The sequence below is a fragment of the Shewanella salipaludis genome (genome assembly GCF_012911865.1).
In the GTDB taxonomy this organism is placed as follows: Bacteria; Pseudomonadota; Gammaproteobacteria; order Enterobacterales; family Shewanellaceae; genus Shewanella; species Shewanella salipaludis.
Map to the genome: position 1 here is coordinate 1 of NZ_JAAXYH010000020.1, position 54,054 is coordinate 54,054.

Genomic DNA, 54,054 nt, shown 5'->3' on the forward strand with positions numbered 1-54,054 from the left:
AAACAACCAAGATCAGCGTGCCGATGAAGCAGAAACGCTGCATGATGAAAACCGACTTTCTGGAACGCGTGTTATTAGCCGGTTTTGCCTCTATGGCCAATTAATGCACACTCATGCGGATGCCCTGAGGTACAGTGACAACAAAGAGCAGCATTCTTATCTGGTATTAGTCAGAGCATGATTAATATACTCGCTAATCCTAAAAAATTAACGACACGCTATAACTGCTAAGCTCTGTTGAATGCTGCGAGCGATAGTTTAAGTATTACGAAACTAAAAAATTATAATGGGTATCAATGAGGAGTCGAGAATCGATGTCAGATAATTTTTTTGAGAAACATGAATTTTCTATGGGCATGTTTGCCGCCGGCATTGCGGGCATCATGTTCATCATGTTTGGTGGCGGCATGGCATCTTTTCTGGTTGTTTTGTCGATGCAGAAGTTACTCGGCGAGTTTACATCGACGGAGTTAGTGTCATATGTAGGCATTCTCGAATTAATAATGAATTTTTGCATTGTTGTGCCAAACATATTGATTCTTCGAGGTAAACCCCGAGCCGCCAAGGTGAACCAGGTAAACATCTATTTCCAACTTGTCTGTTACTCGCTAGCCGCATTGACATTGGAACACCAAAATAAGTGGTTTTGTCTAAGTTTTGTTATTTTCCCGCTGTTGGCAAACTGGTTGATGGCATCGGCTAAATACCAAGCGTGCCTCGCTTATCATGAGGCCCTGCGCAAAGACCCAATAGGCTTTCGCCGCAGCCTAGCAAAGAAAATGTTTGAGTAGCGCTCAGAGCCCAAGAATAACCGACACATTGGCTCGAGACATTGGCTATAGAAAAACCAAAGACAGGCCAATCAAAACTTTTTCTCGGCGGCAAAGCAGTTCGCTTTTCTTGGCGCTCGCTCGCAGCTACCGCCATGCGATACGCGCCCATGCCACCAAAGGTCTCTGGCGCAACAGTGCCTCTGCTGGTGTCCCCCTCAGGCTTTCTCGTTCCCGAGCTGTAATGACTTCATTCGTAATAGGTCAGCGTATCCAACAAAGCTTCGCTGTGGTTAAAAATGTCGTCAACTCTATCAATGGGATGACGGGTTTCATTCTTATCTTGATCCATCAGACCCAGGTACTTTTGTTTTCCATTGAAATGTAGTCGGCACAAAGGTTTACGATTGTTATCATCAAGCAGCACACCGAAATAACTCTGTGTGTCTCTGGCGACCACCCGACTGACTTCAACTTTTTGCCTGAGAATGGCTTTTACTACGTTGTACCCCTCTATTTCATCCTCGGTGGTAAAAACCTTAATCTTGTCTTCAGCGCCACTGTCGGGCTCATTATCCACGACTGACGCTATTGGTTCGTCAGTGGATTTGTCTCCTATCGCTGATTTAAGACGTTGGTTAATGCTGTCACTCAAGAATTGCCGCAATGCCTTAGAGGTAATGTCAGCAAACTGTAACTTTACTTTCGCTGTCAGCGTGCCGTCGTAAACCCGTGAAGCGAAGAATTTAATGAACTCTTCCTCCGGAGCCTTGAATTGCTCACCCAGCAACTTTTTAATGTCGCTTAAATATTTTAACTCACCCGCAGCACTCACTATCGACTCAACATCGAATGAGGTCTTAGTGAGTTTTTTTACTTCAGGGATAATATGTTCATCGATGTTTTCAAGATCCAGAACCAGAAATGGTTTTTCATCCATTTTGTTGGGGGCATCCAGATCTGTGAAGAATAAATATTGCGCCCCATTGGTGAGAATGGCCAACCTGGCATTAGACACAGAAAAATACCTGAACAACTGGCCTGCGTGACTTATTGTCAGCTTTTCATTGTATTTCTTACACTCGATCAATATTTGAACGACACCATCTTTAATCAGCGCATAATCAACCTTTTCACCTTTCTTCGTCGGTGTATCCGCCGTGTACTCGGGCACGACCTCATCAGGATTGAAAACATCGTATCCAAGTACCGAATGGAGAAATGGCATTATGAGTGCGTTTTTAGTGGCTTCTTCGGTCTGCAAGCTATGTGAAATTTGTGGGATACGCTTGGCCAGTGCCTGTATTCTTTCAATAAAATCCATTTTTCTTCCTTGCTGTTATTGGTGCAACTTATTTATAACAGCATGAAATACTGAATAATGCGAACAAATTTCAATCAATAGTATTCATTGCATGGAAAGGCGTCAGCTTCTGTCGCTCAGAGCCAGCTTGATGCCGAAAGACACGAACACCACGCCAACGCTGCGATTCAGCCAGTGACCCATGGCGGTGCTGGCCTTGATCTTACGGCTGGCGAAGGATGCCGAGATCGCCAGGAAGTGGCACCAGAGCATGCCATTGAAATTGAAGATGGCGCCGAGGAGGATGAAGGCCAACGCCTTGTCCGGCGCCTCGGGGGCGATGAACTGGGGCACGAATGCCAGGAAGAACAAGGCCACCTTAGGATTCAACACATTGGTGAAGAAGCCCTGCACAAAGATGCGCCGATAGGAGAGCGCCAACAGATGAACGGGCGCTTCGGCGGCACCGGCACTGCCTGGCTTGCGCTTGCTGAGCAGCAAGGTAACTCCGACATAGAGCAGATAGGCGGCGCCTATGAATTTGACCAGAGTGAAGGCCCAGGTAGAAGTCGCGAGAATGGCAGACAGACCCAGGGCCGCCGCCAAAATATGAATGCAGGTGCCGGCACCTATGCCGAGTGCGGCGGCCGAACCCGCCCGCCAGCCCTGGCTGGCGCTGCGCGCCATGATGAGCAAGGAATCCGGGCCGGGTGTCATGTTGAGCAACAGGCCTGAGACGATAAACAGCAGCAGATCTTGGGTTCCGAACATGATGTATTCCTTGGGCAGTTAATCCGGTTATGGAAAGACCAAGAACGATAATTTACGCTTAAAATCGTCCCGAGACACGCAAAATTTGCTCATCTATTGCCGCAGGGCAGATGCGCGATCGAACTGTTGCTCTGGCATGGCGGCATGGCCGCCCAGTCACGGCGACCCCGCACGCCAGTGCACTTACTCTATAGCCCTGGCTCTACAGCCCTGACTCAACAGCCCTGACTCAACTGGAGTTTCCGGGGAAAGCCTCGGCCGGACGACGGAGCCGCCGTCCGGCCGAGGCCTGAAGCTTGGAGCTTGAAGCCTGGAGCTTGGAGCTTGGAGCCTGAAGTGACGGGTTAGAGGCTAACCTCGTGATAGCCGAGGTTATTCTCGGGCTTTAACTCCCGCACAGGGCGCACTTCAACACAACCGTAGCGCGCCGGGGGGATCTTGGCCGCCAGGGCGACGGCTTCGTTCAAGTCCCTGGCTTCCAACAGGTAATAGCCCGCCAGTTGCTCCTTGGTCTCGGCGAAGGGACCGTCGGTTGTCAGTAACTTGCCGTCACGCACTCGCACGCTGGTCGCCGTTTCCACCGACATCAATGGATTACCACCAAGAAAATGCCCGGATGCCTGCATGCCTTCGCCGCAGGCGATGCATTCACGATTGAGCGCATCCCACTGCTGTTGCGACATCTGGTTCATGGCGGCTTCCTGGTAATATACCAGTGCCAGATATTTCATTTTGCCTCCTGCATTGAGTTAAAAAGTGTATTTTAAGCCATTCAAGGGACCTTCCCTGAGTGAACTTGCTACAGCTTGTAGTTGCTGTTGACCATCCAGGGGATCCCATAGGCGTCGACCAGCATGCCGAAGCCTTCGGCCCAAAAGGTCTCGGCGAAAGGCATCTGCACCTGTCCGCCTTCCGCCAACGCGTCGAAGATGGCTTGTGCCTGTGGCAAGCCATCGATTTGCAACTGCACGAAGAAGCCCTGCGGCGCCAGATAGCGGCCCGTTGGCACGTCCGACCCCATCAGCATGCCGCCGCCGAAGGAGAGACAGGCGTGCATTATCTTGTCCTTGTCGCCGGCCTGAGCGCCGGCTGCGTCACAACCGGCGTTGGTCTCCGGCATTGCAGGCATGTCGGCGAAACTCGCCATCATCTGGATCTTACCGCCGAGCAGCCGCTCATAAAAGCCAAAGGCCTCACGGCAGTTACCGTTAAAGTTGAGGTAAGTGCAGGAACCGGTGGCTTGGTTATGCAGTTGGCCGAACACTTCCTCCGTGTGCTTTATCCCTTCACCCGGTTCGAAGTCTTCCAGTTCGAACATGCGCCTCAGCTCCAAACGGGCATTGCCGTTGGCATCAAGACTCGGCCACTGCCGCATCCACGCCAACGCTTCTTCCCTGTCCTTGACCTGGATGATGGTGTAACCCGCGACCAAGGCTTCAGACTCTGCGAAGGGACCATAGACAACGCTGGGATCCCCGTCGGTAAAGCTGATGCGGGCTCCCTGGGCGCTGGGATGCAATCCCTGGCCGTCCACCAGCACCCCGGCGTGCAGCAGTTTCTCGTTGAATTTTGCCATGTCAGAAATCAGTTGATCGCTTGGCATGATCCCTTGCTCTGTGTCTTTATCGGCTTTTCTGATCACCATAAATCTCATTGTCTTGCTCCTCTTGGGTTAGTTCTGCCCAATAGTCGAACCGGCGCAGACGATTTCGACACAGATAAGAAAAATAATAAGAAAAATTGAGCTATTTTTTCTATCCGACTGCTGCATCCCCGGATTTCCCGCGTCCGGCACACTCACACTCGCGCAGACGAGCATAGAGAAAGCGCTGCTCACTCGCCTGCCGGCATAGCGCCAAGGCGGCCCGGTAGTCGATGGCGGCCTCGCCGAAACGTTGCAGCCGGCGCAGCAGATCGGCCCTGGCGGCATACATAAGGTGATAGTCGGCCAATTCCCCCTGGGCTATGAGGTTGTCTATGAGGGCAATGCCGGCCAAAGGCCCGTCGGCCATGGCCACCGCCACGGCGTGGTTGAGAGCGATCACCTGGCTCGGGTAGCGCTCGAGCAACAGCTCATACAAGCCGAGGATCTGGCGCCAATCGGTTTGCCGGTAGCTGACGGCCTCTGCATGGACGGCGGCGATCGCCGCCTGCAGGCTGTAATAACCGGCGCCGCCCGTCCGCAGCGCCTTGGTGGTCCAGTCTATGCCTTCGGCGATCTGCGCCTTATCCCACAGGGATCTCTGCTGCTGTTCGAGCAGCACCAAGTCACCGTCCGCATCGACCCTGGCCAGGCGACGCGAGTCCTGCAGCAACATCAAACCCAGCAGGCCCATGGCTTGGCTGCAACCTCCCGGCAAGAGCGCACACAGCCAGCGTCCCAGGCGGATGGCTTCGGCGCTCAACTGAGCGCAGAGCAAGGTATCACCCGAGCTGGCGCTGTAGCCTTCATTGAACACCAGGTAGACCACCTGCAACACGGCATCGAGGCGGGTCTCGAGCTGCGCCAGTGGCGGGACTTCATAGGGGATGTTGGCGTCGCGGATCTTGTTCTTGGCCCTGACGATACGCTGGGCTATGGTCGGCGCCTTGACGATGAAGGCCTTGGCAATTTGCTCAGTGGTGAGGCCGCACACTTCCCTCAGGGTCAATGCCAACTGCGCCTCCCTGGACAGGGCAGGATGGCAGCAGACGAAGATCAACCTCAGCCTGTCGTCCTCTATCTCGGGGTCGTCCCAGGGATCCAAGCTGGCCGATTGCGACTCCAGCTCGGTCAGCTGCGGCAGGAGTTGCTGTTCGAAATGGCTGCGACGCCTGAGCTGATCTATCGCCTTGAAGCGGCCGCTGGACACCAGCCAGGCCATGGGATTATCCGGTATTCCCTGCCTGGGCCACTGCTGCAACGCCGCCAGGCTCGCCTCCTGCAGCGCCTCTTCGGCCAGGTCGAAATCCTTGAGCAGCCGCAGCAGGGTGGCAAATACAGCCCTGGCATGTTCCTTCAGTATTCCTTGGATGGGGTCGTTCATTATGCCTTTTGCACTCGGAGGCAGACATGGGATACCTGAGACTAGCATAAAAATATGCTTGAAAATAAACCAAAAATATCGACTGACCCGGCGGTTGTCAGAGTGGGAGTGAACCCGCCGGCACCGGGTTCACTCCCATTCCCACTCTTAAGCAGGGGGTCAGTCGAGGCGCTTGGAGAAACGCAGGCTGGCGACCGTGAGTCCCAGGCAGGTGAAACCCAGCAGCCAGAGGGCATCGAAGCCGAGATCGCTCACTCGGGCCTCCCGCAGCACTATGGCGCGGGACATGCGCATGAAATGGGTCGCAGGCAACGCCTCGGCGATCCACTGGGCGGCGACCGGCATGGCCTCATAGGGAAACATGAAACCCGACAGCAAGATCGACGGCAGCAAGATGAAAACCGTCATCTGCATCGACTGCAGCTGGGTCTTGGCTAGGGTGGAAATCACCAGCCCCAGGCTCAGGCTGGCGCAGATGAACAGCATGGCGGCCAGCGCCATGGAATCCAGGCCGCCGCGGATAGGCACGGCGAACAGCAGGTGCCCGGCACTCAGTATGATGCTCACCTGGATGAAGCCCACCAGCACATAGGGCATGATCTTGCCCAGCATCAGCTCCATGGGCCTGACCGGGGTGGTGATGAGAAATTCCATGTTGCCCTGCTCGCGCTCGCGCACTATCGCCGCCGAAGTAAACATCACCATGGTCATGGTCAGTATCACCCCCAGGAGGCCGGGCACTATGTTGACCACCGAGCGCTGCTCGGGGTTGAAATACTGCACCACCTCGAAACTGGGCACCTGGGTTTTCAGCTCCAAGTCCAGGACTTCGTCCAGTGGCATTTGTCGCAATGAGCGGATAGCCGCGGCCACCACAGTATCCGAGCCATCCACCAGCCATTGGCCGACGGGCTCGGCCAGATAATGGCCGCCAGCCACCGCCGGATGGCGGAGTAAGCGCTCACCCATATCCGGGGGCAGGTATAACACCGCCTTGACCTCACCCCGGGTAATGGCGGCTTCCGCCTCCTGCAGACTCGGGTATCTGGCATGAAAGTCCACCACCTGGGTGGCTGCCACCGCCTGGACCAGGGGGCGGCTATAGCCGCTGTCACTCAGGTCCACCAGCCCGGCCGGCAGGTGACGGGCATCCGTGTTGATGGCATAGCCGAACAACATCAGCTGCACCAGGGGGATCATCACTATCATGCCGAAGGTCATGCGATCCCGCGACAGCTGCCTCAGCTCCTTGATCATGATAGCCAGTATTCTCGCCAGCATCTTAGCCAACATGGCGGCCTCCGGTGCAAGTGACGAACACATCTTCCAGGCTGGGCCTGACTTCCGCAAGGCTCCTGCCAGCCACTCGCGAGCCCAGCCAGGCGGCGGGTTCGGCCACATCGCTGCGCACCAGTACCCGCAGCCGGCTGCCGATCTGTGCCGCCGACAGCACTGCCTCCTCGGCGATCAGTTGTTGCTTGAGGGCGCGCAACCCTTCACCCGCCACTTCCAGCACCCTGGCTCCCATGGTCGCCATCAATGCCTGTGGCGAGCCGTCGGCACGTTTGATGCCGCGTTCCAGAATCGCCAGACCATGACAACGCTCGGCCTCATCCATATAGTGGGTCGACACCAGAATGGTGGTGCCCTGGGAGCAGAGGTCGAACAACCGCTCCCAGAACTCGCGGCGATTCTCGGGATCGACCGCCGAGGTGGGTTCATCGAGAAACAAGAGCTCGGGTTTATGCAGGGTCGCCGCCGCCAGTGCCAGTCTCTGTCTCTGACCACCGCTCATGGAACCAGCCATCTGCCTCTCCTGCCCTTCCAGGGTGTAGAGTGCCAACAGCTCCGCCAGCCGCGCCTTGGCTTCGCGGCGACTGAGGCCGTAAATCTGAGCCACGAATTCCAGATTTTCCCGCACCGACAGATTCTCATACAGGGAAAACTTCTGGGTCATGTAGCCGATGCGGCGCCTCAGCTTCTCTTCCGCCCCCGGCAGTGTCTCCCCCAGCACCCGGATCTGGCCGGAAGTTGGCCGCAGCAAGCCGGTCAGCATGCGGATCGAGGTCGACTTGCCGCAGCCATTGGGTCCGAGAAACCCATAGATGCTGCCCTTGGGGATCGCCAGATCCACCCCATCCACTGCGGTCAAATCGGCAAACATCCGGGTCATTCCCCGGGTCTCTATGGCGAGTTCATGGCTCATCATGGCAACTCCACTTCCAACGCCATGCCTGTCGGCAGGTCCTGCCCCTGGGCAGAAATATCAATATCCGTCAGATACATGAGCCGGGCGCGGTCGCGCTCATTCAGGGCATAGAAGGGGGTATAGGCTGGTTGGCTGCGAATGTTGCGCACCACGCCATCGACCCGGGTATCGCGGCCATCGACATGGATAATGACCCTGCTGCCTGGCTTGACCCGCTCGAGCCAGGTGGCGGGCAAATACACCCGCACATAGGGTCTGTCGGTGGCGAGCAAACTGACCAGTTGGGTGCCGGCCGCTATCCTGTCCCCCACCTGCCAGGGCAAGATGTCGACCACGGCATCGCTGGCGGCCACCAAGGTCAAGTCCGCCAGCGCCTTGCGCTCCAGAGCCAGTCTGGCCTCTGCGGCGGCGACCGCGGCGCTGGCCTGCTCCAGCTGCTCGCTGCGGGTGCCATTTTCGAGCTCATTCAGGCTCTGTTGCGCCTCTGCCTGCCTGGCAATTGCCGTATCCCGCGCCGCCCTGGCCGCATCCAGGTCCGCCTCTGTCAGCACCTTGGTATTGAACAAGCGCTCAGTGCGTTCGAAGCCCTGCTTGGCCTCTGTCACGCTGGCCCTGGCACCGGCCAACGCCGCCTTGGCGCGCGCTATGGCTTCGATGCGGGCACCGGTCGCCAACTCCGCCAGTCTGGCCTTGGCCTCGGCGAGTTCGGCAACCCGCTGCGCCACCCTGGCATTGGCCGCCGTCGCATCGAGGGAGAGCAATGTCTCTCCCGCGCTGACTCTCTGCCCCTCGACCACATTGACCGAGGCGAGCAGCTCACCCACGGGGGCCGTCAGCGTCAAACGATCCCGCTCCACGGTACCGAATACCCTGGGCGCCTCCTGACTGCAGCCCGCCAGCAGAGCCAACATACAGATCACCACAGGTCTCATACCCGACTCCTTGGGTCTGTGTTGAATATGCCCTGGGTGAGCACCTCAACATTGTGTTCTACCAATAGTTCCAGGCTTTGAGGGTCCAGCTGCAAGCCAAACTGGCGCATCAGCGCCGGGGGGGCGATCAGCGGGAAGACCATCAGACTCACCAGGCTTAACCTGGCCAAATCCGGATTGACTCCCTCCCGCAGGCTGTCCCTGGTCATCAGTGCCCGGCCGAACCACTGGCGCGACAAGTCGATCACTTCAGTGAATACCGACAGCAAGATACGATAGGGTTCGCTGCCTTCACCTTCCTGCAGCACACGTATGATTAACCTGGGCAAGCCCGGGTTGGGGGCCATGGCGCGGTAATAGCTCAGCATCAGGCCGGTGAGATCTTCCGGCGTCTGCTCTGCGGATAATGCCCGAAAGCGGGCCAGGACAGGCGCGAGAGTCTCACGCACCATGTGCTCAAACAACCCGGCCTTGGAGCCGAAGTAATAGCGGATCAGCGCCGCATCCACCCCGGCCTCGCGGGCAACTTCCCGGGTAGATACTGTCTGAAAACTGCGACGGGTAAACAGGCTCAGGGCCGCGGTAACCAATCTGGCGCGGGCATCCGAGTCCCCCTTGGGACGACCTGGAATGACTGACATGACAGACTCCAATAAAAATTCATCTACTGATGAATCATACTAGAGAACATAGACCACAAATGGCAGAAGTTAAATTCCTCATTTAACGGGAAATCGGGGAATTGTTAGGGAGAAACCGCGTCTGTGATTCTGGTCCATGACGGTTAGCCAGGTGCGATAAGCCAGGACCCTTAACAACAGGCTATCGGCAATGCATGATAGTGGCGTCACAGCGCCAGATCCAACTGCGCCTGCCGGGTTTGTTCCTCTGTGGCGGTTGCCTGGCTCGCCAGGCCGACCGAGACCCCCAGCAGGCGTATGCCACGTCCTTCCTGGCGGGACATGGCCTGCGCCAGCAGATCGTAGAAGAGCTTCACCGACAACTCGGTGCACCTGTGCTCTATGGTGGTCTGTTTGAAGTCACTGAACTTGAGCTTGACCACCTGCTTCTCGATTTGGCGCCCCTTGGCACTGCGACCGACACGCTCACCGAGTTCCTGCACCAGGGCCGGCATGACGCCATGACATTGTTCCAGGGTGTGTATGTCCTGCGCCAGGGTCGTTTCGACACCGACAGACTTACGCTCCCTATGGGGCGAGATGCCGCGTTCGTCTATGCCCCTGGCGCGCTCAATCAGCAAGGCACCGAACTTGCCGAATCTCTGCAACAAGAGCGCCTTGGGAAAGGCCTGTACCTCGCCGCAGGTATGCAGCCCCATGGCCGCCAACTTCTCGCTCGTGACCTTGCCTACACCCGGGATCTTCCCCAGGGGCAGGGTCTCGATGAACCCGGCCATGGCATCCGGGGTGATCACATACTGGCCATTGGGTTTATTGAGATCCGAGGCGACCTTGGCGAGAAACTTCACCGGTGCTATCCCGGCGGATGCGGTCAGACCCGTTTCATTGAAGATATCGGCACGAATGGCCTCGGCTATCCGGGTCGCCGAACCCTGGCAATGCGCGCTGTCGCTGACGTCCAGGTAGGCCTCATCCAACGACAGGGGCTCTATCTGATCCGTATAGCGCAACATGATGGCACGGATCTGCGCCGATACGGCTTTGTAGACAGACATGCGCCCGGGCACCAACACCAGCTCAGGGCATAGCTTGAAGGCGTAGGCGGACGCCATGGCGGAACGCACCCCAAACTTGCGCGCCTCATAGTTGCAGGTGCTGATCACCCCGCGGCGATCGCTGCTGCCGCCCACCGCCAGAGGCTTGCCCCTCAGCTCGGGAAAGTCACGCATCTCCACGGCGGCAAAATAGCAGTCCATATCTATGTGAATAATTTTACGCACGGCCCAAGCCCAGTCTGTCGTCGCCCTCCCTTAAAGATACTGTATATAAAAACAGTGTTCAACAATTGGTGCGAGAAACCCATAAAAAAGGAGCCAAAAGGCTCCTTTCCATCCATGAGGCTCACGACAGACTTAGATCTTGAACTGAGCTATGTTGTCCGACAGCGCCTTGGACATGGTCTCAAACTGACGCAGGTTCTGTGACAGGTCTTCGCTGGCGCTGAGAGACTCGTCGGATAGACCGCGGACATTCTCGACGTTGCAGGCGACTTCTTCGGCCACCACGGCCTGCTGCCCTATGGCGACGGTGATTTCCATGGTCTGCTGCTGAATCGCGCCTATGGCATCCTTGATACCGCTCAGCGCCGTCTCCACCTGGGTGGTGAGTTCCTTGCCCAGCTGCGCCTGCTCGACACCCGACTCCATCACCTGCTCCGCCTGGATGGCATTCTGTTGCAGGGTCTGAATGATGACCTGAATGTTGGCGGTGGAATCCTGGGTGCGGGACGCCAGGGTCCTGACCTCGTCGGCGACCACGGCGAAACCCCGACCCTGTTCGCCGGCCCTGGCGGCTTCGATGGCGGCATTGAGCGCCAGCAGGTTAGTCTGCTCGGCGATGCCACGGATCACGCTCAAGACTTCACCTATCTGCTCCGAGCTGGTCCTCAGATGCTTGATCACCTGGGCCGCTTCTATCACTTGCTCCGACAGGGACTCCATGCCTTGGGTGGCACGGGTCACTATGTTGGAGCCATCGAACGACTGTTGCTGCGCCTGCTCGGCGTACTCGCTGGCTCTGGTGGCACTGTGGGCCATCTCCTGACTGGTCTGGGCCATTTCCGTGGCGGCGGTCGCCACCGAGGCGATTTCCGCCTTCTGCCTGGATACCGAGTCAAGTGCCTGATCGCACACCCGCATGGCACCCGCCACCCCATTGCTCACATCCTGGGTCAGGCTGCGGGTCTCGAGCAACATGGTCTGCACCTTCTGGGCGAAACGGTTGAAGGCATCTCCCAATTGACCCAGCTCATCTTCCCTGTCCATGTTGATCCTCTGTGACAGATCGCTGTCACCTTCGGCTATGTCTTCCATCGCCGTGAGCAACTTATTCAATTGACGTCGGAACGGCAGCAACATGAGCCACACGGTCGCGCTCACCAACAAGATGATCACCAGCGCCAGCAGGGACGCATCCCACAGGGCCGAAGTCACGGGCGCTTCTATCACCTCACGAGGCAACATGAAGGCCAGGTGCCATTTCTGTTTGGGGTAATCGCCACCGACGGCAACGAAACTCACCCGCTGCGGCACGCCGCGATAGGTGACGTCACCGAAACCCGTGGCCTTGGCTTGCATGGTGCGGCTCAGCTGGGCGAAACCCTGAGTGTCCTCAAACTGACTGTCCACTTTCTGTGCCGGCGATCCCGGCGGGAAGGCATCGGAAAAGCCGGGGAAATAAACCAGCTTGCCTTCATCCGTCATCAGGAAGGCCTGGCCCTGTCCCCTGTATTTGATCGGCGCCAACAGGTTCTTGCCTATGGTGTCGATCAGTATGTCCATGCCGCCTATGCCGATGAACTTTCCCTGGGCATCCATGACGACCGTCTTGACCGTGGCAGAGATGGAGCCGTCGTTGGCATCCACGGCAGGGTCGCCGACAAACAGCCCATCCCTGTCTATCGCCTCCTGCCACCAGGGACGCTTGTTGGTGTAATAATTGGGGTCGCCATCGTAACGGCCATTGAGATCGAAATATTCGAAGGTGTTGGCCGAACCGAAGAACACAGACTTGATATCCGCGTCCTTGGCCGAGAAATAGTTGAAGTGCGCGATGATGTCTTTATAGCCAGCGTCCGCCGCCAAATCGCTGCGTCTGGCCTTGTAGTCGCTGAACCAACTCAGCGTGCTGGGTGCGGAAAATACCGAGTGGATTATCTGTCCCTTGGCCACGAAATAGCTGCCGATCTCGTTAGCCTTGAGTTGGACCAAGGTAGAAATATCCGTGTCGACCTGTGCCCGGGTGCGATCGCTTTCCTTGGAAACCAAGAGTACAGACACCAGGGTCAGCAGCACCGCCAGTGCCCCAACCAGGGTCACCACTAATTGTAAACTCAGAGAACGTTTAATATATCCCATCGGCCATCCCATACTGGATTCGGTAAAAAACATTATGTGCAAACCCGCGTGCAAACCTGCGCGCAGCCAGAGCGGTAAACCACCCGCAATAACTTAACAATATTTATACATTATGAACAGGGAAGGACGACAAAAAATTGACCCGGATGCCGAACGGTTAAGGCCGGCTTGAGCGCGAAAGCCAGAGTGAGTAAGGGGCGTGAAGGCTTGAGGAACTTACCTGCTAGCCTTTGATTCTTGATGAGTTTTTTGACTCTACAGCAATATCAGCGCCAAACATGGGAAGCAGGTACCCGACCACAACCAGGCGGTTGTGATCGGTTGACTGTGCTCGGGACTCAGGCTAGCACTGGCTCTGGAGGTAATTCTGTAACCCCAGCTTGTCGATGAGGCCGAGCTGCCTCTCGAGCCAGTACATATGATCCGACTCGGTATCTTCCAGCAGCACCTTGAGGATATTGCGTGTCTGATAGTCCCTCTTGGATTCGCATAGGGCTATGACCTCCCTGAGGTTATTGGCGACCTTATACTCATAGGCGAGATCGTTGTGCAACATCTGCTGTACATCCTCCCCTATGTTCAAAGGTTCTCGGCTGGCCACATCGGGTTTGCCCTCGAGAAATAGAATGCGTTGGACCAACTTGGCCGCGTGTTCCCTCTCATCGTCCGACTCATGGGAGATACGTTCGAATAATTCGTTCAGGCCCCAGTCCTGATACATGCGGGCATGCAGGAAGTATTGATCCATGGCCGAGAGTTCACCCGTCAGCAGTCTGTTCAGTGCAGCTATGATTTCATTGTCGCCTTTCATGCCCGGCTCCTATTCGTCTTCCATCTGGGATTGCAGGTAATTCTGGATCCCTGTGATGCGGATCAATTCGAATTGTGACTCGATCCAGTCCAGATGCTCTTCTTCATCCTCGAGTATTGACTCGAGCAGATCGCGGCTGACATAGTCACGCTCCGTCTCACACAGGTCGATCGCCAGGCGCAGCAAAGGCAGCTGCTCTTCCTGCATCTCCCTGTCGCAAGCCAGCATTTCTTCGCTATGTTCGCCGATACGCAGCTTATCCAGCTGTTGCAGGTTAGGCAGCCCCTCGAGAAACAGCACTCTCTCGACTAGCTTGTCGGCATGCTTCATGTCCTGGATAGATTTCTTGTATGCTTTCTCGTTGAGGCCTTCCAGCCCCCAGTTCTTAAACATGCGCGCATGGAGGAAGTATTGATTGATGGCGGTGAGCTCATAGGTGAGCATCCTATTGAGCTGACTGACCACTTTGGGTTGACCTTTCATCTGTGCTGTCCTTATCTCTGAGGCTAGAAAATGTCCAAGTCTACGATTAAAGCCTAGTTCAAATTAACAGCACACTCAAATTATCTTTATATTTCAACTATGTGGTTAATGAAAACCATTATCATTGCTACTTAACTTCCTATCCGGAGCCGTTAGCCAATGGCGAATACCGGCATAAAAAAACGGCCTCCAATGGAGACCGTCAGTGAGCTGCAAAGCGGAATCAGATAATTCTATCCTTTGCCAGCTTCTCGCGCCGTTCTTCTTCGGCGGCCATGCGGCGCTTGCGCTTATCGCAGGGATCGTCGCAATCGCAGGCCTTCTCTATCCCCAAGGCCCCCAGACCACCACAGCTGCCTTCGACGGCCTTGTGTTTGATGAAATAACCGATAGACATCAACACAAAGAAGAGTAACAACACCACAAAGGCGGCAATAAAAGTGCTCATCATCAAACTCCAACTAAGGGTTCAGGAAAGGTGTAAACGCATCACTGTAATAGACCTTGAAGCCATCATCCTGCTTCTCAATCAGCATTATCGCCAAGCCTTCCCGTTTGGCAAGCTCGAGTGACGCTTCTGTGCCCAGCACCATCATAGCAGTTGCGAAGCCATCGGCCGTCATACAATTTTGGTGCAATACCGTGACCGAGGCCAGCCTATGCTGTATCGGATAACCGCTGCGGGGATCTATCAGGTGGGAAAAACGTTGCCCCTCTTCCTCATAATAGTTGCGGTAATCCCCCGAGGTCGCCATCGCCATGGTGCCTGGCTCTATGACCTGTTGCACGGCGCGGCCATCGTCGGAGGGCTGCTCTATCGCCACCCGCCATGAGCTGCCATCTGCCTTGGTGCCCTTGACGCTCAGCTCGCCGCCGATCTCGACCAGGTAGCCGGTCACACCATACTTATCCAGCAAGGCGGCAATCTTGTCGACGCCGAAGCCCTTGGCTATCGAAGACAAGTCCACATAGAGATCGGCATTATGCTTGTTCAGCCTGTGACCCTCGATAGACAAGGAGTCTATGCCAGTCTTGGCCTTAGCCGCCGCGATTTGGGCCTCGGATGGAATATGCAGGGGTCGCTTATCCGGGCCGAAACCCCAGAGATTGACCAGAGGCCCCAGGGTGATATCCAGCGCGCCTCCGGTGACCCGATACAGGCGTATCCCCTCACGCACCACTGTCAGGGTATCGTCCGAGACTTCAACACTCTGCTGCAACGGCAACTGATTGAAACGGGATAACTCGGAGTCCTTCCTGTAGGTCGACATCTGATCGTTAACCCTTTCCAGGGCCAGATCTATCTCGGCCTGCAACAATTGCACGTTCGGCACCTTGGCGTTGGGTACCAACTTGATGTGGTAGGTGGTGCCCATGGTGCTGCCGGACATGGCAATTTCTTCGGCAGTATGACTGCATGCCGAAATAAAAAAGGCCAGCCCTGTGAAGGCCAGCCATTTGACTGAATGCTTGAGCCCTGACTCGCTGAACAACGAAGTCTTAAATGCACTCTGCAACGCTAAGGTCTTGAACATAATGACCTACAACTCTTTTATTGTGGCGCTCAATGCAAAAGTTGCAGATGTGAGCAACACTCAACATCTGCAACTTCATCATCTCGGGCCGATAAACATTAGCCGCCGAAATCATCCAGAAGGATGTTTTCGTCTTCGACACCCAGATCTTTCAGCATACCGATAACGGCCGCGTTCATCATCGGAGGTCCACACATGTAGAACTCGCAATCTTCCGGCGCATCGTGATCGCGCAGATAGTTCTCGTACAGGACATTATGAATGAAACCTGTGTAACCATCCCAGTTATCCTCGGGTTGAGGATCCGACAGCGCCACGTGCCATTCGAAGTTGTCATTCTCGGCCGCCAGGCCATCGAAATCTTCAACATAGAACATCTCACGCTTGGAACGGGCACCGTACCAGAAGCTCATCTTACGCTTGCTGTGCAGACGCTTGAGCTGATCGAAGATGTGCGAACGCATAGGCGCCATACCCGCACCACCACCGATGAACACCATTTCCGCATCCGTGTCTTTGGCGAAGAATTCACCGAATGGACCGGAAATCGTCACCTTGTCACCCGCCTTCAGGCTCCAGATGTAAGAAGACATCTTGCCGCATGGCAGGCTCAGGTTACGCGGCGGTGGCGTAGCGATACGCACGTTCAGCATTATGATGCCGAACTCTTCCGGGTAGTTGGCCATGGAGTAGGCGCGAATAGTTTCTTCGTCTACCTTGGACTCGAGGTTGAAGAAGCCAAAGTGATTCCAGTCGCCACGGTACTGTTCTGGTACGTCGAAATCGGCATACTTGACATGGTGCGCAGGGGCTTCGATCTGAATATAACCACCGGCACGGAAAGGCACTGACTCGCCATCCGGGATCTGCAGCTTCAGTTCCTTGATGAAGGTCGCCTTGTTATCGTTGGAGATAACTTCGCATTCCCACTTCTTGATACCGAAGATTTCTTCGTCCAGCTCGATTTCCATGTCGTTCTTGACATTGACCTGGCAAGACAGACGACAGCCTTTACGGGCATCGCCCTTGCTGATGTGGTCCAGCTCGGTCGGCAGAATATCGCCGCCACCCGACTTGATCACCACACGACACTGGCCGCAAGAACCGCCGCCACCACAGGCGCTGGATACGAAGATGCCGTTGTTGGCCAGGGCGCCCAGCAGTTTGCCACCGGCACCCGTTTTGATTGCTTTTTCAGGATCGTGATTGATGCCGATCGTGATATCACCGCTCGCCACCAACTTTGACTTAGCGAATAAGATCACTAACACCAAAACCAATACGATAACGGTAAACATACCCACACCGAGGTAAACCTCAAGCGGAGTAGAATTTAGAATATCCATTAACTTATCCTTAGAAGGTCCTATATAAGAAGCCGTCTGAGTGCCTCTTACAGAGACACACCAGAGAACGACATGAAGCCTATGGCCATCAGACCGGCGGAGATGAAGGTAATACCTAGACCACGCAATCCTTTAGGCACATCTGCATACTTCAACTTCTCACGGATACCGGCCATCAAGACGATAGCCAATGCCCAACCTAAGCCAGAACCTATACCAAACACCAGGCTTTCACCCAGGTTGTAATCACGTTCGACCATGAAAGAAACTGCACCGAAAATCGCACAGTTCACAGTGATCAAGGGCAAGAAGATCCCCAGCGCGTTGTACAGCGGCGGGAAATACTTGTCCAGTGCCATTTCCAATATCTGTACCAAGGCGGCGATCACACCGATGAAGGTGATGAACTTGAGGAAGCTCAGATCCGCATCCGGGAAGCCGGCCCAGGCCAAAGCGCCCGGAGCCAACAGGCCCTGGTAAATAACCTGGTTAGCGGGTACAGAGATAGCCAGTACCACAACAACCGCGATCCCCAGGCCCATGGCGGTGGTCACTTTCTTGGACACGGCCAGGAAAGTACACATACCCAGGAAGAATGACAGTGCCATGTTTTCAATGAAAACAGAGCGAATAAACAGACTGATATAATGTTCCATCGCGCTTACCCTTATGCTTCGACTTGCTCTGGCTTATAAGTACGGAGGATCCAGATCAGCGTACCGATCAGGAAGAACGCACTCGGCGGCAGCAATAACAGACCGTTAGGCTGATACCAGCCACCCTCAGAGATCTTGCGCAGGATTTCAATCCCGAACAATGAACCATTACCGAACAGCTCACGTATGAAGCCGACAGATAGCAGGATGGCGCCGTAGCCCAAGCCGTTACCTATACCGTCCATGAAGCTCATCAATGGCGGGGTCTTCATCGCATAGGCTTCGGCGCGGCCCATCACGATACAGTTGGTAATGATCAAACCAACGAATACCGACAACTGCTTGGAGATACCATAGGCATAGGCCTGCAGTATCTGATCCACCACTATTACCAGGGAGGCGATGATGGTCATCTGCACTATGATGCGCACACTGCTTGGAATGTGATTACGGATCAGCGAGATAAACAGGTTGGAAAAAGCCGTTACCGCCGTCAGTGCCAGTGTCATTACCAGGGCAGTTTCCAGCTTACTGGTCACGGCCAGCGCACTACAAACACCCAGGATCTGCAAGGCGATGGGGTTGTTGTTGATAATAGGTCCGGTGAGAACCTGCTTAAGTTCTTTAGCGTCGGCCATTAGCTCAACCCTCCGTTGCGTGCCTTTTCAATGAAACTCGCAAAACCTTCTTCACCCAACCAGAATGTCAGCGAATGCTGCACACCCTTACTGGTCAGGGTCGCACCCGACAGCGCATCGACACCATACTGAGTGCTGGCGACGGCCGGGTTCTTGGTTACTGTGATGGCCAGATTACCTTGCTCATCGAATAACTTCTTACCTTCCCACTTGGCGATCCACTTGGGATTCTGTACTTCGCCACCCAGGCCAGGGGTTTCACCCGAACCTGTGAAGTCGTAGTAAATCAGATTCTGGATGGTATTCATGTCAGGATCTAACGCCAGGAAGGCAAACATGGTTGACCAGAGGCCATAGCCTTTGATCGGCAGGATCACTGTCTTAACGGCGCCCTGATCATCATGCACCAGGTAAACCACGGCGTGATTGGCGACGCGTCTTACCGAGGCTATGTCATTTTCAGGCACGAAAGAGCTCTTGAGATCACGGGCCGCTTTTTCCTGATCGAAGGTGTTGCCATCTATGCTATCGACAAACTCACCAGACTTGAGGTCTATGACCTTGGCCTGAATATACTTGCCATAGGTATCCTGGATTTGGCTCTTGCTCAGAGGCGCTGCCTTGAGATTAACCAGGTTAGCCGCCTGCAGAATGTACTTCTGTTTATCCAGCAGTTTGTTTTCTGCCTGTGTCGGCTTGAGCATGACTGCCGCACCCGAAACGAAGATAGAACAGATAAGACATAAGCCAACAACGATAAATAGCGTTCTTCCGAACGAATCTTTATTACTAGCCACGAGCGATCCTCCGCTTGACGTTCGCCTGAACCACGAAATGGTCGAATAATGGCGCAAACAAGTTGGCAAACAGAATCGCCAACATCATGCCTTCAGGGAATGCAGGGTTGATGACTCGAATGAACACGGCCATGGCACCTATCAGGATACCGTATGCCCATTTGCCGTTATCGGTAAATGACGCAGACACAGGATCTGTCGCCATAAACATCATGCCGAAGGCGAAGCCACCCAGCACCAGGTGCCAGTACCAAGGCATGGCAAACATAGGGTTGGTGTCGCTGCCGACGAAGTTCAGCAGGTAAGACACGGCAATCATGCCGACCATAACCCCACCGACGATGCGCCAGGAAGCGATACGGGTGTAGATGATGACCAAACCACCGAGCAGGAGTGCCAGGGTAGAGACTTCACCCACAGAACCAGGAATGAAGCCCAAGAAGGCATCCCACCAGTTTTGATTGAAGGCATATTCCAGATTACCGGCGGCGGCTTGACTCAGGGCAGTCGCACCCGAGTAACCATCGGCAACGACCCATGAGGTGTCACCCGACATATACAGAGGGTAGGCGAAGAACAGGAAGGCTCGACCGGCCAGCGCAGGGTTAAGGAAGTTACGACCAGTACCGCCGAAGACTTCTTTGGCAACCACCACACCGAAGGTGATACCCAGGGCCACCATCCACAGGGGAATGGTCGCAGGCAAGGTCAGGGCAAACAGCACAGAGGTCACGAAGAAACCTTCGTTGATTTCATGGCCACGGACCGAGGCAAACAGCACTTCCCAGATACCGCCGACGGCGAAGGTCACCGCATAGATGGGCAGGAAGAAACAGGCGCCGTACCACATCAGGGTCGCCCAGCCGGCATCGGCGGTCAGCTCGGTGCCGAACAGGCCGAACAGGCTGACTTGCCAAACGTCAGGCGTCGCGAAACCTGCGGCCAGGGCTTCTTGCGCCTGGAAGCCTACGTTGTACATGCCGAAGAACATGGCCGGGAAAGTACAAGCCCAGACAGTGATCATCATGCGTTTCAGGTCGAGGTTGTCGCGAACATGGGTCTTGCCCTTGTTCACTTTACCCGGGGTGTAGAATATGGTGTATGCCGCTTCAAACAGGGCATACCACTTCTCGTATTTACCGCCTTTTTCAAATTGCGGCTCAATACGTTCGAAAAAATCTTTCAAGCTCATTAGCCTTCCCTCTCGATCGTATCTAAACAGTCGCGCAGGTATGAACCATAGTCATACTTGCCAGGACATACGAACGTACACAGTGCCAAATCTTCTTCATCCAATTCCAGGGCGCCCAGTGTCGCGGCACTGTCGAAATCACCCGAGATCAGATCACGCAGCAACATAGTCGGCAGAATATCCAACGGCATCACCCGCTCATAGTTGCCGATAGGCACCATGGCACGATCCGAGCCACCTGTGCTTGTGGTCATGTTGAACAGACGTGAAGGAGTCAAATGACTGAGGAAAGAACGCGTGATAGAGAACTTGTCGCTGCCTGGCATTATCCAGCCGAACAATTCCTTCTCTGTGCCTTCTTCCAGCAGGCTGAGCTGCTGATGATAACGTCCCAGATAGGCATGAGGCCCCACTGCGGTACGACCATTGAGTACTGAACCCGAGATGATACGCACGTTGCTGCCGCTGGTTTCACCGGCAGTCAACTCGGCCGTGCTGGCACCCAGTTGTGTGCGCACCAGTCTTGGCTTAGCCGCTTTAGGACCGCCGATGGCGACCACACGCTGAGTGTTCAGTTCACCCGTGGTGAACAGCTGACCCACGGCGATAACGTCCTGGTAGCCTATGTGCCACACGGTACGATTGGCGGAGGCGGGTTGTAAGAAGTGGATATGTGTTCCCACCAGACCCGCAGGATGCACGCCGGCAAATTCTGCAACTTGGGCATTGGCGGCTGGAATATCGGCACCCGGCGCTTTACAGAGATAGACCTTGCCTTGAGTCAGTTTCGACAGAACCTGAAGACCATTAGCAAAATCATCCTTATGCTCACCTATCACTATCGCAGGATCGGCAGCCAGGGGCTGGGTATCTATGGCGGTGACAAAAATCGCCGCGGCAGAAGCATCTACGGCAGGAACTTTGCTGAAAGGACGAGTCCGCAATGCCGTCCACAGGCCCGATTCAATCAGGTTGTCGCGAACGAGTTGCGGGTCGAGCGTCGCTAAGGCAGCGGCATCATACTTAGCAAAGGCAACGCTGTCGTCCCCTTCCACTCGAATGACGACGGACTGCAGCACACGCTGGGCGCCCCGGTTAATGTCTAATATAGTACCACTGGCCAAAGCCGTATATTTAACGCCAGGCGTTTTCTTATCTTCGAAAATTACCTGACCTTTTTGTACTTTATCGCCCACTTTTATCTTCATAGTAGGACGTAAGCCAATATACTCTTCACCCAAAGTAGCTACATGATTAATGGCTGGGCCATCATGGATAACTTGCTCTGGTCCGCCTGCTATAGGCAGTTCCAATCCTTTCTTAATTGTAATCATATCCACAAGCACTACGTTTTGAAGGAAAGACAATGCGCCGCATAGGTGCTAAAAAGTCCAGTTTTAAACAACTGGACTACCCGGCTGGCGCAGAATTTTTTATCACAGAAATGCGATCGCAATCACGCTGGTCGCGCGCATTTTACCCCAATTACTAGGCTATCGCCACGAAAATTATAGGAGTTTTCAAACCTAAGAAGCCCTTCAACGAGCCACTGTGACGCCGTCTAGCCCAAGGTCGAACAAGCTCATAGACAGCACCCGCCCCGGGCGGCATATTGGCATTTGCCCTTCACTATCGCATTAATTTTTAATGAATTAATTTAGCTGTAGGGCGACAGAGCCGGGAAGTGCCCCACATCCCGGGCTTTTGCGGTCGAAAAAAACCTTGTCCCCGAGCAGAAATCTGCCAGGGGGAAAATCCCTGCGCCGGCAGCTTTGCCGCCCCCCATGCCAGACAAACAAAAAGCGGCCTAAGCCGCTTCTTCGATTGCCTAACATCCGCCGAGTTACAGCTTACCCAGGATATCGTCACTCAACTTGAGATCTTCGTTGCGATTGACGCTGACCCCTGCGGCAATGATGTTGCGGGCTATGTCTTTGGCCTCGTCGAGCGAGTGCATCTCATAGGTGCCGCATTGATACAGATTCAGCTCGGGGATCTCCGACTGAGCCACGACCTTGAGCACATCTTCCATCGAGGCCAGCCAGGCGTCGGCCACCCTATGCTCGCTCGGCTCACCTATCAGGCTCATGTAGAAACCCGTGCGGCAGCCCATGGGAGAGATGTCGATGATCTCGACACCGTCGCCGTTGAGGTGATCGCGCATGAAACCGGCGAACAGATGTTCCAGCGTATGTATGCCGCGCTCGCTGAGAATATCCTTATTCGGAGTACAAAAACGTAAGTCAAACACTGTGATGGCATCGCCCTTGGGGGTCTGCATATGCTTGGCCACCCTGACTGCGGGGGCATGCATACGAGTGTGATCTACGGTAAAACTGTCGAGTAACGGCATAGGGGATCTCCGCGTTGCTATCGCTAATAGTTGCTATCGCTAATAAAGGTATAGACAAACTGCCTGTCATCGCCTCGAGTCTAGCATAGACTCGATTGAACTTGTCCAGCAGACCAGAGGCAACCAGCCAGGGGTTAAACTACGGCGTGTTTAACCATGACACTTTCTAGCCATGGCGCTTTTAACCATGGCACTTGGGTGAACTGGGCACAGTATCCAGCGCGGCCCATTCGTCCTGGGTATAAGTATGCATGGTCAAGGCATGTACGCCACCGGCCAACTCCGCCGCCAGACAAGTGTTGACCGCCCTGTGGCGGCCGAGCAACCGCTGGCCCTCGAACGCCGCCGACACTATCACGACCTTGAAATGGGTCTCGGAATTGGGCGGCACATTATGCATGTGGCTCTCGTTGATCACCTCCAGATGCAGGGGTGACAAGGCGGCGGTGAGCTTCTCTGTGATGCGTTGCTTATAGGTTACTGACATGACTTGGCCCTCGAAGGCATGAAACTAATGGCGGCAGAGTACTGGGTCCTCCGGCAAAGATCAAATGAGGAAAACTCAGCTTGGCCCCTGCCCCGAGCGGCCAGATCCTGGCGCCGCTGACGTTAGCCCCCGGCATGGAAATCCACCAGCAAGTGCCTGAACGTAAAGTTGAGCCTGGGCTCAGTGACCTTGAGGCGCTTGGGCAAGGCATGCTCCCACTCCTGCTGCATGGGCCAATGCATCAGCAGCAGATCGCCCGCGGCGAGGGCGAAGCTCATCTTCTGCTGGGTCTGCTTGTGGCGAATGACGAAGTCCCGGGTGGCCCCCAGGCTGACCGAGGCTATGGTCGAATGAGGGGCAATTTCTGTCTCATCGTCGCTATGCCAGCCGACCGTCTCGCTGCCGTCGGCGTAGCAGTTGACCAGGACACCATTGAGCCTGAGCCCCAACTCCCGCATCAGCTTATGCCGCAACTTGTTCGCATACTTGGGCCAAGGCAGGGCTTTGACCAGGTGCGAAGAGAAGAGGTAATCGCAGCCGTCATCGCCGAACCACGCCTGGGAACGGGGGATCTTATAGCGTTGGCCATAGACGCGAATATCCGGACTGCTGAGCGGGTAGCCTTTCGCCTCTTCGTATAAGGCGGCCTGCTGGGCGGGGTTGAGGTAGCCGGGGACATAGGTCACGGGCGCAACCACTCGCTCCGGCTCCACGGCCGGCGCCGGTCCGGCAAGGCTCGAAGCCTGGGGCCAGTCAAAACCTAAATCTTGTTGCCGCATGGCTGCTCCTGCCCTCTACTCATACTGCTGCCCTCTGCTCACGCTGCTCACCTCTATTTTCCCCAATGTCTGCCCTGCTTGCCCCCTCGGGCTTAAGCATCGCGCTTTTCAAGCGGATCTGCCATAATCTGCGCCTCATTTTTATTGGTGCAGTGTGGCATATGACAACAAGATTTTCAGTAGCGGGTATTGAACTCGAACTTTTACGCTATCCCAGCCGGCAGGAGTCAAATCTGCAGGCCTGGGATGCCGCGGATGAACACTTGATCAAGCTGCTGACTGAAACCGGCCAAGCCCCGGTCGCCACAGGCATAATCAACGACAGCTTCGGCGCCTTGAGCTGTGCCCTGTCGCGCATGGATGCTGCCTGGCCCCTGTTCATAGAAACCGACGCCAAGACCAGTTTCCTGGGGACCCAGCAGAACCAACAAGCCAATCAGCTGTCCATGGGCAATCTCCACTGGCTCAACAGCCGCGACGCCCTGCCCGCCGGACTGGCACTGGTGCTGATGAAACTGCCGAAAAACCTCAACTATTTTGCCCACCAGCTGGTGAGACTATCCCAAGTGTTACCCCAGGGCACCCGGGTGTTGATAGCTGCCAAGGCCAAGTCCATCAACGCCGCCCTGCTGACACTGTTCGCCAACAACCTGGGCCCAGCCAGTGCCAGCCTGACCTGGAAGAAGACCCGGGTGATAACCTGTATCGCCGACGGCAAGGCCCGTGAGCTGCCGCAGCCAAGTCGCTGGCACATCCCCGAGTTTCGACTCGAGATAAGCAACCTCAGCAATGTGTTCGCCGCCGGCAAACTGGACATAGGGGCCCGCATCATGCTGGACAACATGCCCGAGGGGAACTTCGAGTCGGTTGTCGATCTCGGCTGCGGCAATGGGGTGCTCGGCCTGAGGGCGGCACAACTCTATCCCCAAGCCAAGATCCACTTTATCGACGACTCAGAGATGGCGGTCGCCTCGAGCCAGGCCAACTGGCACTTGAACCACTTGGATGCGCAACACGCCGCCTTCCATTGGGACGACTGCATGAGCCATCTGCCGGAAGACATAACACCGGATCTGGTGCTCTGTAATCCGCCGTTTCACCAGGGGGAAGCCATCACAGATCACATAGCCTGGCAGATGTTCCTCGATGCCCGGCGTCGCCTGAAGGACGGCGGACTGTTGCAGGTGGTAGGCAACCGCCACCTGGGCTATCACATCAAGCTGCAGCGATTGTTCAAGAACTGCACCACGGTCGCCTCCAACGGCAAATTTGTGATCCTCCAGGCCAGGAAATAGCTCATGGCCGCGGCCAATCCAAGGGTGCCCGGGGGCCAGAGTGCAGCCTTGGCTTGGCTCGACTATCTTTAAACAGGCAAAGTTCCCACACCAGGACGTACTATGGCGACAGAAACGCTTCCCGTAATAGGTTGGCGCGAATGGGGCGTTTTCCCGGACATAGCGAATGAAAAAATCAAGATAAAGGTAGACACGGGAGCCAAGACATCCTGCTTGCATGCCTTTAAAATCAAACCCTTTCAGCGCAATGAATGCCCATGGGTGCGGGTTTGGCTGCACCCTGAGCAACATTCGGATCGCGCCGTCATCTGTGAGTTTCCCGTCCATGACAGACGCCAGGTCTCGGACTCGGGCGGGCATAAACAGCTGAGATATGTGGTTAAGACCCGCTTATTCCTGGGGCCGCACCAGTTCGAGCTGGAATTGACCCTGACCAACAGGGATAACATGAAGTTCAGGATGTTACTGGGGCGCAGAGCCCTCGACGGCCGTTTCCTCATAGATCCCGCCGCCTCCTATTTGACCGGCAAACCTCAGCCAGGCTGACGGGCACAGCTCAGTCGCTATCCTTGCCGGCGGGCGGGGCAAACAGCAGCCTGAGCCGCTGTCCGACACTCAGGCCTCTGGCCGAGGCCTCACCCAACATGTCGCGCCATTCGCCGAAGGTGACCTTTAGGGGGTTGAAGCTATGCACCGGCTTGGTGATGCCGTATTCGACCGTTTCGCCCTCGGGCTCGTAGCTGCCGAACAGCTTATCCCAGATGATGAGGATCCCGGCATAGTTCTTGTCTATGTATTGGGGATTGCGGCCATGATGCACCCTGTGATGGGATGGGGTATTGAACAGCCACTCCAGCGGCCCCAGCGTCCCGACCGCCTGGGTGTGGACGAAGAACTGCAGCCCCAAGTTAAGCAGCACGACAAACACCACCCAATTGGGATCGAAGCCCAGCACCACCAGCGGCAACCAGAACAGCCACATGCCGGCCAGGGGGTACATCAGGCTCTGGCGAAATGCCGTGGTGAAATTCATCCGCTCCGAGCTATGGTGCACCACATGGGCGGCCCACATCCAGCGCACCCTGTGACTGGCACGATGGAACCAGTAATAACAGAAGTCCTGCGCCACCATGAGGGCGATGAAGCTAGGGATGCTCATCTCGAACTCGAACAATTTCCAGCCGAACAACCAGAGATAGAGCTTGGCGAGCAACAACCCGGTGAGCAGATCCGCCCCCTGATGCAAGCCGGCCAGGGAGAAGTTGCAGAGGACCTCGGGCAGACGATAGTCCGCCGATGCCGGCAGCTTGCGGCGCCGTATCCCCAGAAACAATTCGAGCATGATGCACACAAAAAACAAGGGTGCCAACGCCAGCAACAGCATTTCCGGGTGGCTTATCAGTAAATCAACATCCATTTCTTTTTCCTGGTTCTTCCTGTAGCGGGTGTATGCCCATGAGCGTCTCACCCACGGCACAGCCTGTTAAAATCAGCGCCCATGCCGGCCGGTGGCAAAGCTCTGCCCCGACAAGCTTAAGCCCAGCCTATGCCCAAGCGGGCGACGGTTACCAGAGCGCATAGTGATCTTCACTCAGGCCGAACACCCTATCCAGCCGATACTCGCGGCCATTGGTGTCTATGAGGCGGCCACGGTAATGACCCAAATATTGGCGGAAATTACTCTTGAGCAACCAGAGATTGAGTTTCTCGCTGCGGCAATTGCAGGGGGAAAAATACAGCTCGACCCGGCCATCGTCGGAGAAGATATGCCATTCCTGCGCCGCGGCCCCCGGGTCTTGAGCGGCGCGGTGGCGCTCGAATTCGAAATGCACAGGGCCGAGCAGATGACGCTCGCCATTGATCCAGAATACATTTTCTGTCATGCCGGTTTCATTCACTCCGGCGGCGAGATTCAGCCCCAATATCCCCTCGGCGATACTGGCGTTGACCGAAGCCCAGCGCCAACTGGTCTGACGCCGCATGTAACCGGCGGAAAAGTCATATCCTGCCAGCGCCCGATTGAGCGGCTGCGGCTCATCGTCGATAAACAACTGCCCCTTGGGGCTGAGGCCATTATGTTTCTGGGTATAGGTCCAGCCGTTGTAGGCCGTCGGGCTGCACATGGCCAGGGGCAGGCTCAATCGCGGCGCCTGCAGCTCCAGCTCGGCGCGGATCCTGGCGGTGTTCAGCGTCAGCCGCCACTGGCCATGGCTGATGTCCAGGATGATCTCCCCCTTGCCACTGCCGATACGGCTGCGGCCCATCAGCGGCGAAGGCGTCATGGCGTAACCCATACCCGGCGGTTTGAGCCAGCCGACCTCGGTCAACTTGTCGGCCCTGATGTCATACAGATAGCAGAAGGCGCTGCCGACATAACGTATATCGGCAAGCGCCACGCCGATCACATAGCTGGGGGTCACCAGGCTGACGAACTGGAACTGCTTGAAATGAAAGTGCTTGGCCAGACGGGAGGCCGGCTTGTCCATCACATCGAAATAGGCGAAGTGTTCGAGTCCAAGGGAAGAAATGATGCCATCGAAGTGACCGAATTGCGGCCTGCCATCGACTGACATCAAGCACTCGGGCGCTATCTGGGTCCGGAAGTCTTGCATCTACTCTTGCTCAGCGTAATAGGATGACGAGCATCTGGGCGCTCGGGAATATTGAACTTTTACTCTAACCTGAAGTGCGTCGGTTGAACAGGGGGCGGGGAAGATTTGTTGCTATTTTGTAACATGATTTTTACCACTCACAGCCGCACCCCGCATATATGGGGATAAACCCAGGCCGGCGGCATTCAACGGTAGAGGGGCACTCTGGCATCGACGATGAATTCTGGTATCCTGTCGACAACTTTCTCCGTATAAAGTGAAGCTTATGAAACGTTTATTGCTCCTTATTGTCTCCTCACTCGCTTTAACCGCCTGTGCCGGCCATGCCCCGACTCATATCGCCCTGAGCCCGCAGCTGCCTGCGGTCAATCAACAGGCCCAAGGTCAGCCCCTGGCAATCGAAACCTTGGATACCCGCAGCGCCAACTACATAGTACGCTTCAAGGATGGCGACAAGGCCGCCCGTCTCGTCAGCCCGAGCGAGCCGCCCAGAATACAACTGGATCAGGTCTTTCGCGCCGGTTTTGCCCAGGCGGGCTACCAAATAGATCCCGCCGCCGCCACCAGCCTGCAGATCCGCCTGGAACAGCTGCTGACCGACGTCGAGGAAGGCCATTTCAGCTTCGAGGCCAACAGCCAGATCACCATAGATGTGGTGGCCAAGAACAGCAGCCAGGAACTGAGCAAACGTTACCGTGCCAAGGGTCATCTGACCGGACCCTTCGGCGCCGACTACGCCAGCCTGGAACTGGATATGAACAAGCTGCTGGAGCAGCTGGTCAGGGACATACTCAATGATCCGGAACTAAATCAATTTCTCCAGCACTAGGCGCACCGGCGCCACAAGATCCCACTCAATGGAAAGAAAAGGAAAACCTTATGTTCAGAAGCCTGATTGCCGCCACCCTCCTATGCATGAGTCAGTGGGCGTTAGCACTAGACATACAGCCGGACAGCCTGTATCCCAGGGTCGAGATGCAGACCAGCATGGGCAAGATAGTGATCGAGCTCGACCGCACCCGAGCCCCAATAACGGTCGATAACTTCCTCACCTATGTGGTCAAGGGCGAGTACGACAACACCATCTTCCACAGGGTGATTGCCGACTTCGTGGTGCAGGGCGGCGGCCTGAACAAGGCACTGGAAGAGTTGCCCGAAGACAAGCCGATAGTCAATGAGTCGGGCAATGGCCTGTCCAACGCGCTGGGCACCATAGCCATGGCCAGAGAGAACGAGCCCCATTCGGCGACCCGCCAGTTCTATTTTAATGTCGCCGACAATACCAAGCTGGACCCGTCCAAGAGACGCTGGGGTTATGCCGTATTCGGTGAGGTAGTCGAAGGCATGGAGGTGCTGCAAGCCATGGCCATGGTGGAGACGGCCCACAACGAGAAGCTCGATTGGCCCGACGTGCCCGTGACGCCTATCATACTGAAGCAGGCGAAACTGCTGCCACGGAACTGAATAGCCATCCGTTTTACCCCTGTTAAAAATTTTTGAGCAAATACGCCAAATTTGCTCCTATACTGCTAGGGTAAACAAAAAGGAGGCGATCCGATGACGACTGCAGAGTTCATCGATACAAAAGCGCCCCAGCTGGCTTTCTATGGCAAGGCATTTTTGAGTGAACAGCTCGAGTTTCAGGAAGTTCAGCTTTATCTATGGGACACACTGGAGGAATGGCAGAGTCTCAATCCCCAGGGTGACGCGCTAACAGATATGGAAAGAGTATTTTGGCACTTGTTGCATAGCTTCGATAAATGGCCCGACTGGGTGCTCCGGGGTAATCAGTATCTGAGTAAACAGCTCTACGACTGTTGTGATTATCTGAGTCTTGGAGGGCAGCTACCCGCCGGCTGTATCGGCAACCGACCTTGAGCCTCTCAGACGATGAGAGGCTTTCGACCTGACAAATGGCCCTGATGGGCCATTTTTATTGCGCCGGTGACCACAGCCGGGATGGAAATAGGCCTTGAACCCACAGGCTGCGCCCCGTAAGCTTACGGCATCGACATCACTGAAGTTCCCCTATGTCCTCTGACTCTTTCCACCGCCGAACCCTGGATGCGCTTTCCGTCTATTGCCACAGGCGCGTGCTGGTGTTGCTCTTGCTCGGTTTCTCCGCCGGTTTGCCCCTGATGCTGGTATTCTCCACCCTGTCCTTCTGGCTGCGCGAAGCCGGAATAGACAGAGCCGCCATAGGCTATTTCAGCTGGATAGCCCTGGCCTATGCCTTCAAGTGGGCCTGGTCGCCGCTGGTGGACAGGCTGTCGCTGCCGCTGTTTACCCGCTTGCTGGGCCGGCGGCGCGGCTGGATGCTGTTCGCCCAACTCCTGTTGGTCATCGCCATCCTGAACATGTCGGTCAGCGACCCACGCCAGGATCTCGAGCGTCTGGCCCTGTTTGCTCTCATGGTGGCGCTGGCGTCGGCGACCCAGGACATAGTCATAGATGCCTTCAGGATAGAGTCCGCCCCCGAGAGGATGCAGGCGGCATTGGCGGCGGCCTATCAGGTGGGCTACCGCAGTGCCATGATAGTGGCCACCGCAGGCGCGCTCACCATAGCCGCCTGGATAGAACCAGCATCCGACAGCTATAACCTCGCCGCCTGGCAGACCTCCTATCTGGTGATGGCCGGGCTGATGTCGATAGGCATAATCACCACCCTGTTCAGCCGCGAGCCAGAGGTGGATACCAAGGCCGCCGATGCCAAGGAACTGCAGCTGAAACAGGCGCTGGCACACAAGTATCCGGGTCCCCTGGCCGCCTGCCTGTCCTGGGGCTATACCGCCAGCGTGCTGCCCTTCATCGACTTTTTCAAGCGTTATGGCCGCAACGCCATACTGATACTCTTGCTCATCTCCTGTTACCGCATCTCGGACATAGTCATGGGTATCATGGCCAATGTCTTCTATGTCGACATGGGCTTTGCCAAGGATGAAATAGCCGCCATCAGCAAGATCTACGGCCTGATCATGACCCTGGTCGGAGCCGCCTTCGGGGGTGTCCTGCTGGCACGCTTCGGCACCATGAAGATCTTATTCCTCGGTGCCCTGCTGGTGGCTGTGACCAACCTGCTGTTCGCCTACCAGGCGGTGATAGGCTACGATGTGCCCTTGCTGACCTTCATCATTTCGGTGGACAACTTCAGTGCCGGGATCGCCACCGCGGCCTTCATCGCCTATCTGTCGAGCCTCACCAGCAGCGGCTACAGTGCGACCCAATATGCCCTACTGTCGTCCATCATGTTGTTATTCCCCAAGTTCATCGCCGGCTTTTCCGGCGAATATGTCGATGCCTTCGGCTATGTCAATTTCTTCGTCGCCGCCAGCCTCATAGGCTTCCCTGTGCTGGGATTGGTGACTCTGGTCGCCCGGCGCTCCCCCAAACCCGCGCCTATTCCCGCCGCGGAGCCGGTGGCAGACTGCCAGCCCGAGAGCAAATAACCGACGGCCCAGGTCTGAGCCGGGCGAGGCCAAAAAGCAGAAAGCCCTCGAATGAGGGCTTTCCTATGTCGGGTTCGACGCGCGTTAGTCGCGGAAGTTGTTGAACTGGAACGGCTGGCCCAACTCTGACTTTCTCGCCAGCGCCATCACCGCCTGCAGATCATCCCTGGCCTTGCCCGTGACCCTGACGCTGTCGCCCTGGATGGATGACTGCACCTTCAGCTTGCTGTCTTTGATCAGCTTCACCAGTTTCTTGGCTATGTCTGTCTCTATGCCCTGCTTGAATCTCACCTTCAGGGAGAAGGTCTTGCCGCTATGCACAGACTTTTCATCCACATCCATGGCGGCGGGATCCACGTTGCGCTTGCTCAGCTGAGTGCGCAGTATGTCCACCAGCTGCTTGCATTGGAAATCGTCTTCGGCGGTCAAGGTCACCACGTGATCCTTGTACTCCACATTGGCTTCCTTACCGCGAAAATCGAAGCGGCTCGCCAGTTCACGGCGCGAATTATCGACCGCATTACGCAGTTCGACTTCGTCGACTTCTGAAACAATATCGAATGAAGGCATCTTGCCCTCCCTTAGGTCATTGCAAATAGCCTTAGTCTACCCATTGTGGCGTCCAAGTTGAAGACCAGCTGTATAAAACACAGGTTGTTGGTGACTTTGGGGCCACATTTTCCTATGATTGGCGCAAATACCTCCTAGCCATCTGCATCCCGTGATCACCAAAAGAACCCTGTTCAAGCTGGCATTAGCCATAGCAGTGCTTGTTATCAGCTATCTGGTTTTCTCCAGACCCAACTATCCCCAGAACATTCCCAACCTGGACAAACTGGGCCATATCGGCAGTTTCTTCTGTCTGGCATACCTGAGCTATCTGGCCTTCAGGCCCAAGTGGTACCTGTTGAGCCTGGCTTTGAGTGGTTATGCGGTACTGATAGAATTGGTGCAATCCAGACTGCCCTATCGCAGCGCGTCGACAGCGGATGTGGTGGCAGACTTGGTAGGTATCACCTTGTTTTACTTCCTGCTCTGGGGCTACCGAAGATACTTTCCCGCCACAGGCCTGGCCGAATAGTCGAGCCATGGCAGCACAAGGAGTCAACGGCAATCCCCCCAGAATAGCGATACTGGGTGCCGGCGCCGTGGGGCAGCTGCTATGCCATCAGTTGACCCAAGCCGGCGCCCGGGTCGGCCTCATCGCCAGGCCAGGCTCAGGCCAAGCCGACCGGGTCACACTGGACTTCACCTCGCTGGATAACAGCCGATACCAACACAGCGTAGCGCTACTGCCCCAGGACGCTGACGCAGTCAAGGACCTCGACCTGCTGCTGGTATGCGTCAAGGCCTACCAGGTCGTCGATGCCCTGACGCCCTTGTTGCCAAGACTGGCGGCCGACTGCCAACTGGTGCTGATGCATAACGGCATGGGGCCCTATCTGACGTTGCTGCCCAAGCTGGCCGGCCGCGGCCTGACGTTGGCGACCACCTCCCAGGGCGCCCTGCGCCAGGGGCAATGGCAGGTGACCCAAACGGGACCAGGGCTGACCCAACTGGGTTGGATCCATGGCCCTGTGATGAGCGAACAGCACAGGGCCCTGTTGCTCGGGGCCATCCCCGACAGCCAGTGGTGCGAGGCGATCCTGCCGGCGCTATGGCAGAAGCTGGCGGTCAATGCCGTCATCAATCCGCTGACGGCTATCTACGAGTGTCGCAACGGCGAGTTGCGCCGGGAGTCATTCCGGCCCCTGCGCGAGTCTGTGCTGCAGGAGTTGATCCAAGTCGCCGCCGCCGATGGGATAGCGCTCGACGCCCATGCCCTGGGCGAGCGCCTGGCGAGCGTCATCGCCCTAACGGCAAACAATTACTCCTCCATGCATCAGGACCTGGCCCATGGCCGGCGCACCGAAATAGAGGAAATCAATGGCTTCATCCTGAGCCGCGCCGCACTGCATGGCATAGCTGCGCCGACAAACCTGCGCCTCTATCGGGAAATCAAACGACTGCAGGCCCTGTCCGGGCAGTAAGGCGTTATTCAGGTTAGATTCATCTTCCTATGACACAATCCCGTCATCGTTAAGCGACCCACTTTCCAGAACCCAGGTTGCCCGGTCTTGGCCGGAAACGACGCACCTTTACTGCCGGCTCCCCCTATTCGCCCAGTAGAGAAATCCAGAAGCACATCTCATCCAGGAGGATGCCATGAAGCAGAGTATTCAGTGGCTATCGGCAATCGCCATCGCGACCAGTTTCATTTACAGCGGCTATGCCTTAGCGGATCCGCCGCCCCATGCACAGGCCCATGGCCGGGGACACAAGCAAGAGCAGCATGGCCATGACAGGCATGAACATCACAGGCACTATGACGACAGGCATCATGACGACAGACACCATGATGACAGACGCTACCGGGATGGGCGCCATTACCCTGCCTCGCTGCCGACAGACTCTGTCTATATCCGCTTTGGCCAACAACACTTCGGCTTCAGTGGTGGCTTATTTTACCGCAACTCGAACTTTGGCTTCGAGCTGGTGCATCCCCCCATAGGCCTGAGGCTGGGTTACCTGCCCTCGGGGTATCACAAATTCCACCGCCATAACCGCGACTACTATGTGCTGAATCAAACCTACTATATCTACCACGACGACAGCCGGGAGTACGAAGTGGTGGATGCGCCCGTGGCGGAAAACATCACCCATGGCGATGACTACCAAATCGGCGGGCTATACAGGGCCCTGCCACGACACAGCCGGCCCGTGACCCGCAATGGTATGCAGTACTTCCGCTTCCGGCACTGGTACTTCCTGCCCCAATCCCACGGCAATGAAGTCAAGTACCTGGCGCTGCAATTCCACTGACAACCCGGCCGCTCTATGCCTGTTCCGACTTATGACAGGCATGGAGCTTATCCTGCTGCGCCTTATCCCGGTTGAGCACCTGCTTCAGATCCTCGATCCTCTGCTTCACCGCGACCCCGTAACTCTGATCATCGCCCCAGAGATTGGCCAATATGGCCAGTGACTGCTCGTCGTGTTCGCTGAACAGACGCCCGGCACGTTGGGCACTGGCGCTGTCATTGCCCAGCAGCTGCAGCGCCTCCACCCCAAGGTTAACCGCCGAATCGAAGGTTTCCCGCTTGAAGCTGTCGACCCCGAGCAGCATTATCTGGTAGGCATGGCGCCTGTCTATGGCCCGGGCGACTATCTTCAGCTGCGGATAATGCTGCTTCGCCAATTGAATGATGTCCAGCGTCTTGTCGGCATCGTCGATGGCGATCACCAGCAACTGCGCCTCCCTGGCACCTGCGGCTTCCAGCAGCTCTCGTCTGGCGGCATCACCATAGAAGACCTTGTTGCCGAAACGCCTGAGCAGGTCTATCTGGGTCGGGCTCTGATCCAGGATAGACAAATGATAGTCCTGGGCCGCCAGCAGACGGCCGACTATCTGGCCGAAACGGCCGTAGCCGGCGATGATGACACTCTTGGTCGCCTCTATGTCTTCGGGGGCATCGTAACTCTGCTCGCCGCGGTAGGACTTGGCGAGGCCGTGCTCGTAGGCCAGCAGCAAGAGGGGGGCACACAGCATGGACACGGCCACCACCAAGGTGACGAGGCTGACTTGTTCGGCCGTGAGGATCTGCAACTTGTTGGTCAGCGACAGGAGCACGAAGGCGAACTCGCCCCCCTGGGCCAACGCCAGGGTAAATAACCACAGCTGATTGCCTTGCAGGCCGAATACCCGCGCCAACAACCAGAGCACCAGCGCCTTGATGAGTATCAGTCCCAGCACCAGGGATAACACCAGAGCCAGCTTATCGAGCAACAGCGGAAAGTCGATCGAGGCGCCGACCGTGATAAAGAATAACCCCAGCAGCAAGCCCTTGAATGGCTCTATGTCGACCTCAAGTTCGTGCCTGAACTCGCTCTCGGCCAACACCACCCCGGCGAGGAAGGTGCCCAGCGCCGGCGACAGGCCAATCTTCTGCATGATCAGCGCTATGGCGATCACCAGCAACAGCGCGAATAAGGTGAAAATTTCCCTCAGGTGGGTGGCGGCTATGTACCTGAACAGCGGCGCCGAGACATATTTGCCCGCCAGTATGATACCGGCGATGACCAGCAGGGAGATGCCGACCTGGACCCAGACGGGGAAAGCGGCCAGCAGGTTGTGGTTCACAGCGGCGTCGGCCGGCAGGGCCTGGAAGGCCAGCAAGGGCAAGAGGGCCAATATGGGGATCACGGCTATGTCCTGAAATAACAGCACGGAAAAGGCATTCTGCCCTGCCGCCTGCTTGATCCAACCCTTCTCCGCCAGGGTTTGCAGCACTATCGCGGTCGATGACAGTGCCAACATCAACCCCAGCGCCAGCGACGTCTGCCATGCCAGGGCCAACACCTGGCTGCAGAGGGCGAAGATGATGGCCGAGGTCAGCAGTACCTGCAGGCCGCCCAGCCCGAGGATCGACAGCCTCAGCTTCCACAAGCGGCTGGGTTGCAGCTCCAGCCCCACCAAAAACAGCATCATCACCACCCCGAACTCGGCGAAATGCATCACCTCTGTCTGATCGCCGACCAGACCGAGCAGGAAGGGGCCTATGAGTATTCCCGCCAGCAGGTAGCCGAGCACGGATCCCAGCCCGAGTCGCTTGGCGATGGGCACGGCTACTATGGCGGCGGCGAGATAGATGACGGCCATGTCTAACATAGGGGGTCTCCTGGGGGCGTGAAAGGCCATGAGGCCAGCAAAAGTCCGGGTCGCACCAGCTTACCCACTATTTAACTTAAGCCAAGTAAAAGTTAAGCCAAGTAAAAAGGCAAAAAAATGCCCGGGTGACTAGCCCGGGCAGAGGGTGCAGCGAGAAGGTGACTCGCTTGTGCCTGGTTGCAGGCGCCTATTTGCTGGTGCCTATTTGCAGGTGTCTATTTGCTGGTATCGATCGGCTCGAAGGATTTCACCAACTCGTCCACTGCCTTCATCTGGGTCAGGTACTTCTCCAGCTGCTGCAGCGGCAGCGCACAGGGGCCGTCGCACTTGGCGTTGTCCGGATCCGGATGGGCCTCGATGAACAGCCCGGCCAAGCCGAGTGCCATGCCGCTGCGGGCGAGTTCTGTCGCCTGGGCACGGCGGCCACCGGCCGAGTCGGCACGGCCGCCCGGACGTTGCAGCGCATGGGTGGCGTCGAAGATCACCGGGTAGCCCGTCTGCTTCATCTCGTCCATGCCCAGCATGTCGACCACCAGATTGTTATAACCGAAGCTGGAGCCGCGTTCGCAGAGAATGATCTCATCGTTGCCGGCCTCGTTGAACTTGGTGATGATGTGGCGCATCTCGTGGGGGGCCAGGAACTGCGGCTTCTTGACGTTGATGATGGCGCCTGTCTTCGCCATGGCGATCACCAGGTCGGTTTGGCGCGCCAGGAAGGCCGGCAGCTGGATTATGTCGACTACTTCGGCCACGGGGGCACACTGGTGCACCTCATGCACATCTGTGATCAGCGGCAGCTTGAAGGTCTTCTTGATCTCTTCGAATATCTTCAGGCCTTCTTCCATGCCGGGACCACGGTAAGAGTTGATCGACGAGCGGTTCGCCTTGTCGAACGAGGCCTTGAACACATAGGGAATGTTCAGCTTCTGAGTCACTTCGGCATAGGTCTCGGCGATAGACATGGCCAGATCCCGGGACTCCAGCACATTCATGCCGCCGAACAGCACGAAAGGTTTATCGTTGGCGATCTCTATGTCGCCCAAGTTTATGATTTTATTCGCCATCAAAAGATATCTCTCAAATAGTGGGCGCTAACCCATGAATAATCTTGCCGGCCGTCAGCCGGCAACAAATTGCAATAATTGACCACAGAGCCAGGCCATATAAGTGCCTAAAGCATAGCCGAATACCGCCAGCAGCACACCCACGGGGGCCAGCGCCGGATGGAAGGCCGCCGCCACCACGGGCGCCGAGGCCGCGGCGCCGACGTTGGCCTGACTGCCCACCGCCAGGTAGAACAGCGGTGCCTTGATGAGCTTGGCCACCAGCAGCATGAGCCCGGCATGGACCAGCATCCAGACGATACCCACCAGGAAATACACAGGGGTGTCGACTATCTTGGTGACATCCATGTGCAGGCCTATGGTGGCCACCAGGATATAGAGGAAGGCGGAGGCGACCTTGGAGGCGCCCGCCGCTTCCAGGTGGCGCATGGGGCTGAAGGACATGGCCAGGCCTATGCTGGTGACTATCACCACCAGCCAGAAGAATTTGGAGGTCAGGCTGTAATCTTCGGTCCAGGGGTAGTTGGCCTCGAAATAGGGGCCGAGGAAGTCGGCCGCCAGGTGCGCCAGGCCCGTGACCCCGAAACCGACTGCGACTATCAGCATCAAGTCACGCAGGCTGGGAATGCGGGCATTCTCGGCATGATACTGCTCCACCTTGGCCTTGAGAGTCTCTATGGCCGAGGTATCGGCACCGGTTCTGGCGTCGATCTCCTTGGCTTTCGATGCCAGGAACAGCAATACCGCCATCCAGAGATTGGCCACTATCACATCCACGGTCACCATTACTGAGAAGATGTGGCCACCCACATCGTAGATTTCTTTCATCGCCGCCTGGTTGGCGCCGCCGCCTATCCAGCTGCCCGCCAGGGTGGTCATGCCGCGCCAGACCGCATCAGGGCCATTACCGCCGATAAGCTCGGGATCGAAGACCGACGTGAGCAGCAAGGCGATGGGCCCGCCTATGACGATTCCCAGGGTGCCGGTGAGGAACATGATCACCGCCTTGGGCCCCAGACCCAGAATGGCCTTGAGGTCGACGCTGAGGATCAACAGCACCAAACAGGCGGGCAAGAGGTAGCGGGAGGCGACAAAATACAGCTTCGATGCCTCACTATCTATCACCCCGAAGGTGTTGAGCAGGGAGGGCAGGAAATAACATAGCAACAAGGCGGGAACGAAACGGTAGAACTTCACCCAGAATGGATGGCGGCTGCCGCTGGTATAAAACACGAATCCCAGGATCGCGGCCAACATGCCTAAGGCCGTGGCGTCGTTTGTCACTAAGGCGGTACTGCTCATGCGTTTTTCTCCCTTGCGAATGCATTAGTTACTGTCGTTATTCTTGTATTTTTATCGTATTGCTTATGGTGTTGCCTATTGTCCCGCCTGTCCTGCTCTGGCCTGCTAATGATAGGTTTCCCTATGCTCGCTCAATTCCCTGAGCTGCAACTTCACCAGTTCGATAACGGGATCGTGGGGACTCTTGTCTATGAAGTGACGCAGGTCCGCCGCCGCCACCTGGATACAGCCGAGTTGCTGGGCGATGAAGGCCCGCTCCCGGTTGAGGTGCACATCGTCGCCATGCCACTGCAGCAACAGATTACAGCACTCCATCGCGGCTTCGAATTGATGCGACACTATGCAACCCGCCTTGAGTTCGTGCAGCATGCGCGAGATCAGACGCTTAACACTGGCGGGCTTGAGGTAACCCGGCTTGAATTGGGCGCCATTCCCCAGCTCGCCGCGCACCAGGACATGCAACTGGTGCCGGCTCAGGTCCCGCCCCGTGAGCGGGTCCAGGTAGCGCACCTGGTTGTCGATACGACTGCATAGCAAGGTATTGCCCGGCAGCAGCAGGGGCTCGAGTTGCAAATCCAGTTGCTTGGCCAGCAGCATGAGCACGGTCGCCAAACTCGTGCTGTTGCCCTGACGGCTGATGAGGCAAGCGCCCAGATCGGCCGCCTCGACACTGAAATAGTCCTCACGCATACAGAAGCCCAGGTCGCGGTAGAACCAGTCCAACAAGGCCTGCAGCCGCTGATGCCGGTCGACCAGATAATGACTCAGCGCCGCACCGGCGATTTCCAACCAGGCCCAGTTGGCGGCCGCGGCCTTGGAAAATCCCAGATGTTGACTGATGTCGAATGCCGATTCGGGTAAGGAAATGGCATCGTCGAGTGTGTATTTTTCCATTAACCCACAAATACCGCTTGTTTGAAGTGAGCCAGCTTGGCGGCATAGACCAACCACCCCAGAGCCCCGAGGCAGGCGAAGGTCTTGAACAGTTTATTGCGTTTGGCCTTGAGTGCTATCGCCCCCAGTATGATGTAGGCCACGACGGCGCCAATCTTCTCGGTCAACCAAGGATCGACGAAGGGGTATTGCTGGATCATGAAACACAGCAGCAAACCGGACAACAACAGGAAGGTATCTATCACATGGGGCGCCACCTTGATGATTTTCTTGTCCATGATGGGCGACTCGCGCAGGTGCAGTACGAAGCGCACGATAAAGAACAACACGCTGGTGGCGATCAGCGTAAAATGCAGGTGCCGGGCGGCAGGATATAAGCTGTAAAAGGTGTCCATTTCGATCCCTAGTCTAAGACAAAGGCGCTAGTTTACCCGATCCACAGCCCCATACCAATGACTATCAGTAGCACGGGGCCCGGCACTTGCAGCCAATATTCCCAGGGGAAACACAGATGACAATGAATTTCAGTTTCGATGACTCACCGGCATTCGCCGAACGGGTCAAACAGAAAATAGCCGAGTTCAACTGGCAACACTGGCAAGGGGTCGAGCGACTGCCGCTGGGGTTAAAACTGGAAGATGATCAAGGGCAATTGCTGGCGGGGCTGAGCGGACGCAGCTTCGGCAACTGGTTGCTGCTCGACAACTTCTGGGTCGACTCGTCCCTCAGGGGCCAGGGCATAGGCGAGCGCATGCTGAACCAGGCCGAGTGCATCGCCAGGGACAGGGGCTGCAAGTGGGTGCTGCTCGACACCCTGGAGTTCCAGGCAAGACCCTTCTATCAGGCGAGAGGTTACAGGGTCGAATGGACCCAGGAAGCCTACCCAAGCAGCGGCTGCAAATACTTCATGGTGAAAGCGCTCTGATGCCAGGGCTCGGGTATCAGCCGAGCCCTGCTATCAATCGAGCCTTGGTATCAGTCGAGCCTTGTTATCAATCGAGTCTTGGTATCAACCGAACCAGCGCCCCAGGGTGCAACGTTCGTTGCTGCCAAAATCCCGCACCGTGGCGACATTATGGTAGCCCAGTTCGGTCAGCTTGTTCCTCAGTTGCACCGCCTGCTCGAAGCCATGCTCCAGCAACAGATAGCCCCCGATCAGCAGATGTTCCCTGGCGGTCTGGGCTATGTGGTATAAGTCGGCGAAGCCTTCTTCGGCCGCGGTCAAGGCGCTGTGGGGCTCGAAACGCACATCGCCCTGCATCAGATGCTCATCCGTTTCGTCTATGTAAGGCGGATTGGAGACTATGAGGTCGAAGTCCCGGCTCTCGACGGCACTGAACCAATCGCTCTGCAGTATCTCCACCTGGGGGAAGTTCAGGTTTGCCCTGTTGGCCTTGGCCAGCGCCACCGCATCCTCCACCTTGTCTATGGCGGTGATCTGCCACTTGGGCCTTTCCGAGGCCAGTGCCAGGGCGATGGCCCCTGTGCCCGTACCCAGATCCAGCACCTTGGCGTTGTCGGACAGGGGCAGATTCAAGGCGGTTTCCACCAGGATTTCGGTATCTGGCCTGGGGATCAGCGTGGTTTCATTGACTATGAAGGGCAAGGACCAAAATTCCCGCTCCCCCACCAAGTGGGCCACGGGCACCCCCTGCTGGCGTTTTTGCACCATCTTCTGGAAGCGTTTCCACTGTTCCAGGGTCAGGGGCTTCTCCGGCCAGGTATAGAGGAAGCTGCGGCTCTTGTTCAGGCAATGCAGCAACAACACCTCGGCATCCAGGTGCGCCGAGTCCGATGTGGCGGCCAATTGCGAGAAGGCCCATTGCAGGGCTTCGGCTATGTTCGATTGCGCGGCGGAAGACTGAACTGACAAAACTTAACCCTGCTCATCGGCGAGTGCCGCCAGCTGATCCGCCTGATGCTCTTGCATCAAGGGCTCGAGGATCACATTCAGATCCCCTTCCATCACCTCGTTCAGGCGATACAGGGTCAGGTTGATCCTGTGCTCGCTGACGCGGCCCTGGGGATAGTTATAGGTACGGATCCGCTCGGAACGATCGCCACTGCCCACCAGGTTGCGGCGGGTCGTTTCTTCGGCGCTGCGGCGCTTCTCGTCTTCGACCGCCTGGATACGGGCCGCCAACACGCTCATCGCCTGGGCACGGTTCTTATGCTGCGAGCGCTGATCCTGACATTCGACCACTATCCCTGAGGGGATATGGGTGATACGAATCGCCGAGTCCGTCTTGTTGACGTGCTGACCACCGGCACCGGAAGAACGGAAGGTGTCGACCTTGAGATCCGCCGGATTGATGGAGATGGCTTCCGCTTCTGGCACTTCATGCAACACGGCCACGGTACAGGCCGAGGTATGCACCCGGCCCTGGGATTCGGTTTCCGGCACCCGCTGAACCCTATGACCACCGGATTCGAACTTGAGTTTACCGTAAACCCCTTCGCCACTGACCTTGACTATGACTTCCTTGAAGCCGCCATGTTCACCTTCGTTGGCGCTCATGACTTCCAGCTGCCAACGGTTGGCCTCGGCATATCTGCTGTACATGCGGAACAGGTCGCCGGCGAAGATGGCCGCCTCGTCACCACCGGCACCGGCACGGATCTCGACGAAGGCATTGCTGTCGTCGTTGGGATCTTTCGGCAGGAGCAAGATCTGCAGCTGATCTTCGAGCTCTTCGAGCCTGAGTTTCGCCTGCTTCATCTCTTCCTGCGCCATCTCGCGCATCTCGGCGTCGTCTTCCTCGAGCATCTCTTTGGCGGCGTCGAGATCGGCCTGGGCCTGTTGGTATGCCTTGAAACCTGCGACTACGTCTTCCAGCTGGGCATATTCCCTGGACAGGCCCCGGAACTTGTCTTGATCTGCGATCACGCTGGCATCACTCAAGAGTGCCAGGACTTCTTCATTACGCTCGAGCAAGCCTTCAAGCTTGCGGATAACGGATTGCTTCATTTAACTCGCTAACCTTAGTCTTTATCTAATCCAAGTGCCGTTCTTAACTGGCCGATGGTATTCAGGTCGCCCCGGCGACTGGCCGTCGTCAGGGCCTGGGTCGGTGCATGGATCAAACGATTGGTCAGCCTGTTGGCCAATTCCTGCAATACTTGCTCGTTATCTCCCCCCTGAGCCAATTTGTTCAGGGCGCGCTCGACCAGCTCATTCTTTATCGCCATGCTCTGGCTGCGGTATTCGCGAATACTGTCGACCGACTCCAAGGAGCGCATCCATTCCATGAATTGATACGATTGTTCCTCGGTGATTAATTCGGCTTGCTCGGCGGCCTCCTTGCGGGAAGCCATGTTCTGTTCAATTATGCTATGCAGATCGTCCACAGTATAAAGGAAAGCGTCGTCCAACTCGCCGACTTCTGCTTCGATATCTCGGGGAACGGCAATATCGACCAACAACATAGGTTGATGACGACGCTGCTTTAGCGCTTTTTCTACCATGCCTTTGCCCAGGATAGGCAGCGGGCTGGCGGTAGAGGATATCACGATATCTGCCTTGGCGAGAAAATCCGGTATCTGCTCCAGCATGATGGCGGTCGCAGTAAACTCCTCACACATGGCCTGGGCACGCTCCAGGGTACGGTTGGCCACCACCATGCTCTGGACACCGTTATCTTTCAAATGCCTGGCCACCAGCTCTATGGTCTCGCCCGCGCCTATGAGCAACACCCTGGTGGCGGCGAGCGAGGAGAAGATGTGTTTGGCCATACTGACGGCGGCGAAGGCCACGGACACGGCAGCGGCGCCTATCTCAGTCTCGGTGCGCACCTTCTTGGCCACAGAGAAAGTATTCTGGAACAGCTTGTCTATGGTCAGTGCCACTGTACCGGCTTCCCTGGCCTTGACGAAAGCCTGCTTCACCTGCCCGAGGATCTGCGGCTCGCCCAGCACCAGGGAGTCCAGCCCTGAGGCGACCCGCATCAGATGATTGACCGCACTCTGGCCCCGATACTGGTAGATACAGGCGGCGACTTCCTCATGGGACAGCTCATGGTATTCCTCCAGCCACTCTATGATGTCTGCCTCGTTGGCGTTGTTGCAGTAAAGCTCGGTGCGGTTACAGGTAGAGACTATCACGGCTTCACCCGAGCGCGTCCGACTCGCCAGACTCTTCATGGCATCATGAATCTTGTCCGGTGAAAAGGCGACTTTCTCACGCAAATCGACTGTGGCGGTTTTGTGGTTTATACCTATGGCTACAAGGCTCATCTGACTCGTTTTAGGTTCTTGGCAGCTCTTTGAAGGAGACATTCTACTGAATTGGCACGCTTAAAAACAGAATGGGCTTAACAAAAGCCGCTAAAGACAGAATTATTGGCCCAATTACCGAGAATATTCCGCCCCTGGGGCAGGAATCACAAGGCTCAAGCGTAAATTTGCCCCCGGGCATTGGTATTCTCGGCCCCCGCTCGTATCATAAGCAGCAATCAGCGGCCATCATAGATAACTAATTTGCACTGCATCACAAGAATCGCCTTATCCCTGAGTTTACTCTGGCTGCTCGCGCTCGGCGGTTGCAGCACCCTGCCCCAGAGCCGGCTCGCCCCCGTGAATGTCAGCCAGGCCGAACAGGCCAGTGCCTGGGAGCTGCAGGGCAAGCTGGCGGTGAAGTCCCCCAGCGACAAGTTCAGCACCAATCTCTACTGGTTGCATACCCAGGAAGGGGACGACCTGCGGCTGACCACAATGCTAGGCACCACGGTGCTGACCCTGTGCAGCGACAAGCGAGGCGCCAGACTGGAAGTCGATGGCAAGGTCTTCGAAGACAGCCAGCCACAGCGCCTGCTCGAGCGGGTCAGTGGCTGGACTATTCCGCTGGCGAGCCTGCCCCTGTGGATCACGGGCCAGACGGGCATGAGCCCGGCCCAAGTCACCCTGGATGGCCAGGGCTACCCCAGCCTGCTGCTGAGCCAGGATCCCGAGGCCCCCTGGCGAGTGCAGTTTATCAGCTGGCAGCAACAGAGCGGCGCCACCATACCCAAACAACTCAGGCTGGACAGGGAGGGACTGCAACTCAAGATCCAGGTCAATCGCTGGCAAGCCCTGGGGCAGCCAGTGGCCAAATTACACCAATAAGGAATCGCCTGCATGACAGCACATCTCTCACTCGGCTGGCCGGCGCCGGCGAAACTGAACCTCTTCCTGCACGTCAATGGCCGCCGCGCCGACGGCTATCATGAGCTGCAGACCCTATTCCAGTTTATCGACTATTGCGACTATCTGGATTTCAAACTCATGGACGGCGCCGCCCTCAAGCTGCACTCCAATCTGGGCGGCGTTGTCGCGGATAACGATAACTTAATTCTGCGAGCCGCAAAATCCTTGCAACAGGCCACAGGCTACCCGGGTGGCGCCGAGATCTGGCTGGATAAACGCCTGCCCATGGGCGGTGGCCTGGGGGGCGGGTCGTCCGATGCGGCCACCACCCTGGTGGCCCTCAATGCCCTCTGGGACACGGGCCTGTCGAATGCCGAATTGGCCGAGATTGGGCTGAAACTCGGTGCCGATGTCCCTGTTTTTATTAATGGTTTGGCTGCATTTGCCGAAGGCGTCGGCGAGCGGCTCCAGCCTGTTTTCCCGCCCCAGTCCTGGTATCTGGTGCTGGTGCCGGATGTGCATGTTTCGACCCAGGCAGTGTTCCAGGACCCGGCCCTGCCCAGAGCCACCCCCAAGCTGGATATCGACACTTTAATGAACAGTTCATGGTCGAATGATTGCCAAAAGTTGGTCGCAGAAAAATACCCTCAAGTTGCCAAGGCATTGGCCTGGCTGGTAGAATATGCGCCGTCCAGAATGACCGGAACCGGCGCATGCGTGTTCGGGGAATTTGAGCAAGCGCAACAAGCCCACGCGGCCCTGGCGAAATTACCGCCTGACTTGCAAGGTTTTGTCGCACAAGGGATGAACAGCTCGCCGCTCCTGGCGCGACTGGCTCAGCTCTGATATTTCTTCTGCCATAGCAAGCTACAGGCACCCGGAATCCATTCCGCACTGCCGCTATGTCAGCCACAACAATATAAAGCAAACGCCTGAGGTTCTTACAGTGCCCGACATCAAGCTCTTTGCTGGGAACGCCACCCCCAGTCTCGCGAATAAGATAGCCGAACGACTCTTTTGTAAACTCGGAGACGCAGTGGTTGGCCGTTTCAGCGATGGTGAAATCAGTGTCCAGATCAACGAAAACGTGCGTGGTGCCGATGTGTTCATCATCCAATCCACCTGTGCACCGACAAATGACAACCTGATGGAACTCATAGTGATGGTTGACGCCCTGCGCCGAGCATCTGCAGGTCGTATTACCGCAGTGATCCCTTACTTCGGTTATGCCCGTCAGGACCGTCGTGTTCGCAGTGCCCGTGTGCCCATCACAGCCAAAGTCGTTGCCGACTTCCTGTCCAGTGTCGGTGTCGATCGGGTACTGACCTGTGACTTGCACGCAGAGCAAATCCAGGGCTTCTTCGACGTCCCCGTCGATAACGTCTTCGGCAGCCCTGTGTTGCTGGAAGACATGTTGGCCAAGAAGCTGGAAAACCCGGTAGTAGTGTCACCGGACATAGGTGGCGTGGTACGCGCCCGTGCCGTAGCCAAGCTGCTGGACGACTCGGATCTGGCCATCATAGACAAGCGTCGCCCACAGGCGAACGTGGCTCAGGTGATGCACATCATAGGTGACGTTCAGGGTCGCGACTGCATCATAGTCGATGACATGATAGACACAGGCGGCACCCTGTGTAAGGCCGCCGAAGCGCTGAAAGAGCACGGTGCCAACCGCGTCTTCGCCTACGCGACCCACCCGGTATTTTCCGGCAAGGCCGCGCAAAACATCGCCGAGTCTGTCATAGACGAAGTGATAGTGACCGACACTGTGCCCTTGAGCGCAGAGATGCTGAAAGTGAGCAAGGTCACCCAGCTGACCATGTCCGCAGTGCTGGCCGAAGCCATACGCCGCGTCAGCAACGAAGAATCCATCTCGGCCATGTTCCGCCATTAATTAACAGTTCCGCCACTGCCAGTCAGTGGCTGCTTACAGATTAGTAGCGGTATCCGAGAACAAGAACGCACTCCCAGGGAGTGCGTTTTTTTATGCCTGGATCTTCCATGGGCCAGAGAGCGCCGGCGGCCGGAGAAAGAGAGGTCCGGCGCAAGCTGCTTTGCACATTACCGGCGGGCCTTGTTAGGCCGCGCCCTTGGCCTATTGGCAAGCACCTGCCTGCCGCGCACCTTAGGTTGCTTGGCTCACTGTGTATCCATCTCCGGCACGGACACCTTCGTAGCTATTGACAGGGGAATCTTCCAAGCGGTGACAATCACCGCTTTGTCATGTTTTAGTTGCCTCGATCTCATTGCCTGCAAGGGTACACAAGACCAGACAACTATCCTTGGAGTCAGAACTAAAAACGAGTTTTCCACCTGAATTCCAGATTGAATTTTTACCACAGGTCGTCCAACCTCCCGTCACCGATATGTGGTTACTTAACAGTACGGGGAAGCCATGTTCAGATGCAATTTCGGATAACATTTTTGCATCAGGCACAAAACCGTTATCAGATATTAACGCGCTTACAACGTAGATATCGGCACCTAACTCTCGAGCCTGTCGGGAATGCGCTGATTCTGTGAAGTCAGCGCAAATAGCCAACGCTATTTGATGTCCTTTTACCTTGAAAAAGTAGTCGGTCGACCCGAATGAGCAATATGTCTCCTCACCTGCATGTAAGTATTGCTTCGAATAAAACTGGACAGTGCCATCAGGAAAGCAAATTACGGCTCCTATTGTTGGTTTTGAGGATTTGAAAGACTTTAACGGACACCCGGCTATAACTATGATGTCATTGTCGATTGAGGCTTGAGATAGTTCTTTGAAGTACGATGGCTCAGGGGAGACAGCTAGCTTAGCCGCTAAATCGAGCTCATAGCCCGTCAGTGATAGCTCAGGAAAAACAACAACATCTGCATTATAACGAGACGATTGCTCGATCATTTTAAGATGATGTTCAAGGTTCACACGCAAGTCGCCTTTCACGACGGGTATTTGAGCCAAGCTTATAGTTACATCGGTTTTCAAGTGTCCTCCTTAAAACATAGCCACGAGCAATGCTGCCCATGGCGCAATTAGCGTTGCCTTGACGGTACTCGCGATATTCATAGATTCAGATCACGTTTGGTTAAGGGGCGTCCGGGTAAGCGGAGCGAACGACTTGAACCAGTTGTTATACGGCACTCTTCAAATTCTCCACTTCCTCAGCGCCCAGTATTTTTGGGGTTACCCGAGGCAAGCCTGAGGAATTAAAAAGGGGGGATTTTTTGTATCGTCCGTTGACGCGATTCGCGACAAGAATCCATATGAAGCGAACTATAACCCCCAGAAGCCCGCGTTGTTTTGGTTTCCTGTGGCCTAAGGCGGTGTCAGTGTTTAAAATTGCAACTTTGGCTCCAAAGTCTTTATCCATTTTCTGACGGTCAAGGCAGCTGTGAATGAGGCCGATGAATGATGCTGTTCGGTTGGCCATAGTATTGCCGATAGGCGTTCCGCAGCATGTTGCATACCAGCGGATCATACCTTTCTCGCTGAGGCGTACTGCCGATAGGAGATCTTCCCCTTGGTAGAAAAACAGGCGTTGCTGAGCCACCTGGACGATCTCAGTTCCGCCTTGTTCATCCAGCACATAAGGAGCTTTACCAAGGAAATGTGCGAACGCTCGACAATCCGTGCAATAGCAGATGAGACGATTGTTGGTTCCAATGCTGTCGAGTTTGCCTTTAACGGCACCGCATTGACATTGAATTGGATGCATAGATATCACCATTCCTTGGCCGGACTACGATCGGCGCTGTACTGTATGACGCCCGGCTTTGGGGCGGGCTTGCAGCCGCGAAGCGGCGAAAAGGCCGTCCCAGCCCCTAAGGGCGACAACAGCCACTTGTTAGCTTTCACACAACCTCTTGACTAACCTTTCTAGCAACTATGAATACCGATTCATGGCTAGTTTGCCATTCCCGTTCAATAGTAAAACCTGAATTCGTTAATTTGGAAATAAGCTGACTCTTTGTAAATCGACTGACATAAGGAGCCAAACCAAGAAACTGCATTCCAGAGATCAACCATCGAAAAGCCAAATTGATTTCTGCTATTAGTGATGTACTTGAAACAAATACACCATCATTTTTCAAAAGTCGATAAACTTTAGCAATGGCACCATCTACGTCGTCCAAAAGATGTAACACATTTAGTCCCAAAACAGCGTCAAAACTTTCATTTTGGAGCTTTAGGCTGTCTAGTGTGCCCTGCTGAAAATCAATGTTCTTTACCCCAGCTTCGAGCGCTTTCCTCTGAGCCGCCGCTATCATTTTGTCGGATATATCGGTAGCAACAAGATATTCAACATAAGGCGCATGGTAAATTGCGGTGGCACCGCTGCCGCAGCCGAACTCCAGCACCTTCGAATCCAACCTCAGGAACTCTTGGGTAATTGCCAGCTTTTGTTGATATGTGGCTTCATCTTTAATGGGGCTTTTAATATACTTTTCTGCAGATTTGTCCCAAAATTTCTTTGAGTCTTTCATTGATCAATATTCCAGTTTTGCCCCAAAAGCTAACAGCTGTATAGTGCGCATGGGTGTTAACGAGATCCCATTAGCTACCTTGGTGATGTTAGAACATTTTGAACTAATTGAATAATCTTTGTATGTTACCGCCCTTAGGACACGGCGATTAACCACATGGTAGAAGGGCGTACTGTCGGCATCAAGCAACTGGCGACGGGCCGTGGTCATGGTCATGGTCATGGCAAGCCTCGACAGGCAAAAGGGAATACCTCACAGCCTAGTCAGACAGCGCAAAAAGGTTTGGATGTCCTTACTATTTTTGACAGGGCGATGCCGCCTTTGTTTGTTAAGTGCAGAGCTATTTGCACGCCAGACACTCTGCACTATTGATTGTTGAATACTCGGCGTACCAATAATGCGGATCATTTATTTTCTGATACTCCAAAGTCTCACATGTATAGGATTTGTGAAAGTGACGTTTTAGGATTACCAGATTTTTGCATTTTGGCGGCCAAGCGGAAGCCTCTGCAACTTCGTTACCACGAGCTAACTCTGCATTTAGGATTTCGTTTAACTCTTTCGACTCGAACAATGCTTGGTTCTCCTTGGTCGCTTAACGCCGCCAGCACGCGCGTCTTTGTAGTGAAGGCGAAGCCGAAACGGAAAAGCCGTCGCCGTACCTGGCCTTGTTATGCATTTTTTAGTAACTAACGCATACCCCGAAAAATACTTCGTCATTTCTCAAGAAGACAAACGATTTTTGATGGCTTTTTTCGTATTCGTTAATAGTTAAAGAATATATATTGGAACCGGCTCCAACCCCTTGCTCCTTTCTCATTGTAGCGACTACTTTATAAGAGTTCTCAGCTGATCCATGATCAATTACTTGAGGTTCGGTGAGGTGAGAGTTTTTCAAAGCTCCAGCCATGAGACCGCTATTCCTTTCCACTGTAAAAACTTTACCAAGGTAAAGTTTTTTGTATGCCTCATAAACGTCACCTTCATCACCAGAAGCAACACTATAACGATCTATTGTACATTTATAATCAGATCCAGCCGCATAAGCCTGTGAACCCAAAATAGCTAATATACCTATCAAAATTTTCGCTTTAAAATTATTCACAGTGTTTCCAATCTCGATATGCCTAGACATAATGATTCCCTGTGCAGATGTCGGCCTCCGTGTTTTCTCGTGGGTTAGCAAAACCAGAGCCACACTGTTTGTTGAACATCAAACATTCACAGGAGGCCGACATGTCTAAAGCTAACACACTTTTTATCGGTTTGGACGTGCACAAGGAGACCACAGATGTGGCCTTGGTTTCTGATAGATTAACTGACGCGGTGCAATACTATGGCACCTTGCCAACCAACCTGCGCTCTTTCGATAAACTCATTAAAAATCAATCTTCCAAAGCCAGCAAGCTGTGTGTCGTTTACGAGGCCGGTCCTTGTGGCTTCTGGCTCTATCGTCACTTGCTTCGCCGTGGCATTGACTGTTGGGTGATCGCACCGGCACTCATCCCCAAAGCACCTGGCGACAGGGTGAAAACCGATAAGCGCGATTCCATGACTTTGGCCAGGTTGGCACGCAGTGGTGATCTCAAGCCTATCTATGTCCCGGACGAACGGGACGAGGCCATTCGCGATCTTATCCGCTGTCGGGAAGACGCCATGCTCGATTTGCGTCAGGCACGGCAGCGGCTGAAATCCTTCCTGCTGCGCCATGGTCACCCTTGCAGTGGCCGACAAAACTGGACCGAGGCATATCGGCGCCATCTGGCCGACATTAGCTTCCAGGAAAGTGCCACCAAGCTCACCTTCCAGCATTATGTCAACATAGTCACCGAGCGTCACGAACGTCTGCAACGGCTGGAACTGGAGCTGCAAAGCCTGGCAGAAAGTTGGCGTTGGTATCCGCTGGTGCAGCGCCTTACCGTGCTGCGGGGGATCCGTTTCTTGTCGGCCATGACCATTATGGCCGAGCTGGGCGACTTGCGACGCTTTGACTCACCGCGTTCCTTGATGAACTTTGTTGGCCTGACACCCAGTGAGCGCTCAAGCGGGCAACGGGAACGACGCGGCGGGATCACCAAATGCGGCAATGGCCATGTACGGCGCATTTTAATAGAGTCTGCCTGGGCCTATCGTTTTCCAGCCAAAGTCTCTCGGGAGCTGGAGAGTCGGCAACAAGGGCACTCAATCCGGCTGCAAACACGTGCCTGGGAGGTACAGCAGCGATTGTGCCGTCGTTTCCATGCCCTGAAAGCACGAGGCAAAGAATACAACAAGGTTGTCACCGCGGTGGCCCGGGAACTGACAGGCTACCTTTGGGACATTGCCCGGGGATTTGAGGTAGATATGCCGATAACGGCTTATTAATCTAGCGTTTAGAGTTACGAATACACTCTGACAGTAAAGGCGGCGGCAGCGGTGAGAGCAACCCTCGAGGGCGTTAAGCGGTCACATCCGCGCTCCTAGACTGAGGCCAGGCTCCAACGGCGCAAACAAGTAATGCGGTTAAAATCCGCGGATATCAGCAAGGTCAACCGCCGACACTTACTGGCCAAAGCCCACTGTCAGAGTGTCCTTACCGGAAATTTTTTGGGTTTCCGGTAAGGACACTATTTGCCTATTTGACAAAGGGAATCATATCAACGCCCCGGTTCAGAGACGGTCAGCGTAGCGGGCCGTCCGCTGCAACCTTTTGTTAGACGGCGCATCAACCTCATGCGCGCTGCAGGCGGTACCAGTGCTCATCCGGGCGCAGCACCCATTCCAATGGTGGTGGAAGTTTGAAGAAGGACGGCTCCACGTCAGTGATCCGCCAACCTGCAAAGGCAGCCTCGATTTCTTCGCGGCTTACACCCCGGATCAAGGGGCGAATACGCCTCGGCCAGCACAGCAAAATAACTGTGGCGTCCTTGGCGGCCAGCGCGTCAATGCTGCGGGCCATTCCTTTCTGCTGCTCGGTGTCGAAGTCATGGAAGGTGCCGGTGTCCAAGATTAGTCGGAACCCGGGACCCACTTCAGCTTCTGAAAGGCGGGTAACGTCCCCCTTCACCAGTTTCATTTCCACGCCAGCAGCCTGAACCCGCTCGCGCCCCCGATCCAGGGCCTTGTCTACGAGGTCCACGCCAGTGACTTCCCAGCCCCGTTTAGCCAGCTCGATGCCCCAGATGGCGCTCCCCGTGCCTACGTCCAAGGCACGCCCGTAGGGTGGTGCACGCCCCTCCTCCTCACGTTCGAGGAGCGATGCCAAAGACTGGGAAAATTCTTGGTCCGTATCCTCCCAAGGGTGGAAACCAATGGCGTATGAAAATTTCCAGTTCATAGCTTTCTCCTTTGCCGTCTAGACATAATGATTCCCTGTGCAGATGTCGGCCTCCGTGTTTTCTCGTGGGTTAGCAAAACCAGAGCCACACTGTTTGTTGAACATCAAACATTCACAGGAGGCCGACATGTCTAAAGCTAACACACTTTTTATCGGTTTGGACGTGCACAAGGAGACCACAGATGTGGCCTTGGTTTCTGATAGATTAACTGACGCGGTGCAATACTATGGCACCTTGCCAACCAACCTGCGCTCTTTCGATAAACTCATTAAAAATCAATCTTCCAAAGCCAGCAAGCTGTGTGTCGTTTACGAGGCCGGTCCTTGTGGCTTCTGGCTCTATCGTCACTTGCTTCGCCGTGGCATTGACTGTTGGGTGATCGCACCGGCACTCATCCCCAAAGCACCTGGCGACAGGGTGAAAACCGATAAGCGCGATTCCATGACTTTGGCCAGGTTGGCACGCAGTGGTGATCTCAAGCCTATCTATGTCCCGGACGAACGGGACGAGGCCATTCGCGATCTTATCCGCTGTCGGGAAGACGCCATGCTCGATTTGCGTCAGGCACGGCAGCGGCTGAAATCCTTCCTGCTGCGCCATGGTCACCCTTGCAGTGGCCGACAAAACTGGACCGAGGCATATCGGCGCCATCTGGCCGACATTAGCTTCCAGGAAAGTGCCACCAAGCTCACCTTCCAGCATTATGTCAACATAGTCACCGAGCGTCACGAACGTCTGCAACGGCTGGAACTGGAGCTGCAAAGCCTGGCAGAAAGTTGGCGTTGGTATCCGCTGGTGCAGCGCCTTACCGTGCTGCGGGGGATCCGTTTCTTGTCGGCCATGACCATTATGGCCGAGCTGGGCGACTTGCGACGCTTTGACTCACCGCGTTCCTTGATGAACTTTGTTGGCCTGACACCCAGTGAGCGCTCAAGCGGGCAACGGGAACGACGCGGCGGGATCACCAAATGCGGCAATGGCCATGTACGGCGCATTTTAATAGAGTCTGCCTGGGCCTATCGTTTTCCAGCCAAAGTCTCTCGGGAGCTGGAGAGTCGGCAACAAGGGCACTCAATCCGGCTGCAAACACGTGCCTGGGAGGTACAGCAGCGATTGTGCCGTCGTTTCCATGCCCTGAAAGCACGAGGCAAAGAATACAACAAGGTTGTCACCGCGGTGGCCCGGGAACTGACAGGCTACCTTTGGGACATTGCCCGGGGATTTGAGGTAGATATGCCGATAACGGCTTATTAATCTAGCGTTTAGAGTTACGAATACACTCTGACAGTAAAGGCGGCGGCAGCGGTGAGAGCAACCCTCGAGGGCGTTAAGCGGTCACATCCGCGCTCCTAGACTGAGGCCAGGCTCCAACGGCGCAAACAAGTAATGCGGTTAAAATCCGCGGATATCAGCAAGGTCAACCGCCGACACTTACTGGCCATGACCTTTCCCCCAGATTTAACACCATGACGAATGTGAGATTTCCGATTACGCTAGTAACCAGGAGATCTGACAATGAAGAAGAAACGTTTTACGGAAGAGCAAATCATCGGTGCCCTCAAGGAGCATGAATCCGGCTGCAAGGTCGAAGACATTTGCCGGCGTTACGGCATTGCCCAAGGCACCTTTTATCGCTGGAAATCCAAGTACGGTGGCATGGAGGTTAGCGACGCCAAGCGCCTG

The 54,054-nt window shown here is 55.7% G+C and carries 57 protein-coding genes; 17 read left to right on the plus strand and 40 right to left on the minus strand.

The genetic code is table 11. The features are described from left to right. Nucleotides 1–314 precede the first annotated feature (314 nt). Nucleotides 315–791: a hypothetical protein gene (locus tag HC757_RS17570; RefSeq protein ID WP_169565696.1), complete on the plus strand. Its 477-nt coding sequence runs from the start codon at nt 315–317 to the stop codon at nt 789–791. A 229-nt stretch (nt 792–1,020) separates the two neighbouring features. Here the strand turns inward: HC757_RS17570 and HC757_RS17575 are convergent, their stop codons facing one another. From HC757_RS17575 to HC757_RS17690, 24 genes are all read right to left on the minus strand, one after another. Further along, entirely contained in the window at nt 1,021–2,094 is a 1,074-nt protein-coding gene (locus HC757_RS17575; RefSeq protein WP_169565697.1) for a type I restriction endonuclease, read from the minus strand. A 102-nt stretch (nt 2,095–2,196) separates the two neighbouring features. Then, the gene (locus HC757_RS17580; protein ID WP_169565700.1) at nt 2,197–2,844 is read right to left on the minus strand and encodes a LysE family translocator; all 648 of its coding nucleotides are present in this window, start codon (nt 2,842–2,844) and stop codon (nt 2,197–2,199) included. Nucleotides 2,845–3,188: 344 nt separating this feature from the next. Beyond that, the gene (locus HC757_RS17585; RefSeq protein WP_169565702.1) at nt 3,189–3,575 is read right to left on the minus strand and encodes a YciI family protein; all 387 of its coding nucleotides are present in this window, start codon (nt 3,573–3,575) and stop codon (nt 3,189–3,191) included. A gap of 68 nt (nt 3,576–3,643) precedes the next feature. Next, entirely contained in the window at nt 3,644–4,498 is an 855-nt protein-coding gene (locus HC757_RS17590) for a YciI family protein (protein ID WP_169565704.1), read from the minus strand. Between the two features lie 100 nt (nt 4,499–4,598). Beyond that, complete coding sequence (locus tag HC757_RS17595; protein ID WP_169565706.1) at nt 4,599–5,870, minus strand: RNA polymerase sigma factor; 1,272 nt, start codon at nt 5,868–5,870, stop codon at nt 4,599–4,601. A gap of 159 nt (nt 5,871–6,029) precedes the next feature. Then, the gene (locus tag HC757_RS17600; RefSeq protein ID WP_169565797.1) at nt 6,030–7,151 is read right to left on the minus strand and encodes an ABC transporter permease; all 1,122 of its coding nucleotides are present in this window, start codon (nt 7,149–7,151) and stop codon (nt 6,030–6,032) included. Between the two features lies 1 nt (nt 7,152). Further along, nucleotides 7,153–8,076, minus strand: coding sequence for an ABC transporter ATP-binding protein (locus tag HC757_RS17605; RefSeq protein ID WP_169565799.1), 924 nt, complete (start codon nt 8,074–8,076; stop codon nt 7,153–7,155). After that, the gene (locus tag HC757_RS17610; RefSeq protein ID WP_169565708.1) at nt 8,076–9,011 is read right to left on the minus strand and encodes an HlyD family secretion protein; all 936 of its coding nucleotides are present in this window, start codon (nt 9,009–9,011) and stop codon (nt 8,076–8,078) included. Before HC757_RS17610 ends, HC757_RS17605 begins: the two co-directional genes overlap by 1 nt. After that, nucleotides 9,008–9,652, minus strand: a complete 645-nt coding sequence (locus HC757_RS17615; protein WP_169565709.1) for a TetR/AcrR family transcriptional regulator — start codon at nt 9,650–9,652, stop codon at nt 9,008–9,010. The genes HC757_RS17610 and HC757_RS17615 overlap by 4 nt, the downstream gene beginning before the upstream one ends. A gap of 206 nt (nt 9,653–9,858) precedes the next feature. Beyond that, nucleotides 9,859–10,932: a DNA polymerase IV gene (dinB, locus tag HC757_RS17620; protein ID WP_169565715.1), complete on the minus strand. Its 1,074-nt coding sequence runs from the start codon at nt 10,930–10,932 to the stop codon at nt 9,859–9,861. Between the two features lie 132 nt (nt 10,933–11,064). Continuing rightward, entirely contained in the window at nt 11,065–13,068 is a 2,004-nt protein-coding gene (locus HC757_RS17625; RefSeq protein ID WP_169565716.1) for a methyl-accepting chemotaxis protein, read from the minus strand. 343 nt (nt 13,069–13,411) lie between these two features. Next, the gene (gene bfr / locus HC757_RS17630; RefSeq protein WP_169565718.1) at nt 13,412–13,879 is read right to left on the minus strand and encodes a bacterioferritin; all 468 of its coding nucleotides are present in this window, start codon (nt 13,877–13,879) and stop codon (nt 13,412–13,414) included. 9 nt (nt 13,880–13,888) lie between these two features. Then, nucleotides 13,889–14,362, minus strand: a complete 474-nt coding sequence (bfr, locus tag HC757_RS17635; RefSeq protein ID WP_169565720.1) for a bacterioferritin — start codon at nt 14,360–14,362, stop codon at nt 13,889–13,891. A 223-nt stretch (nt 14,363–14,585) separates the two neighbouring features. Next, a complete protein-coding gene (nqrM, locus tag HC757_RS17640; RefSeq protein WP_169565801.1) occupies nt 14,586–14,810 on the minus strand; it encodes a (Na+)-NQR maturation NqrM in 225 nt (74 codons plus the stop codon). 13 nt (nt 14,811–14,823) lie between these two features. Beyond that, nucleotides 14,824–15,897, minus strand: coding sequence for an FAD:protein FMN transferase (locus tag HC757_RS17645; protein ID WP_169565722.1), 1,074 nt, complete (start codon nt 15,895–15,897; stop codon nt 14,824–14,826). Between the two features lie 98 nt (nt 15,898–15,995). Continuing rightward, on the minus strand, nt 15,996–17,243 hold the full coding sequence (gene nqrF, locus HC757_RS17650) for an NADH:ubiquinone reductase (Na(+)-transporting) subunit F (RefSeq protein WP_169565724.1): 1,248 nt from the start codon (nt 17,241–17,243) through the stop codon (nt 15,996–15,998). A 47-nt stretch (nt 17,244–17,290) separates the two neighbouring features. Continuing rightward, entirely contained in the window at nt 17,291–17,899 is a 609-nt protein-coding gene (gene nqrE / locus HC757_RS17655; RefSeq protein WP_169565726.1) for an NADH:ubiquinone reductase (Na(+)-transporting) subunit E, read from the minus strand. Between the two features lie 11 nt (nt 17,900–17,910). Next, nucleotides 17,911–18,537 (minus strand): NADH:ubiquinone reductase (Na(+)-transporting) subunit D, encoded by a 627-nt coding sequence (locus tag HC757_RS17660; protein WP_169565727.1) that lies wholly within the window; start codon nt 18,535–18,537, stop codon nt 17,911–17,913. After that, entirely contained in the window at nt 18,537–19,334 is a 798-nt protein-coding gene (locus tag HC757_RS17665; protein WP_169565729.1) for a Na(+)-translocating NADH-quinone reductase subunit C, read from the minus strand. Before HC757_RS17665 ends, HC757_RS17660 begins: the two co-directional genes overlap by 1 nt. After that, a complete protein-coding gene (locus HC757_RS17670; protein ID WP_169565731.1) occupies nt 19,327–20,526 on the minus strand; it encodes an NADH:ubiquinone reductase (Na(+)-transporting) subunit B in 1,200 nt (399 codons plus the stop codon). Before HC757_RS17670 ends, HC757_RS17665 begins: the two co-directional genes overlap by 8 nt. Beyond that, entirely contained in the window at nt 20,526–21,860 is a 1,335-nt protein-coding gene (locus HC757_RS17675) for a Na(+)-translocating NADH-quinone reductase subunit A (RefSeq protein ID WP_169565733.1), read from the minus strand. The genes HC757_RS17670 and HC757_RS17675 overlap by 1 nt, the downstream gene beginning before the upstream one ends. Before the next feature lie 509 nt (nt 21,861–22,369). Further along, entirely contained in the window at nt 22,370–22,879 is a 510-nt protein-coding gene (gene luxS / locus HC757_RS17680) for an S-ribosylhomocysteine lyase (protein WP_169565735.1), read from the minus strand. 181 nt (nt 22,880–23,060) lie between these two features. Continuing rightward, nucleotides 23,061–23,366, minus strand: a complete 306-nt coding sequence (locus tag HC757_RS17685) for a BolA family protein (RefSeq protein ID WP_169565737.1) — start codon at nt 23,364–23,366, stop codon at nt 23,061–23,063. A 122-nt stretch (nt 23,367–23,488) separates the two neighbouring features. After that, nucleotides 23,489–24,145 carry an alpha-ketoglutarate-dependent dioxygenase AlkB family protein gene (locus HC757_RS17690; RefSeq protein WP_169565738.1) on the minus strand — a complete coding sequence of 219 codons (657 nt, stop codon included), beginning with the start codon at nt 24,143–24,145 and terminating at the stop codon, nt 23,489–23,491. A gap of 161 nt (nt 24,146–24,306) precedes the next feature. Here HC757_RS17690 and HC757_RS17695 point away from each other — a divergent pair, with 161 nt between their 5' ends. Beyond that, nucleotides 24,307–25,440, plus strand: a complete 1,134-nt coding sequence (locus tag HC757_RS17695; RefSeq protein ID WP_169565740.1) for a methyltransferase — start codon at nt 24,307–24,309, stop codon at nt 25,438–25,440. Nucleotides 25,441–25,542: 102 nt separating this feature from the next. Further along, nucleotides 25,543–25,986, plus strand: coding sequence for an ATP-dependent zinc protease family protein (locus tag HC757_RS17700; RefSeq protein WP_169565742.1), 444 nt, complete (start codon nt 25,543–25,545; stop codon nt 25,984–25,986). A 10-nt stretch (nt 25,987–25,996) separates the two neighbouring features. Here HC757_RS17700 and HC757_RS17705 read toward each other — a convergent pair whose 3' ends face one another. Then, a complete protein-coding gene (locus HC757_RS17705; RefSeq protein WP_169565743.1) occupies nt 25,997–26,857 on the minus strand; it encodes a sterol desaturase family protein in 861 nt (286 codons plus the stop codon). Nucleotides 26,858–27,005: 148 nt separating this feature from the next. Continuing rightward, nucleotides 27,006–28,052 carry a DUF2804 domain-containing protein gene (locus tag HC757_RS17710; RefSeq protein WP_169565745.1) on the minus strand — a complete coding sequence of 349 codons (1,047 nt, stop codon included), beginning with the start codon at nt 28,050–28,052 and terminating at the stop codon, nt 27,006–27,008. 265 nt (nt 28,053–28,317) lie between these two features. On the opposite strand from HC757_RS17710, the gene HC757_RS17715 reads away from it, so the two are divergent. From HC757_RS17715 to HC757_RS17730, 4 genes are all read left to right on the plus strand, one after another. Further along, entirely contained in the window at nt 28,318–28,881 is a 564-nt protein-coding gene (locus HC757_RS17715; protein WP_169565747.1) for a YajG family lipoprotein, read from the plus strand. Nucleotides 28,882–28,931: 50 nt separating this feature from the next. Continuing rightward, entirely contained in the window at nt 28,932–29,516 is a 585-nt protein-coding gene (locus tag HC757_RS17720; RefSeq protein ID WP_169565749.1) for a peptidylprolyl isomerase, read from the plus strand. 93 nt (nt 29,517–29,609) lie between these two features. After that, entirely contained in the window at nt 29,610–29,930 is a 321-nt protein-coding gene (locus HC757_RS17725) for a hypothetical protein (RefSeq protein WP_169565751.1), read from the plus strand. A 152-nt stretch (nt 29,931–30,082) separates the two neighbouring features. Beyond that, nucleotides 30,083–31,498 carry an AmpG family muropeptide MFS transporter gene (locus tag HC757_RS17730; protein ID WP_169565753.1) on the plus strand — a complete coding sequence of 472 codons (1,416 nt, stop codon included), beginning with the start codon at nt 30,083–30,085 and terminating at the stop codon, nt 31,496–31,498. A gap of 84 nt (nt 31,499–31,582) precedes the next feature. On the opposite strand, the gene HC757_RS17735 is transcribed toward HC757_RS17730, so the two are convergent. Then, complete coding sequence (locus tag HC757_RS17735; RefSeq protein WP_169565755.1) at nt 31,583–32,068, minus strand: YajQ family cyclic di-GMP-binding protein; 486 nt, start codon at nt 32,066–32,068, stop codon at nt 31,583–31,585. 151 nt (nt 32,069–32,219) lie between these two features. On the opposite strand from HC757_RS17735, the gene HC757_RS17740 reads away from it, so the two are divergent. From HC757_RS17740 to HC757_RS17750, 3 genes are all read left to right on the plus strand, one after another. Further along, nucleotides 32,220–32,579, plus strand: a complete 360-nt coding sequence (locus HC757_RS17740; RefSeq protein WP_169565757.1) for a VanZ family protein — start codon at nt 32,220–32,222, stop codon at nt 32,577–32,579. Nucleotides 32,580–32,586: 7 nt separating this feature from the next. After that, on the plus strand, nt 32,587–33,528 hold the full coding sequence (locus HC757_RS17745; protein WP_169565758.1) for a ketopantoate reductase family protein: 942 nt from the start codon (nt 32,587–32,589) through the stop codon (nt 33,526–33,528). A 175-nt stretch (nt 33,529–33,703) separates the two neighbouring features. Then, nucleotides 33,704–34,360 (plus strand): DUF6515 family protein, encoded by a 657-nt coding sequence (locus HC757_RS17750; RefSeq protein ID WP_169565760.1) that lies wholly within the window; start codon nt 33,704–33,706, stop codon nt 34,358–34,360. A 13-nt stretch (nt 34,361–34,373) separates the two neighbouring features. Here the strand turns inward: HC757_RS17750 and HC757_RS17755 are convergent, their stop codons facing one another. From HC757_RS17755 to HC757_RS17775, 5 genes are all read right to left on the minus strand, one after another. Continuing rightward, nucleotides 34,374–36,206, minus strand: a complete 1,833-nt coding sequence (locus HC757_RS17755; protein ID WP_169565762.1) for a monovalent cation:proton antiporter-2 (CPA2) family protein — start codon at nt 36,204–36,206, stop codon at nt 34,374–34,376. Between the two features lie 215 nt (nt 36,207–36,421). Beyond that, complete coding sequence (kdsA, locus tag HC757_RS17760) at nt 36,422–37,270, minus strand: 3-deoxy-8-phosphooctulonate synthase (protein ID WP_169565764.1); 849 nt, start codon at nt 37,268–37,270, stop codon at nt 36,422–36,424. Nucleotides 37,271–37,324: 54 nt separating this feature from the next. Next, nucleotides 37,325–38,572, minus strand: a complete 1,248-nt coding sequence (locus tag HC757_RS17765) for a DUF819 family protein (protein ID WP_169565766.1) — start codon at nt 38,570–38,572, stop codon at nt 37,325–37,327. Nucleotides 38,573–38,677: 105 nt separating this feature from the next. Continuing rightward, a complete protein-coding gene (locus tag HC757_RS17770) occupies nt 38,678–39,466 on the minus strand; it encodes a transglutaminase family protein (RefSeq protein WP_169565768.1) in 789 nt (262 codons plus the stop codon). Next, a complete protein-coding gene (locus tag HC757_RS17775) occupies nt 39,466–39,861 on the minus strand; it encodes a SirB2 family protein (RefSeq protein WP_169565770.1) in 396 nt (131 codons plus the stop codon). The genes HC757_RS17770 and HC757_RS17775 overlap by 1 nt, the downstream gene beginning before the upstream one ends. Nucleotides 39,862–39,977: 116 nt before the next feature. Here HC757_RS17775 and HC757_RS17780 point away from each other — a divergent pair, with 116 nt between their 5' ends. Then, entirely contained in the window at nt 39,978–40,391 is a 414-nt protein-coding gene (locus tag HC757_RS17780; RefSeq protein WP_169565772.1) for a GNAT family N-acetyltransferase, read from the plus strand. An 84-nt stretch (nt 40,392–40,475) separates the two neighbouring features. Here HC757_RS17780 and prmC read toward each other — a convergent pair whose 3' ends face one another. From prmC to hemA, 3 genes are read right to left on the minus strand one after another with little or no spacing between them, the layout of a single operon-like run. Beyond that, complete coding sequence (prmC, locus tag HC757_RS17785; RefSeq protein WP_169565774.1) at nt 40,476–41,339, minus strand: peptide chain release factor N(5)-glutamine methyltransferase; 864 nt, start codon at nt 41,337–41,339, stop codon at nt 40,476–40,478. 3 nt (nt 41,340–41,342) lie between these two features. Next, nucleotides 41,343–42,434, minus strand: coding sequence for a peptide chain release factor 1 (gene prfA / locus HC757_RS17790; protein WP_169565776.1), 1,092 nt, complete (start codon nt 42,432–42,434; stop codon nt 41,343–41,345). A gap of 14 nt (nt 42,435–42,448) precedes the next feature. Further along, on the minus strand, nt 42,449–43,699 hold the full coding sequence (gene hemA, locus HC757_RS17795; RefSeq protein WP_169565777.1) for a glutamyl-tRNA reductase: 1,251 nt from the start codon (nt 43,697–43,699) through the stop codon (nt 42,449–42,451). 234 nt (nt 43,700–43,933) lie between these two features. On the opposite strand from hemA, the gene lolB reads away from it, so the two are divergent. From lolB to HC757_RS17810, 3 genes are all read left to right on the plus strand, one after another. Beyond that, nucleotides 43,934–44,566: a lipoprotein insertase outer membrane protein LolB gene (gene lolB, locus HC757_RS17800; RefSeq protein ID WP_169565802.1), complete on the plus strand. Its 633-nt coding sequence runs from the start codon at nt 43,934–43,936 to the stop codon at nt 44,564–44,566. Nucleotides 44,567–44,578: 12 nt separating this feature from the next. Continuing rightward, nucleotides 44,579–45,433, plus strand: coding sequence for a 4-(cytidine 5'-diphospho)-2-C-methyl-D-erythritol kinase (gene ispE / locus HC757_RS17805; protein ID WP_169565779.1), 855 nt, complete (start codon nt 44,579–44,581; stop codon nt 45,431–45,433). 100 nt (nt 45,434–45,533) lie between these two features. Next, on the plus strand, nt 45,534–46,481 hold the full coding sequence (locus tag HC757_RS17810) for a ribose-phosphate diphosphokinase (protein WP_169565781.1): 948 nt from the start codon (nt 45,534–45,536) through the stop codon (nt 46,479–46,481). A gap of 327 nt (nt 46,482–46,808) precedes the next feature. Here HC757_RS17810 and HC757_RS17815 read toward each other — a convergent pair whose 3' ends face one another. From HC757_RS17815 to HC757_RS17835, 4 genes are all read right to left on the minus strand, one after another. Further along, on the minus strand, nt 46,809–47,555 hold the full coding sequence (locus tag HC757_RS17815) for a carbon-nitrogen hydrolase family protein (protein ID WP_169565783.1): 747 nt from the start codon (nt 47,553–47,555) through the stop codon (nt 46,809–46,811). A gap of 145 nt (nt 47,556–47,700) precedes the next feature. After that, on the minus strand, nt 47,701–48,285 hold the full coding sequence (locus tag HC757_RS17820; protein ID WP_244623592.1) for a DUF6151 family protein: 585 nt from the start codon (nt 48,283–48,285) through the stop codon (nt 47,701–47,703). A gap of 136 nt (nt 48,286–48,421) precedes the next feature. Beyond that, a complete protein-coding gene (locus HC757_RS17825) occupies nt 48,422–49,054 on the minus strand; it encodes a class I SAM-dependent methyltransferase (RefSeq protein WP_169565787.1) in 633 nt (210 codons plus the stop codon). A gap of 682 nt (nt 49,055–49,736) precedes the next feature. Next, complete coding sequence (locus HC757_RS17835) at nt 49,737–50,159, minus strand: hypothetical protein (RefSeq protein WP_169565789.1); 423 nt, start codon at nt 50,157–50,159, stop codon at nt 49,737–49,739. A gap of 131 nt (nt 50,160–50,290) precedes the next feature. Here HC757_RS17835 and HC757_RS17840 point away from each other — a divergent pair, with 131 nt between their 5' ends. Continuing rightward, complete coding sequence (locus HC757_RS17840; protein WP_169565791.1) at nt 50,291–51,418, plus strand: IS110 family RNA-guided transposase; 1,128 nt, start codon at nt 50,291–50,293, stop codon at nt 51,416–51,418. Between the two features lie 346 nt (nt 51,419–51,764). Here HC757_RS17840 and HC757_RS17845 read toward each other — a convergent pair whose 3' ends face one another. Continuing rightward, the gene (locus tag HC757_RS17845; protein ID WP_169565793.1) at nt 51,765–52,370 is read right to left on the minus strand and encodes a class I SAM-dependent methyltransferase; all 606 of its coding nucleotides are present in this window, start codon (nt 52,368–52,370) and stop codon (nt 51,765–51,767) included. A gap of 127 nt (nt 52,371–52,497) precedes the next feature. Here HC757_RS17845 and HC757_RS17850 point away from each other — a divergent pair, with 127 nt between their 5' ends. Together HC757_RS17850 and HC757_RS17855 are read left to right on the plus strand one after the other, a co-directional pair. After that, nucleotides 52,498–53,625, plus strand: coding sequence for an IS110 family RNA-guided transposase (locus HC757_RS17850; protein ID WP_169565791.1), 1,128 nt, complete (start codon nt 52,498–52,500; stop codon nt 53,623–53,625). A gap of 261 nt (nt 53,626–53,886) precedes the next feature. After that, nucleotides 53,887–54,054 (plus strand): transposase (locus HC757_RS17855; protein WP_169565795.1); only part of this gene is annotated, 168 nt, incomplete at its 3' end.

Excerpts from the sequence above, each read along its gene's own strand:
- HC757_RS17685 (WP_169565737.1), bottom strand. The coding sequence starts at position 23,366 with ATGTCAGTAACCTATAAGCAACGCATCACAGAGAAGCTCACCGCCGCC.
- kdsA (WP_169565764.1), bottom strand. The coding sequence starts at position 37,270 with ATGGCGAATAAAATCATAAACTTGGGCGACATAGAGATCGCCAACGAT.
- HC757_RS17700 (WP_169565742.1), top strand. The coding sequence starts at position 25,543 with ATGGCGACAGAAACGCTTCCCGTAATAGGTTGGCGCGAATGGGGCGTT.
- HC757_RS17735 (WP_169565755.1), bottom strand. The coding sequence starts at position 32,068 with ATGCCTTCATTCGATATTGTTTCAGAAGTCGACGAAGTCGAACTGCGT.
- HC757_RS17585 (WP_169565702.1), bottom strand. The coding sequence starts at position 3,575 with ATGAAATATCTGGCACTGGTATATTACCAGGAAGCCGCCATGAACCAG.
- HC757_RS17825 (WP_169565787.1), bottom strand. The coding sequence starts at position 49,054 with ATGAAAGACTCAAAGAAATTTTGGGACAAATCTGCAGAAAAGTATATT.
- bfr (WP_169565720.1), bottom strand. The coding sequence starts at position 14,362 with ATGAAAGGTCAACCCAAAGTGGTCAGTCAGCTCAATAGGATGCTCACC.
- HC757_RS17670 (WP_169565731.1), bottom strand. The coding sequence starts at position 20,526 with ATGAGCTTGAAAGATTTTTTCGAACGTATTGAGCCGCAATTTGAAAAA.
- HC757_RS17780 (WP_169565772.1), top strand. The coding sequence starts at position 39,978 with ATGACAATGAATTTCAGTTTCGATGACTCACCGGCATTCGCCGAACGG.
- prfA (WP_169565776.1), bottom strand. The coding sequence starts at position 42,434 with ATGAAGCAATCCGTTATCCGCAAGCTTGAAGGCTTGCTCGAGCGTAAT.
- HC757_RS17755 (WP_169565762.1), bottom strand. The coding sequence starts at position 36,206 with ATGTTAGACATGGCCGTCATCTATCTCGCCGCCGCCATAGTAGCCGTG.
- HC757_RS17625 (WP_169565716.1), bottom strand. The coding sequence starts at position 13,068 with ATGGGATATATTAAACGTTCTCTGAGTTTACAATTAGTGGTGACCCTG.
- HC757_RS17690 (WP_169565738.1), bottom strand. The coding sequence starts at position 24,145 with ATGCGGCAACAAGATTTAGGTTTTGACTGGCCCCAGGCTTCGAGCCTT.
- HC757_RS17725 (WP_169565751.1), top strand. The coding sequence starts at position 29,610 with ATGACGACTGCAGAGTTCATCGATACAAAAGCGCCCCAGCTGGCTTTC.
- HC757_RS17705 (WP_169565743.1), bottom strand. The coding sequence starts at position 26,857 with ATGGATGTTGATTTACTGATAAGCCACCCGGAAATGCTGTTGCTGGCG.
- hemA (WP_169565777.1), bottom strand. The coding sequence starts at position 43,699 with ATGAGCCTTGTAGCCATAGGTATAAACCACAAAACCGCCACAGTCGAT.
- HC757_RS17775 (WP_169565770.1), bottom strand. The coding sequence starts at position 39,861 with ATGGACACCTTTTACAGCTTATATCCTGCCGCCCGGCACCTGCATTTT.
- HC757_RS17710 (WP_169565745.1), bottom strand. The coding sequence starts at position 28,052 with ATGCAAGACTTCCGGACCCAGATAGCGCCCGAGTGCTTGATGTCAGTC.
- bfr (WP_169565718.1), bottom strand. The coding sequence starts at position 13,879 with ATGAAAGGCGACAATGAAATCATAGCTGCACTGAACAGACTGCTGACG.
- nqrM (WP_169565801.1), bottom strand. The coding sequence starts at position 14,810 with ATGAGCACTTTTATTGCCGCCTTTGTGGTGTTGTTACTCTTCTTTGTG.
- HC757_RS17750 (WP_169565760.1), top strand. The coding sequence starts at position 33,704 with ATGAAGCAGAGTATTCAGTGGCTATCGGCAATCGCCATCGCGACCAGT.
- HC757_RS17720 (WP_169565749.1), top strand. The coding sequence starts at position 28,932 with ATGTTCAGAAGCCTGATTGCCGCCACCCTCCTATGCATGAGTCAGTGG.
- HC757_RS17605 (WP_169565799.1), bottom strand. The coding sequence starts at position 8,076 with ATGAGCCATGAACTCGCCATAGAGACCCGGGGAATGACCCGGATGTTT.
- HC757_RS17850 (WP_169565791.1), top strand. The coding sequence starts at position 52,498 with ATGTCTAAAGCTAACACACTTTTTATCGGTTTGGACGTGCACAAGGAG.
- nqrF (WP_169565724.1), bottom strand. The coding sequence starts at position 17,243 with ATGGATATTCTAAATTCTACTCCGCTTGAGGTTTACCTCGGTGTGGGT.
- nqrE (WP_169565726.1), bottom strand. The coding sequence starts at position 17,899 with ATGGAACATTATATCAGTCTGTTTATTCGCTCTGTTTTCATTGAAAAC.
- HC757_RS17845 (WP_169565793.1), bottom strand. The coding sequence starts at position 52,370 with ATGAACTGGAAATTTTCATACGCCATTGGTTTCCACCCTTGGGAGGAT.
- HC757_RS17820 (WP_244623592.1), bottom strand. The coding sequence starts at position 48,285 with ATGCATCCAATTCAATGTCAATGCGGTGCCGTTAAAGGCAAACTCGAC.
- HC757_RS17675 (WP_169565733.1), bottom strand. The coding sequence starts at position 21,860 with ATGATTACAATTAAGAAAGGATTGGAACTGCCTATAGCAGGCGGACCA.
- HC757_RS17615 (WP_169565709.1), bottom strand. The coding sequence starts at position 9,652 with ATGTCAGTCATTCCAGGTCGTCCCAAGGGGGACTCGGATGCCCGCGCC.
- HC757_RS17730 (WP_169565753.1), top strand. The coding sequence starts at position 30,083 with ATGTCCTCTGACTCTTTCCACCGCCGAACCCTGGATGCGCTTTCCGTC.
- HC757_RS17590 (WP_169565704.1), bottom strand. The coding sequence starts at position 4,498 with ATGAGATTTATGGTGATCAGAAAAGCCGATAAAGACACAGAGCAAGGG.
- luxS (WP_169565735.1), bottom strand. The coding sequence starts at position 22,879 with ATGCCGTTACTCGACAGTTTTACCGTAGATCACACTCGTATGCATGCC.
- HC757_RS17600 (WP_169565797.1), bottom strand. The coding sequence starts at position 7,151 with ATGCTGGCGAGAATACTGGCTATCATGATCAAGGAGCTGAGGCAGCTG.
- ispE (WP_169565779.1), top strand. The coding sequence starts at position 44,579 with ATGACAGCACATCTCTCACTCGGCTGGCCGGCGCCGGCGAAACTGAAC.
- HC757_RS17715 (WP_169565747.1), top strand. The coding sequence starts at position 28,318 with ATGAAACGTTTATTGCTCCTTATTGTCTCCTCACTCGCTTTAACCGCC.
- HC757_RS17745 (WP_169565758.1), top strand. The coding sequence starts at position 32,587 with ATGGCAGCACAAGGAGTCAACGGCAATCCCCCCAGAATAGCGATACTG.
- HC757_RS17765 (WP_169565766.1), bottom strand. The coding sequence starts at position 38,572 with ATGAGCAGTACCGCCTTAGTGACAAACGACGCCACGGCCTTAGGCATG.
- HC757_RS17575 (WP_169565697.1), bottom strand. The coding sequence starts at position 2,094 with ATGGATTTTATTGAAAGAATACAGGCACTGGCCAAGCGTATCCCACAA.
- HC757_RS17840 (WP_169565791.1), top strand. The coding sequence starts at position 50,291 with ATGTCTAAAGCTAACACACTTTTTATCGGTTTGGACGTGCACAAGGAG.
- HC757_RS17645 (WP_169565722.1), bottom strand. The coding sequence starts at position 15,897 with ATGTTCAAGACCTTAGCGTTGCAGAGTGCATTTAAGACTTCGTTGTTC.
- HC757_RS17695 (WP_169565740.1), top strand. The coding sequence starts at position 24,307 with ATGACAACAAGATTTTCAGTAGCGGGTATTGAACTCGAACTTTTACGC.
- HC757_RS17610 (WP_169565708.1), bottom strand. The coding sequence starts at position 9,011 with ATGAGACCTGTGGTGATCTGTATGTTGGCTCTGCTGGCGGGCTGCAGT.
- HC757_RS17580 (WP_169565700.1), bottom strand. The coding sequence starts at position 2,844 with ATGTTCGGAACCCAAGATCTGCTGCTGTTTATCGTCTCAGGCCTGTTG.
- HC757_RS17570 (WP_169565696.1), top strand. The coding sequence starts at position 315 with ATGTCAGATAATTTTTTTGAGAAACATGAATTTTCTATGGGCATGTTT.
- HC757_RS17595 (WP_169565706.1), bottom strand. The coding sequence starts at position 5,870 with ATGAACGACCCCATCCAAGGAATACTGAAGGAACATGCCAGGGCTGTA.
- HC757_RS17660 (WP_169565727.1), bottom strand. The coding sequence starts at position 18,537 with ATGGCCGACGCTAAAGAACTTAAGCAGGTTCTCACCGGACCTATTATC.
- HC757_RS17770 (WP_169565768.1), bottom strand. The coding sequence starts at position 39,466 with ATGGAAAAATACACACTCGACGATGCCATTTCCTTACCCGAATCGGCA.